Below are 49,152 nucleotides of genomic sequence, written 5' to 3'. Positions count from 1 at the left end.
CTAATTAGATCACGTTATTAACCCTTATTCAATAGGTGTTAAAAAGTATGCTCGCGCCCTGCCCTATAAGGGCATGTTACCGACTGCGCCAAAATGACGCCGCTTTCTCTTTGTTCAAGCTAAATGTCATTGTCTCTTTGGCTTACCCCTTAAAGGGATCCTCATACTCACGTGCACTCAATTTATCCTGTATGAAATCTTGCTTTTCCTGCTCTCGGATATACTTACGGATCGTGGCTTCATTGAGTCCTACTGTACTCACATAATATCCTTCTGACCAAAACTTCCTGTTGCCAAATTTGTATTTTAGATTCGCGTGCTTATCAAATATCATCAGTGAACTTTTACCTTTCAAATATCCCATGAAACTCGATACACTGATTTTCGGCGGGATACTCACCAACATATGCACATGATCTGGCATCAAATGTCCTTCTATTATTTCTACCCCTTTGTACTTACAAAGGTTTTTTAAAATCTCACCTATACTTGAACGTAAACTTGCAAAAATAACTTTCCGTCTGTATTTCGGCGAAAAGACGATATGGTATTTGCAGAGCCACTTTGTGTGGGCCAAGCTTTGTGCTTTAATTCCCATAAACACCTTTCCTTCTTAGTTACGCATATTAGCTTGAACATCTATATCGTAACGGAAAGGTGTTTTTCTTGGTATAACCCCCTGATCTCCACCCGCATAGCGGGTTGTTTTATGTTTAAGAAGCATAGGGCTTCTTAAACTGGCTAAAGCCCTAAAAAGGAAAAGGCACCTTTAGTGACTTTAATCAGAGTATATTATATTGAATTTTAAGATTAATACTCAGAATTAATGGCGACTTCTTCTCCAAAGCGGCCAGCTTTAGGCAGGGGCTGATAAGAAGAGTTTGATGCTCTCAAGATACGAATACCTCGAATATTCAATTCACGGGCTGCGGCAATATCAGTATCTGCATCGCCATAATAAATCTTCAATTTATGCTCTCTCATCCAACTGACTTTGTTATTTTTACCTGCTTCATCTCCCGCGAAAATAACGGCATTCATTTTATCGGCTGAAATATGTAAGTCTTCCTGTAAGTATTTGGTCACCGCTTCTGTCTTAGTTTTTGTCCGGGCTGTAATGAAATAAATATCATCCCCCCGCTTTAAGTGCATCTGAACCAATTCAATGCCGATCTTTTTGGGTATACTGAATTTATCCCATTCATTATTCATTTTTTCCCAAAATGCCGGGTTTTTCAGATAACTATTGTCATGAGGTGAATACTCCGATTTACCACGATAAAAACCTGGACTTGAAAACAGTACGGTATCATCGATATCAAAACCTACCGCCATTGCGGGTTGGTTTTGCAGGCTTTGCTTAATCTGCGCTACGGATACCCAATGCACAGCATGACGTTGAGCCAACTCTGCCACAGAAACGCCTGAATCAACTTGCTCAGGCATAAACATTTTTGCTTGTGCCATGCGGTTCAAACCAAAAGTGAGCACAACTGCACTGAATACCAGAGTAACTTTACGCATCGTTATTCCTTTTTTACATTAGTAGTAACGGTGCGGAATAGTAACCTTTCTCATTACATCAAAACGAGACGTACTGCACAAGGTAACAAATAAGATCTATCTCCCTAAAAAAGGGACATAATATGTCCCCCCTTAGAAAAATATCATGCAGTGATAAAGTTATTCCTACAATATAGGTTGTATCTGGTTTTGTGGCTGTTCAATAACCGGCACATCCTGCCCAAAACCACGCAGCCCAACAACATGTACATGTTCCTGATTATTGAAAATCTTACGTACCAGTTTATAGGTTGTCCCTTTTTCTGGGCTGATATTTTCCGGCGCAGCAATAATTAACTGCATCTGTAGACGTTCACATAGCTCAAACAGCGTTGCAATGGATTTCGCATCCAATCGGGCAGCTTCGTCAAGGAACAGCAATCGGCATGGTGAAATATCTTTACCACGCAGACGACGTGATTCCTCTTCCCAACTTTGTACAACCATGACCAGAATAGACATCCCCGTACCAATCGCTTCTCCGGTAGAAAGTGCCCCACTTTCCGCTTTCAGCCAGCCATCCGAACCCCGGTTGACTTCAACCTCCAACTCAAGGTAATTGCGGTAATCCAGCAACTCTTCACCAATGGTCTGCGGCAGACGCTGCCCTATGTCGATTTGTGGGTTCAGACGCTGATAAAGTTTCGCCATCGCTTCTGAGAAGGTCAGCTTCTGGCTGTTGAACAGATCCTGATGCTGCTCCTGCTGCTCAGAAAGTACATCCAGCAAGAGGGAATGACTTTCACGCACATTCACATTCAAGCGCACGCTGCCAACCTGTCCAAAAGAAACCGCCTGCAACCCTTGATTAAGCATGCGAATGCGGTTTTGTTCACGTTGAATGGTTTTGCGAATGATATTCGCCACGCTTTTGGAACTAATCGCCAGTTTCTGCTCACGCGAGGTTAATTCTTCAGTCAGACGAGCCAGCTCAATTTCCATCTGTTCAATAGCATCGACGGGATCATCCGTACGAATGATATCCTGCCGAATGCGTTCGCGCAGATGTTGGTAAACCGCCACGAAAAATTGGATCTTACGCTCAGGGCGCTTCGGATCTTCGGATAAACGCAACGCATCGCGCAGGTGTTCATTATCGGCCACCGCTAGACGCAATGCCCCCAGCGCCTTATCCGACATTGAACGCAGCTCATCACCATCCATATAAGCCAGCTCGCGGCGATGTAAGCGACGTTCAACGCCGCTGTCTTTCACCATGCGCATAACCGCACACCAACCCGCCTTAGAAGAGACCACCTGCTCACGCTTCTGGTCATAATCACGCTCGGATTTGCGCAGTTTTTTCTGGAGGTTTTCCATTTCTGCCTCACAGAACGCGATCTGTTTCTCAAGCTGGTTAATGCGGGAACGGTTGGCATTCACAGCGACGTGGAGCTGATCACGACGTTCACGGGCACGACTTTCGGCGTTGGCATCGGCCTGGACACCGATATCTTTCAACTCCTGCTCAAGTTCTTTCAACATATCTTGCTTAGTGTCATAAGAACTTTTCAGTGATGCCAATACTTGATTAAATTGCGCGCATTGTGCTTGCTGCTGACGCAATTGTTCACGCGCACGGCTACGATCAGATTCTGCGTGTTCAAGGCGTTGGCGCAGTTTGTCGTTCAGGTCGGCATTTTCGTTGAGCATACCGGCGGAGTCGCTATAGCTGAAATGCGCACGACGTTGCACAACTTCCGTCAAGGCAAAGGCTTGTTGTTTAGCCTGATTCTGGCTCTGTTTCGCTGCCTCATAATTCTTCTGCAACTGCTCATGTTGCTGTGGATCACTTTGCAAGACCGAAACCAAGGGTTCAAGTTTAGCCAAAGCATTGCCGTGCTGTTGCAGGAAACGCGCCGCTTCCTGAGCCGCACTCATTTCTTCTCGGACTGTTTCCACTCGATCAAGCAGGGTTTCATCCAACAAAATCGTCATTTGTGGAATCAGGCGATTCAGCACTGACAGGCTCTCTTTCACCTGAACCAGTTTCTGTTGGTGCTGTTGAGCCTGAGTTTCAAATTGCGATAACTCACGCTCCAGTTCAGTACGACGCTGACTCAGGCGACGAATTTCTGCTTCCGGATCATCATCAAATGCAACAGAAAGATGTTTCCCCACAAAACGGCTGAAAGCCTGATGCGCACGCTGAACTTTCTGCACATCAAACGAAAGTGTCGCATAGCGCTCTGCCAGTGTATCCCGCTCAAAACTGAGTGCTTCCAGACGACTTTCCCTTGCTGCCCGTCCAAATAGCGGAACCTCAGGATAACGGGAATAACGCCACTGGCGCTCGGATGATTTCACCAGAACGGCGTTTTCCTGCTCTTCAAAATGGAATACGCTGTCGTCAAAAGACTGCGGATCTCCCTCAATTAAATAGAGATCTTCCGGGCAATCTTCCAATGTTTCCAGATGTTGACGAACCAGTGAGAGATCAGGCACGACAATGCCGTGCCGCGCAGGGCCATAGAGTGCGGAGAAATAAGGTGCGTCATCAATGGTAATGTCATCATAAATTTCAGACAATAAAACACCACCAAAACGCTCTGCCAATGCAAGCAATCGGCTATCTTCGGCACCACTTGGTTGGTTCAGACACTCAATCTGTTTTTCCAGTTCGCGTTTCTGTGCAGCAATATCATCACGCTCAACCGTAATTTCGCGTTCTTGTTCGAGCAATTGCTGCATATATTCAGTCACATCGTGACTATTTTCGAATGTTTCATTGCATTGTTCACTCAGCTGCTCCAGGGCTTCCTGGGCAGCCAACCATACAGGTGCCCGTGCTGTCAGCGCTTGAATTTTTTGCTTGAGCTGTTCAAGCTCCTGACGTATTTGAATACGACGTTCACCGCTTTCATTGGCACCCAGGCTCAGTTCTTCCAATTGAGCTTCCAGCTCTCCCCGTAACGTCTCCAAGTCTTCTGGCTGATATTGCTGGTTATGGCGCTTACAGAATTCCTCCAGCAAACGCTCTGCATTTTGCTGACTGTTCAGGCGTTGTTCTAGCTCGGCCAACTGGATACGCAAAGGTTGGACGCGTTCAGTCAGATGACGCAGGGATGACCATTCACGCAATGCTTCACGAGCGGCTTGCCATGCTTCACTGCGGCTTACTTCACCAACAATATTTTTTACCAGTTGGTAAGCCTGTTCAAACTGGCTATGCGCCGCGTCAGCAACGCTCAATTTCTGTTCCAGTGCCAGTAACGTCTCTGTCGCTTGCTGCGCTTTAGCCTGATAGGTTTCCTGCCATTTGTCGGCATTTTCTATCGACAGATCGGGAAGCTGGCAAAGTTCACGGGTACGCTCTAACGCTTGCAGTGCTTGCTGATATTGAATAGCGCGAGTTTGCTGTACATCCAAAGCTTGTTGATAGTCAGCAAGCTGGCTTTTCAGTTCATCAACTTCTTGTTCTGTCGCTTCAAATGTGGCTTCATATTCCGCCTGAAGATCTCTCGCCTCTTCGACAACTTCACTCTGTTCTTCCAGTCGGTAAGTTAGTTCTTCAACATCAGATTGATAGCGATCAATTTTTTCCTGCTGGCGCATCGCCGTTTGAACCAGATTCAGGTGGTCACTGGCTGCCTGATAATCCATGTCTAAATCAGAAGATGCACCGCTTTGTTCTGCCAGTTCCCTCGCCATTTCAACATGACGGTATTGTTCAGCAACCAGTTGACGACGGCTGCCAAATAACTCACTGCGCAAAGCCAGAGCTTCATCCAGATGAACGCGGCGTTCGTTGGCATGGCGCATATAGTCAGCAGACACATAAGCCGTAGCTTCTGTGATAAGGTGCTTGAAAAGATCACGGTCAGATTGGGTGACACGGATAGCTTCCAGCGTAATGCGGTTTTCACGCAATGCGGCTTCCATATCCTGAAATGCTTTTCTGACGCCGCTGTTTTCCGGTAACAAGTAATCACGCAATGAACGGGTAATCGCACTGGAGATTCCGCCATATAATGATGCTTCTATCAGGCGATAAAACTTGCTGCGGTCACTCGCCGAACGCAAACGTTTTGGGATCACGCCCAAATCAAACATCAGGGCGTGGTAATCTGTAATCGAGTTAAATTGCTTGAACTGAACGCCTTCCATCTCATCAAGGCGTTCCTTTAATTCATTTAACGGCAGAACCCGCGCCTGACGTTCGTTGATATTGTCAGTCAATAACTGTGTTGGCTGAATCGACGCAGGAACGCCCTGGATCATAAATGGCTTAATATCAACTTTTCGATCACGTCCTGCCACTTGTTGTAAACGGACTCCGGTGATGATCCGTTGATGGCGAGAGTTAACAACATCCAGCGTGGAGTAGCAAACACCTGCCCGTAACTTACCGTGCAACCCTTTATCACGTGAACCCGAGGTGGCCCCCGCTTCTGTCGTATTGCGGAAATGGAGCAGTGTTAAATCAGGGATTAATGCGGTCACAAACGCCGCCATTGTGGTTGATTTACCTGCACCATTACCGCCGGATAAGGTCGTCACAAGCTCGTCAAGATCAAACGTTCTGGCAAAAAAACCGTTCCAGTTAATTAACGTCAGTGAGCGAAATTTACCACGTTCAATCATGACTGTTCACCCTCCGCACCTTCTGCTGAATGCCCTGATGCTTCTTCATGTTCATTATCTTCCTGCGATGCTTCCCTTTCTACTGGCATGGCTTCACCATCACGGATCATGCGTAATTGTGCCTCGCGTGGGTCATCACCGCTGCGTACATCTGCCCCGAAACGAAATACCGCTTCGGTAATCGTAAATTTATTGCTGTCGTTTTGCAGGAAATAAACCATACCCAGACGGCGTAAGCGGTTTAAGGCGATGCGCGCTTTTTCCTGCAATTTCTGTTTGTCCAGATCTGAGCCTGTCGAGCGTTGATTCATTAATTTCATTAGCTTATTTTCATCTGCCAATGACAGTAATTCTTCGTACAGCTCCTGAAAGGTAAATATTCCCTGATTAGACAGGCGCTCCGGGCTAAGGTAGAGGTAGCACAGGAGCTTACCTACCATCATATCTAATTCGGACAGCACAGATCGCGGGATCAGCGCCGTCGAACGGGGACGCAGATAGAAAAAACCTTCTGGTGCACGGATTAATTCGACGTTATAACGCGCATAAAACATTTCCAGCTCTTCCTGAAAATCCATCAAAAAAGCGTGGTTATCAAGATCATCCAGACTGATATGACGCCCTGCCCGCAGTTGGCTGTCTAATTCAGGGAAAAGTGGATTGGATAATGCCTGAGCCAGTTTCACTGGCATAAGTTGTTCAATATGTGTCGATGACATGTGCCTGTACCTTGGCTCCGTAATCATTAATCGCTAACCATTCCGCTGGCAAACCAGAGAAATCCGCTTCTGCAACGCCCAACCTGACGGCTTGATCCACCAAGATACGAGCCACATCAAAATGGCGTTTACGTGGATACTGGACAAGGTAGTCGCGCAGTACAGCCCCCAAATCCAGAGGAAGTTTTGCCTGTTGGTAAACTGCCAGCGCCTGCTCTACCATTTCAGCTAATTGTTCATTGATTTCACTAAACTCTTCATATTCCATTTCTGGCGGTAATTCTCCCATTACCTCTTCATTACGCAGAGTCAACTCTTCATCACGCATATCCAGAAAACGTTCTGCATTAGCAACAGTCAGAGTCCACGGGCTGTCAAAATAGTGTTGAATGGATTGACGAAGGCGCTGGGCAAAAATGCGGTTTTTATCCATATCAATAGCGGTTCGGATAAATTTGTGAACGTGGCGGTCATAACCTATCCACAGATCAATGGCTTGTTGCCCCCAACTGATAATGCGATCCAGTTTGCTTTGCAAGTCAAAAACCAGTTTATCCACCAACTCAGAACCACCGCTGTCCATATTCGCAGCCTGGATGCGTAATAGATTAGCCTGCAATTTATCACCCGCGGCTTCTAACGTATCCTGAAGTTCCCGCAGTGTGCCGGAGGTTTCAGACAGTAGTTGTTCACAATTAGCGATAGCGGCCTGCCAATCCTGATTGAGTAGTGCAGCGATATCGGTTTTTACGCTGTGTTGCTGTTCATCCATCAAGCGCTGAGACATATCGATGCTGTCAAAAATTTCAGCGACAGAATATTTAAGAGGGGCAAAAACATTGCGATGCCAATGTAATTCATCCCCCCCTTCTTCGGCTGCCTCTGCGGCTCGATGCAATTCGTTAGCAACGATAGATAACTGCATAGAAAGACGCAACGTGGAGAATTCACGCTGACGGATGTAATAATCACTGATACCAATTCCCAACGGTGTCAGGCGATAAATGGCATTGCCATCCGCCAATTCACTGGTAAAACGGTTAAGTAACTTCTGGCGAACCATATCGTTAATGGCATTATTCGCCCTGACAGATACGGCTTCCGAAGTCAGCTCAAAACCCTTGCACACTTCACGAAAGGCATCCACCAGCTCCCCTTCACTCATTTCACCATCAAGCCGTTCACTGTTTAATACGGCAATAGCCAGCAAAAAAGCCAGGCGTTCCGGGGGTAACGAAATTGAAAAATCATTTTTTCTGGCCCAGGACACAAGTTCAGGAACCGTCTGGGAATATTCACTCATAATTCGCTCTTTAAGGCAGGCTTGCGTGCCATCACATGAATGTAACGCCCCAGGCTGATATAGGGCTCCTGTCTGCAATAACGCTGTTCAAGTTCAAGCAACGCTGGAAAATCTGTGTCTTGTAATTGACGATTTTGCAGGTAATCGTGAAAAACTCTCACGCCTGTTTTACCTGTTATTTCCATCTTAAGTTCAGTTAGCCATTGATATACCTGTTCCGGTATTAATGGATGCTGTGGCGACAGAGAACGTTTCCGACGACGCTGGATATTAGGTGTCGCCAAATGAAAATTACCCAAGATAGCGTTACGCATGACCAGCCCATTAGCATTATAAAACATTAATGAAAGTGCACCAGCGGGCGTTATTATCTCTTCCAATGTCTCTATTGCCCCTTTTTGGTCGGTGATCCACTCCAATACAGCATGAAATAAAATCAGATCAACGGGCTGTTCAATATGCTGGTGAATTTCCTGTACCGGGCTTTGGATAAATTGTATCTGATCGAGAAGACCCCGCTCTTCGGCGTTATGTTCCGCTCTCTGAATCATCTTTTTTGATAGATCACAAAGTATGACCTGATGTCCCAATTCGGCTAATTGGCAGGCCATATTACCTTCACCGCCCCCCGCATCCAAAATGCGCAAAGGCCGTTGAGGCAAATGATTCAGCAATTCGTTAATATCCTGCCAGACAACGGCCTGCCTGATTTTACCTTTGGTTGTGCCGTAAATATTACGCGAAAATTTGTCTGCAATATCATCGAAATTGCGATCCCGCATGAAAAGCTGCCCCACTTATAATCTAAGTTTAATTTATCTATTGAGTAATTATGCTATCTACTGCTATTTTAACTACTGTTATTTTGGCACAGTAATCATTTAATTAACTACTTTTAGCCTTAAATTTGCCATTGCGCGATTATCATTTAACCAATCCAAGGCCAATCAATGTTATTTCTGCTAAAAAAATATATCGGTTCGCTATTAATGCCTTTACCGCTGATTATTATCGTTTCTTTTGCCGCGCTGTTATTACTCTGGTTTACCCGCTGGCAAAAAACAGGAAAAACCGTTTTATCACTCAGTTGGCTGGCATTACTTTTATTTAGTTTACAGCCTATCGCAGATAAATTCTTACTCCCTGTCGAGGGAAAATATGTTCAGCGCTATGAACCAGACACAACATCTATCACTCCCGTAAAATATATTGTGGTTCTTGGGGGCGGATTTACTTATAACCCCCAATGGGCTCCCAGCGCCAACCTTATCAATAACAGCTTGCCCAGAGTGACTGAGGGGATTCGTTTATATCATCTCAATCCTGGCGCTAAAATGATTTTTACTGGCGGTAAAGGTGTTAATACCATTAGCAGTGCCGAAGTTGCTGCTATGGTAGCACAATCTCTGGGAATTCCTGTAGAAGACACGATAGCACTAAAAAAACCCTTGGATACAGAAGAAGAGGCTGCTGAAGTTGAAAAAATCGTCGGGCAACAACCTTTCATTCTCGTCACTTCTGCCAATCATATGGAACGATCTCTCACGTTTTTTGCACAACGAGGTCTGCATCCAATGGCGGGTCCTGCCAATCAATTGGCTGTCACAACGCCTTTATATTCGTGGGAAAAATATCTTCCTTCTTCCTACTATTTATCACACACTGAGCGTGCCTGGTATGAGACATTAGGGCGCATCTGGCAGACTATTAAACCGGCAAGTCAGGATATGCGTATTGAAAAATCAGAAGGCTCTCAGCAAAAAGGTGATGAGAAATAACATCAGAATTAGAAGCGAAGCGTGACGAAACGGGCAAGAAAAAAGAGAATGCGGTATAAACGTTAGGCATTCTCTTTTAAATCTCACCCGATTTCAGACAAGAAAAGGTCAGAGCGTGGCAAAAACTTTTCTGACGGTTTCCAGATCTTCCGGTGTATCAACACCCGCACCGGGCGCTTGCAGTGCTTTTGCCACATGGATCTTTTCACCGTACCAAAGCACTCTTAACTGTTCGAGCATTTCGATACTTTCCAATGGACTTGGTGCCCACTGAATATAGCGTCTAATAAACCCAGCCCGATACGCATAAATCCCAATATGGCGTAGGAAATACTCTCCAATCGTTTCTGTTGATTGCATAAAACGATCCCGTTCCCACGGGATAGTAGCGCGGGAAAAGTAGAGAGCATAACCTTGTGAATCCATCACAACTTTAACAGCATTAGGATTAAATGCCTCTTCGGCATCCTGGATCGGTACAGCAAGCGTTGCCATTCCTGCATCACTGCCAGCTAAATTATCAGCCACCTGCCTGATGATCTGTTCTGGAATAAGGGGTTCATCGCCCTGAACATTCACAATAATTTCATCATCAGCAAATTGGTATTTATCGATAACCTCAGCCAGACGCTCCGTACCTGAATGGTGATTTTCGCGTGTCATACAAGCCTCACCGCCTGCGGCGACCACTGCATCAAACACGTCTTGATTATCTGTCGCCACAATAACCCGATCAGCACCAGAACGGATAGCCCGTTCCATCACACGCACTACCATTGGCTTACCATGAATATCAGCCAATGGTTTTCCAGGTAAACGGGTTGAGGAAAAACGTGCTGGAATGATAACGGTAAACATAGATTATTGGTTTTCCTCTGTCGGCAAGACACGTGCTTCATTCTCCAGCAACACAGGGATACCATCACGGAAAGGAAAAGCGAGACAATCAAACTTACAAATCAGTTCAAAGTTTTCTTTATCATAACTAAGTTTGCCATGACATAGTGGACAAGCAATGATTTCGAGTAAACGGTGATCCATATATCCCCCAAGTAACGGGCCTCAAATTTAATGTGGGTCAGAATACCACAAGCAATGTATCACCGTTAACTTTGTTGCTTTGTTTAATTTCCCTGATTTTCTTTAGTATGATGAGAATAGCCCAACATCATTAACGAATATTTAATTCTGGCAATAAAGCACAGATATCGTTCAATACCTTTTGCCCTTTTTCTTCTGGCAATTCAGCGTGTACAGGTAAATACCACCAGTTAGGTTGCGCAAATTGAAAACATTTAACCGCATCTTTTTCTGTCATCAATAAATTTTGATCACTCGTTGCCAGAGCCAATAATTGAGATTTTTCGTACGTCTGATGATCAGCAAAAGCGTGTGTTTTCTGTAATCTCGCCCCTAATTGCTGCAATGTTGCAAAAAAACGTGGGGGATGTCCGATCCCTGCCATCGCAATACCATTGGGAAGATCTGTCACTTTTCGCGTTTCACCAGTCAGTAAGTTAACCACCAAATCCCCCTTTAAGGTCATTGGTCTTTCACCCGCTTCCGGTGTCCCACCATTAACAATGATGGCATTGACACTATTTAAGCGCCCTGCCAATTCTCGCATAGGGCCAGCTGGCAACCAACAGCCATTACCAAAACGACGAACCCCATCAATCACCACAATCTCATAATCACGCTGCAAAGCATAATGTTGCAGTCCATCATCGGTAATGACGATATCAACCGGAGCATATGCCAGTAATGTCTGAATGGCTTCGGCTCGCTTTGGTGCTACCGCAACAGGCGCACCGGTACGACGGCGAATTAAAACCGGTTCATCTCCTGCTTGTGCCGTTGTCACTTCATCGGTAACCAGTAACGGATAATGTTCCGACTTCCCACCATAACCACGCGAAACAACACCAACCCGATAGCCTCTTTGCTGCAACTGTTCAACCAGCCAAATCACAACCGGGGTTTTGCCATTTCCCCCTGCTGTCAAGTTACCGACAACAACAACAGGCACCGGTGCCTTCCAGGAGCGACGCCATCCTCGCTTATAACTTAAACGACGCAAGCCACTTATCAGCCCATAAAGGGCTGATAATGGTAATAATACGATGTAAAGCCATGATCGGCCTGACCATATGCGTTCAATCATTGGCCAAATTGCATCCTGTGTAATTGTGCATATGCCCCATCATGTTGCACCAGAGTCGCATGGTCGCCCCTTTCTATGATATTCCCATCTTCAATGACGATAATTTCATCGGCATTTTCAATAGTAGAAAGACGGTGAGCAATGACCAATGAAGTTCTGTTTTTCTGCAATTCATCTAATGCAGCCTGAATTGCACGTTCAGATTCCGTATCTAATGCAGAGGTTGCTTCATCCAAAATTAAGATCGGAGAATCACGCAATAAAGCACGGGCAATCGCAATACGCTGACGCTGTCCTCCAGAAAGCAAAACGCCATTTTCACCAATCATAGTATCAAGGCCATTATCCATCTTTTTGATAAAGTCCATTGCATAAGCCATTTCTGCCGCCCGTTCTATCTCTTCACGGCTAAAGCATCCTTCACTGGCGTAAGCAATGTTATTGGCAACCGTATCATTGAATAAATGGACATTTTGCGATACCAGCGCGATTTGGTTACGCAGTGAAGCCAGGGTATATTCACGCAGGTCATGACCGTCTAATACTATCTCACCTTCATTTATGTCATAAAAGCGCGTCAGGAGATTGGCAATTGTCGATTTACCTGATCCTGAGCGCCCAACTAATGCAATCGTCTTTCCTGCCGGGATCGCCATTGAAATATTTTTCAACGCAGGATGATCCTTGGTGGGATAACAGAAGGTGACATTACGGAATTCAATGTTGCCTTTTGCCTTTTTAATTTCCAATTTACCTTCGTCTTTTTCCTGCTCCATATCCAGGATAGTAAATAAGGTCTGGCATGCCGCCATACCACGTTGGAATTGGGCATTAACGTTAGTTAAGGACTTTAATGGACGCATCAGGGCAATCATCGATGAGAATACAACGGTGATTTTCCCCGCAGTTAAGGCACCCATAATTTCAGGGAAACTGGCCGCATACAGGATAAATGCCAGTGCAAAAGAAGCAATAATCTGGATAATCGGATCTGAAATGGAATCAGCAGAAACCATCTTCATACCCTGCTGGCGCATATGATTACTGACTTTGTCAAAGCGTTTAGTTTCAACTTTTTGACCACCAAAAATTAAAACTTCTTTATGCCCTTTCAGCATCTGTTCCGCACTGGTTGTTACCATTCCCATGCTGCTTTGCATATTTTTACTGATATTACGAAAACGCACGGAAACAAGACGAATAACTCCCGCAACTATCGGCGCAATAACAATCAAAATAAGGGAGAGTTCCCAACTGTAATAGAACATCAGTATAAACAGGCCAATAATTGATGCTCCTTCCCTGACAACCGTCACTAAAGCACCGGAGGAAGAAGAGGCAACCTGTTCTGAATCGTATGTAATACGGGAAAGCAAAGTTCCCGTGGATTGCTGGTCAAAGAAGGAAACAGGCATTCCCATCATATGATTGAACAGGCGGCGACGCATCTGCATGACCACTTTGCCTGATACCCAAGAGAGACAATAACTCGATACAAAACCGGATATGCCACGCAACAACATCAATCCGATAACAACCAGTGGCATCCACTTCAATACGCTAATGTCTGCCTTGCCAAAACCCTCATCAAGCAAGGGCTTCAATAAGGAAAGCATCAATGTATCACCGGCAGCATTAATAACTAACGCAACCGCCGAAACTATCAGACCGATTTTAAAAGGAGTGACAATCGGCCACAATCGGCGAAAGGTCTGCCAGGTAGAAAGGTCTTTATCATTCATTATTGAGTTACCAAAACCAAAAGAAATAGCGAATCATTCTACTCATGATCGCCACGAATACCAAACCACTGATGATACCATCGTGACACTATTTGTTGTCGATAACCTTCTAATTTAATGTCATCACGATAAAAATAGCCGGTTATCTGACCAGAAACGGCTGTGCTATGCCATTCAACTCCGGCATTTTTATAGCGTTGTTTCACTTTCACTGAAGGTAGCCTCCACGGGCTATAGCGTGCAACTGAAGCCAAAGCATATTGAGGCATAACTCTGCGTATAAATACCGAAGTAGAAGAGGTGTTACTCCCATGATGAGGTACTTGTAGTACTGTTGCATGTAGATGATTCTTCTCAAGCTCCAATAAGCGGTATTCGCCCTGCTTTTCTAAATCTCCTGTTAATAACAGACTGTATTTACCATCATCAATACGGATCACGCAAGATTGATTATTGCCAACAATAGCTGACTTTTCTGGTGGCCAGAGAACGGCAAAATTTAACCCCTGCCATGTCCACCGTTCACCACGGATACAAGGCAAATGAGTCTGATTCAAGGAAGGGCTTCTAATTTGGATATCAGGATATTTTTCAAGTAGATATTCCATTCCTCCCGTATGATCCAAATGATCATGACTCAGGATTATCTGCCCTGGTGTTAAACGATGCCAACGTAAATAAGGTTCAATAACTTTTTCTGCCATGCTGCCCGTTTCCCAACGATTTCCTGTATCAAATACAATCGCTTCTCCTCCCTTGTCAATGACCACCGCTAATCCATGCCCCACATCCAGCATGGAAAAACGCCATTGATAATCATTGGAACGTTTGGAGTAACACACAATAATACCAATGCAAACACCCAACAACCATTTATAAGATCGCCACCAACCTAAGCGCCAAATCACAACAAAAAACCAGCCTACTAACGTAGTGACTATCGGATAGTGCCCTGTTTCAAACCATGAATATGTCAAAATAGGTAAGGGGGCCAAAGCAAATAAAATGCTGTAATCAACAAGCTGCCATAAAAACGGTTGGATAACCGGAAGAAAGAGACAAACCATCCCCAATATCACCAACGGAACAGATAAAAAAGAGATAATCGGAACAGCCCACAGGTTAGCCACCAATGATGCAATATTAACGCTCTGAAATAACAGAAGCTGCAACGGCAACAACATTAGCAACATGCCCAGCTGCATATGCAATACGCGCAGCCATGACCACTGCCAACCATGACGTATTTTTTCTGGCAAAGGCATCCAATAAAACCAAAATAACAGTGCCATCACCGCAGTAAATGAGAGCCAGAAACTGTCAGAAAGTATTGCCAAAGGATCAAAAAATAAAATAAGGGCGGCACTCCATAAAGCCCATTGCCATGAAAAACAATGCCTGCTTTTGCACCGTAAATAAATCCATAAAGTTAGCCCCAATATTGCCCGAATGGCTGGAATTCCCCAACCAGACAACCATCCATACAGCATTGCGGTTAACCAGCCCATGATCAATGGAAAGCGAAACCCAATCCATTTTGCCGGAAAGAAAAATTGCGTCATTCTTGCCAAACCCCAGCCAAATAAGCTGGCCATTGCAATATGCAGCCCTGAAATTGCCATCAAATGAGCAATACCTGTCTGCTGTAATAGCAAGCGAGTGGATTTATCCAACCACGTCCTTTCACCAAATGAGAGTGCTAATGCAATACCTGCTTGTTTTAATGGCTGAATTTCTGGTAACAACTTATTCATGAAACTTTGTCGAAGATTACAATTTTTATCGAGTGGTTTTGCCTCAATAATTTTTCCATTCAATGGCTGACGAATAGAAAGTGAATATCGTTGGCTATCAAAACTACCGTGGCTTAGTTGAGCATGAACAGGCCTGAGTTTCATTGTCATCTGCCACTTCTGACCGGCGCATAGCAACTCTTGAGAGTTCCATGATACTGATGCATATAAGGCAGGAATAATATATTTCCCATCACTCTTAATCAGCCTGATACGATAACGCGTCTTTTTATTATCTTCTTTCGTATTATTTTCCAACAATACACTATCAATCATAACAATTGCAGTACGGGACGTTTCGCTGAAATAAGTGATTTGTGCCAATATATGATGACCATGCCAACATCCGAAGATAAACGCCCATAATCCTAATGATATTAGTCGTATAATTTTATAAGGAAAAAATAATAAGCAACATGCAATGGTAACCAGATATTGGATGACTTTTTGTTGAGGAAGCTCTGCAAGGAATAATAAGGGAAAAATTCCCAATATAATGGCTAACGCAGCCAAATTTAGACTGATAAGTGGCGTCGGTTTTCGCCAAATGGCAAATAAATAGGTAAAAAGAGAAAATATTATCGGCTGCATCCATTATGCCTCTGTGCTGACATTCTATTCACGCAAGAGAGATTATGACATAGTAAATCTTACTGCCAGTTCGAGAAATGTTTCTGTGGAATCGCTTCGCAAATTAACGTTTAAACAGAAGAAACGATGCCAAAAAAATACGTCTATTCTCACAAAAACCAGAGAAAAAAAATTTGGATATACAAAAAACGGCACCCTAAGGTGCCGTTAGTTTAATTAAGTAATAACTGATATCTTAGCTATCGCTATAGATATTCACGCGGTCACGTAACTCTTTACCGGGTTTAAAGTGGGGGACATATTTGCCATCCAATTCCACTTTTTCACCTGTTTTGGGGTTACGCCCCACACGCGGAGCCCGGTAGTGAAGAGAAAAGCTGCCGAATCCGCGAACTTCAATACGTTCACCTGCGGCTAGTGTTTCTGCCATATGATCAAGCATTTCTTTCACTGCATCTTCAACGGCTTTGGCCGGCATGTGAGATTGCTGCTCTGCAAGTCTTTCGATTAATTCAGACTTGGTCATGGTACCTCCCTAAACTACCGTATTCGGGTAATATTCTCATTATAGAGAATATTACCCGTCGTTATTGACTTAGATTATTCGCCTTTAGCTGCTTTGAAAGCTTCAGCCATTGCGTTGTTAGCAAAGTTTGTGTCTTCTTGTTTGTTCACAGAAGCGATAGCGTCTTTTTCATCAGCTTCGTCTTTTGCACGAACAGACAGGTTGATTATGCGGTTTTTGCGATCAACGCCAACATATTTAGCTTCAACTTCATCGCCAACGTTCAGAACTTGAGTTGCATCTTCAATGCGGTCACGAGAAGCTTCTGATGCACGCAGGTAACCTTCAACGCCGTCAGCTAATTCAACTGTAGCACCTTTTGCGTCAACTGCAGTGACTTTACCAGTAACAATTGTACCTTTCTTGTTTACAGACAGGTAATTGTTGAATGGATCTTCTGCCAGTTGTTTGACACCCAGAGAGATACGCTCACGCTCTGCATCTACTTGCAGAACTACAGCAGCGATTTCGTCGCCTTTCTTGTATTCACGAACTGCTTCTTCACCTGCAACGTTCCAGGAGATGTCGGACAGGTGAACCAGACCGTCGATGCCGCCTTCCAGACCAATGAAGATACCAAAGTCAGTAATAGACTTGATCTTACCTTCAACGCGATCGTTCTTGTTGTGCGTTTCAGCAAATTGTTGCCAAGGGTTAGATTTGCACTGTTTCAGGCCCAGAGAGATACGGCGACGTTCTTCGTCAATATCCAGAACCATAACTTCCACAACGTCACCCACGTTAACAACTTTGGATGGGTGGATGTTTTTGTTGGTCCAATCCATTTCTGAAACGTGTACCAGACCTTCAACGCCTTCTTCGATTTCAACGAAGCAGCCATAATCAGTCAGGTTAGTTACGCGACCAGTCAGTTTAGTACTTTCTGGATAACGTTTAGCGATTGCTACCCATGGATCTTCACCCAATTGTTTCAGACCCAGAGATACGCGAGTACGCTCACGGTCGAATTTCAGTACTTTAACTGTGATTTCATCGCCCACATTGACAATTTCGCTTGGATGTTTAACACGTTTCCAAGCCATATCAGTAATGTGCAGCAGGCCATCAACGCCGCCCAGATCAACGAATGCACCGTAGTCAGTCAGGTTCTTAACGATACCTTTAACTTCCATGCCTTCTTGCAGGTTTTCCAGCAGCTGATCGCGTTCTGCGCTGTTTTCAGATTCGATAACTGCACGACGAGAAACAACTACGTTGTTGCGTTTCTGATCCAGCTTGATGACTTTGAACTCAAGCTCTTTGCCTTCAAGGTGAGCAGTGTCACGAACTGGGCGAACGTCAACCAGTGAACCTGGCAGGAACGCACGGATACCGTTCAGTTCTACAGTGAAGCCACCTTTTACTTTGCCATTGATAATACCAGTGACAGTTTCAGCTTCTTCGTATGCTTTTTCCAGCATCAGCCATGCTTCGTGACGTTTCGCTTTCTCACGAGACAAGACAGTTTCACCGAAACCATCTTCCACCGCATCCAAAGCTACGTCGATTTCATCGCCAACTTGGATTTCCAGCTCACCTTGAGCATTTTTGAATTGTTCTACAGGAATTGCAGATTCTGATTTCAGGCCTGCGTCAACCAATACAACGTCTTTATCGATAGCAACCACGACACCACGGACGATGGCACCTGGACGAGTTTCGATAGTCTGTAGGGATTCTTCAAAGAGTTGAGCAAAAGATTCTGTCATGTTTATGATCTTCAAGATTCTTAATTAACGTCCATCTAGCGTCCCGCCGAATGGGGTTGTTTTACATACCTCGCAACTTTTTCTTTTTCCCTGTTACAAGGTGTTTTAGTGTACCAGAATATTTCACTACCAATACACCAGAATTCTATATACATCTTCTTGATACACTACTGCAATAGTGTACTTGAAAAATTAACAATTATGCGGATATTTCCAGCGCGTTTCTCGCATAAGCCAGTGCATTATCAATCACTTCTTCGATAGACATGCTGGTCGAGTCCAGGATTAATGCATCTTGTGCAGGCACTAAGGGTGCGACTGCCCGATTGCGATCACGATAATCCCGCTCTTGTATCTCGGACAAAAGATTTTCAAAGTTAACACTAAAACCTTTCTCCTGCAACTGTAACATACGTCTGCGGGCGCGTTTTTCTGCACTTGCATCAAGAAATATTTTCACCGGCGCATCAGGAAATACGACCGTTCCCATATCACGACCATCAGCTATCAGCCCAGGTGCAATGCGGAAGGCTCTCTGCCGACGTAAGAGTGCTTCACGGACACGTGGGAATGTTGCCGCCTGTGAAGCCGTATTTCCAACGGTTTCGGTACGGATTTCATTGCTGACATCTTCGCCTTCCAGAATGACCCGGAGTTTGCCATTTGCAGGTACAAAACGAACATCCAGGTTTGCAGCCAGAGGAACCATTGCGTCTTCAGACTGAATATCCACCTGATGATGGATGGCAGCCAGGGCCAATACACGATAAATGGCACCTGAATCAAGCAACTGCCAATTTAACGTTTCAGCCAATGCCTGACATAGTGTTCCCTTGCCAGCACCACTTGGCCCATCAACGGTTATTACTGGGGCTATCGCCGCCATCATTATCCTCCTTTTCGCATAACATTCGGATAACAGACAGATCATTTACCGAATGCAAAAAATTGCTCAATTAGCAAGCAATAAAACCTGTCCTATTATACGCGCTCAATAGATGAGAGAAACAGGGAAAGCCCGTTTATTTCTATCCCTACCGATTTTTGCTTCTCCATTTATTTTGCGTACTGGCTGAGTTTTTCAAGCTGATTGAAATAGTCTGGGAATGTCTTTGCTGTACAGCCTGGATCAAGGATAGTGACTGGCGTATCCGATAGAGCTACCAACGAAAAACACATCGCAATGCGATGATCATTATAGGTCTCAATTTCAGCATGATTAAATTTTTCTGGCGGAGAAATTCGAATATAATCATGTCCCTCTTCCACTTCGGCACCTATTTTTTTTAATTCAGTTGCCATTGCATTTAGCCGATCGGTTTCTTTTACCCGCCAATTGTAGATATTGCGGATAACAGTTTCTCCCTGTGCAAACAACGCGGTTGTCGCAATCGTCATTGCCGCATCAGGAATAGCATTCATATCCATATCAATGCCTGCCAATGTACCGCGTTCGCATTCGACAAAATCGTCCCCCCAACGAATCGTTGCCCCCATCTGTTCCAACACATTGGCAAATTTGGTATCCCCTTGCAGGCTATTTCTGCCAATGCCCGTGACACGAACGATCCCGCCTTTAATTGCCGCCGCAGCCAGAAAATAAGATGCCGATGAAGCATCGCCTTCTACCAGATACTGCCCCGGAGACAAATATTGCTGCCGGCCTTTAATGTGAAAAACCTGATATTGTTCATTGTCTACCGTTACACCAAAACTTTTCATCAGTGCCAATGTAATATCAATATAAGGTTTAGAAACCAAATCACCTTGTATGTGGATTTCCGTGTCGTTTTTTGCCAATGGCGCTGCCATCAACAAAGCGGTCAGAAACTGGCTGGAAACAGTGCCATCAACGGTCACTTTTCCACCTGAAAATCCCCCTTTGATATGTAAAGGCGGGTAATTTTCCTGTTCAAGATAATCAATTTCTGCCCCTCCTTGACGCAATGCATCGACCAAGTGACCAATTGGACGTTCTTTCATACGCGGTTCACCGGTCAATACCACGCTTATGCCACTGTCTCCCAAACTGCTGTCCCCTAAACATAGAACCGCAGCCAATGGGCGCATTGCTGTACCCGCATTGCCCAGAAACAGTTCAATATCATTTTTGCCCGTCATGCACCCGCCAATGCCATCGACTTCACAGATAGTACGATCGGCGGAAAGACGATAGGAAATACCCAATACAGCCAGAGCCTTGAGCATGTAACGGATATCATCGCTGTCCAACAAATTGGTCAATCGGGTTGTTCCCTTAGCAAGAGCAGCGAGTAACAAAGCGCGGTTAGAAACGCTTTTAGAGCCAGGCAAGTTAATCGTTCCATTAATATAGGAAACAGGTTGTAACGTCAGGGATTGCATAATAGAGAGGAATCTCCAGAGATGATTTTAGTTTTTAGGATAGATCGAGGATTTTGAGATCGGGAGGTTTTATCCCTCCCGACGATAAAAAATTATGCATTGCGGCGTTCAAAATTAGCCATAAATTCAACCAATGCGTTCACACCCTCATAAGGCATAGCGTTATAAATCGAAGCACGGGCGCCACCCGCAACTTTGTGCCCTTTCAATGCATGTAACCCGTGTGCATAGGCTTCCTCCAGAAACTGACCATCTAACACTGGGTTAGCCAGTTGGAAGGGGACATTCATGATAGAACGGTTTTGAGGAGCAACACGGTTGATATACAACTTGCTGTTATCAACGGCATGATAGAGGTGTTTCGCTTTAGCATGATTGCGTTTACTGATTTCTTGTAGCCCTCCCTGCTCTTTCAACCACTTGAATACCCTACCAGACAGATACCATGCAAATGTCGGCGGCGTGTTATACATAGAGTCGTATTGAACCTGCACAGTATAATCCAGAATGGATGGCGTATGCGGGTGTGCTTTACCCAGGAGATCTTCACGAATAATAACGACGGTAATCCCTGCTGGCCCAATATTTTTTTGTGCCCCGGCATAAACAACACCATAACGGCTAACATCAATAGGGGCAGAAAGGATGGTTGAAGAATAATCGGCTATGACAATTTTATCGTCACCAAAATCAGGCTCTTCAAAAATAGCAATACCTTCAATCGTTTCATTAGGACAATAATGAATATAGGCAGCGTCACTGCTTAAGGCCCATTCACTCATTGGCTTCACACTTTTGACGCCGTCCGTTTCTGTTCTGATATCAATGATGTTTGGCGTGCAATATTTTTCTGCTTCTTGCGCTGCACATTCAGACCAGTAACCACTAACGATATAATCTGCTGTCGATTTATCACCCAGTAAATTCAGTGGTAATGCCGCAAATTGCCCACGAGCACCGCCGTGACAAAACAGCACCTTGTAATTCTCAGGTATTGCTAATAAATCTCGGAGATCTTTTTCTGCTTCTGCCGCAACAGCCACAAATTCTTTGCTGCGGTGACTAATTTCCATTACAGATGTTCCCAAGCCGTGCCAGTTGCAAAGTTCCTGTTCTGCACGTCGTAACACTTCTGCCGGCAACATAGCTGGGCCAGCGCTGAAATTATATACCTGACTCATTAACTTCACCCTATCAATGGATACAATAAAATCGGACGTATTGGTTTTATCATTCTCGCCCTGCCGCTGCAATAATTATTGAACATTTGTTACAAGAGACAGTATCACTTTCTGATAGACCCACTTATTATAAATAACGCAATGAATTATAAATAAAATAACAATCGCTCAGGAAAGACAATCTGGATAATATCAGCCTTATTTAATACCAAAGAATAAAAAGCCATTTATACCCATCCAACTTCAAGATGTGTGTTATATTTCCACGCGCAACGAGGAAATATAAAGCCTCGCGTCGTCTTGCGTATTACAACTTGAAGTTCATCGAGTATAAAAGATAATTTATCTAAAAAAATACGAATAAAAAAGAATATAAAAAGGCGCATTAAATGCGCCTTTTTATATCGTTAAATCAGGAATTAATACTGACTAAACATTTCCTGAATTTTTTCTACATCAGAAGTTTGCGTCAGAGCCAATTGCAGAAGAACGCGAGCTTTCTGTGGGTTCAAACGCTCTGAAGCCACAAAGCCATATTTGCTGTCGTTAACTTCAGCATTTTGGGTCGTGTAGCCGAAAGGAATACGGCTGGAACGAACAACAACAACACCCTCTTTAGCGGCTTTAGACAACGTGTCAAGAATAGATTTATAGATGTTACCGTTACCGACACCTGCGCTGATAATACCCTGATAGCCATTTTCAGCGAATGCTTTTGCTGGCAGATCAGAGGCGTTGGAGTAGTTATAAACAATACCTACTTTCGGCAACTTATCCAATTTGCTTACATCAAAAACGGCTTTATTTGCCTTTACTGAAGCCGCAGAATAATAGCGTACTTTGCCATTGTGAACGAAGCCCTGGGCGCCGGCATTCACAGCCTGAAACGCCTGAACTTCCGTTGTGCTCAGTTTACCGATATCACGGCCATGAATAACGGAATCATTCATCGCCAGCAGCACACCACGGTTTGCCGAATTTTTATCAGCAGCAACAACCACAGCGTTATACAGGTTCAACGGACCGTCAGCCCCCAGCGCGGTAGATGGACGCATTGCACCAACCATCACAATAGGCTTCTGGCATTGGGTGGTCAGATCGAGGAAATACGCCGTTTCTTCCATGGTATCAGTACCGTGGGTGATCACAAACCCGTCGGTTTTGTCACAATCTGCATTGATTTTCTTCGCCAGAGTCAACCATACCTGATCGTTCATGTCCTGAGAACCGATGCTGACAACCTGCTCGCCTTTCAAATCAGCAATATTTTTAATTGCCGGTACAGCATTCAGCAGAGCATCAATGCCTACTTTACCCGCTGTATAATTAGATTGCGTTGCGGATTCACCACCCCCAGCAATTGTGCCCCCTGTTGCCAAAACAGTAACGTTTGGCAAAGCGAATGCAGAACCGCTAACTAAAGCCAGAAAACTGGCTATTGCTGTTATTTTAGTCTTTTTCATTATTCAACCTCTTGTAAAAAAGCCATTTTATTATGTAAACCAAGAATAAATAAACTCTAATTAACAATAATTTTTGGGAATTGATAGAGCGGATAAAAAAAACGCCGTATGATATGCGCCTTTAACATAATTTGAAGTGAACCACGATGACGCAAACCTATATCCCAGGCAAAGACGCCGCGTTAGAGGACTCCATTAATCGCTTTCAGCACAAACTGAAGTCCCTCGGTTTTAATATTGAAGAAGCCTCATGGCTGAATCCTGTCCCGAATGTTTGGTCAGTACATATCCGCGATCGTGATTGCCCGCTGTGCTTTACCAATGGCAAGGGAGCCAGCAAAAAAGCGGCATTGGCCTCTGCTTTGGGTGAATATTTTGAGCGTCTATCGACAAACTATTTCTTTGCTGATTTTTATCTGGGTAATACCGTTGCCAATGGCGAGTTTGTTCATTACCCAGATGAAAAATGGTTCCCGTTGCCAGAAGATGACTCTCTGCCAAAAGGTATCTTAGACGAACGCCTGCATCGTTTTTACAACCCAGATAACGCGCTCTGTGCCAGCCAGTTAGTGGATCTGCAATCGGGCAATGAAGAGCGGGGGATCTGTGCCCTGCCATTTACCCGCCAGTCAGATAATCAAACGATTTATATTCCAATGAATATTATCGGAAATCTGTATGTTTCAAACGGTATGTCAGCCGGCAATACCATGAACGAAGCACGTGTACAGGGATTATCTGAAGTATTCGAGCGCTATGTGAAAAATCGCATTATCGCAGAATGCATCAGCCTGCCTGAAATTCCACAAGATATTATGAATCGCTACCCAAGCGTCGTTGAATCAGTCAATAAGTTGCAGGAAGAAGGTTTCCCACTCTATTGTTACGATGCCTCACTGGGTGGACAGTTCCCGGTCATTTGCGTCGTCCTGTTCAATCCTGATAATGGCACGTGTTTTGCCTCCTTTGGTGCCCATCCCGATTTTGGTGTTGCACTGGAGCGTACCGTCACAGAACTGTTGCAAGGCAGGAGTCTGAAAGATCTGGATGTCTTCACCCCTCCAAGCTTTGATAATGAGGAAGTGTCTGAACATACTAATCTGGAAACGCATTTTATTGATTCAAGCGGTGTAATTAGTTGGGATCTATTCAAGCAAGATGCTGACTATGCGTTTGTTGACTGGAATTTCAGCGGAGCAACAGAAGAAGAGTTCGACACCCTGATGGAGATCTTCAATAAACTGGATGCTGAAGTTTATATTGCTGATTATGAACACCTTGACGTTTATGCCTGCCGCATTCTGGTGCCTGGTATGTCAGATATTTATCCGGTGGAAGATCTGCACATTGCCAATAACACTATGGGGAGCCATCTGCGCGACACCATTCTGGCATTGCCGGAGAGTCAATGGCAGCCAGAAGAATATCTGGCTCTCCTCGAACAGTTAGATGATGAAGGCTTGGATGACTTTACCCGTGTCCGTGAGTTATTGGGCATTGCAGTGGGTAAAGATAACGGTTGGAGCAACCTGCGTATCGGCGAATTGAAATCTATGCTGGCATTGGCTGGTAAAGATTTGGAGCAAGCTTTGATTTGGGTTGAGTGGACACAGGATTTCAATGCTTCTGTTTTCACCACTGAACGAGCTAACTATTATCGCTGCCTGCAAACGTTGTTACTGTTAACCCAAGAAGAAGATCGCCAACCAGATCAATATTATCAGGCATTTGTAAAAATGTACGGTCAGGGTACTGTTGATACTGCCTCTGCTGCCATTGCCGGAGAAAACAGCTTCTATGGTCTGTGGACTATTGATTTAGAATTAAAAGCATTGCCTGCCCATCAGGCATTATTAGATGCTTATGAGAAGTTGCAAGAAGCCAAACGTGAATTTTGGGCTAATAAATAACCCATCGCATTAGCGCTCATACGCGATAAACTTCAAGTTGCAATCCGCAAGACGACGCGAGGCCTTATATTTCCCCGCTGCACGGGGAAATATAACACGCATCTTGAAGTTGGATGGGTATATGACCATAAAAAGTAAAATACAGGTTAAATACAATTTATTTTTAAATAACAAATAAATGACAATTTAACCTGTTATTTTACTTTTAATATCTAACAGGCCAAAACTGCTTATATAAAATATTTTTATAAATTTTAAAAAATATTTTACCTTAAAAATCATATTATTAATCTTATATCACCACATTTAGGCTGTCATATCTCATCAGACTTTCGGTCTAATATGATCCATATCAAATTCAGGTCAATCCCCGTTTGTTACTATCAACGCGTGCTATGATTAATTAAGGATAAAGAGAGTGTTAGGATGAAAACTGACAACCCTTTCAATTTATTTTCACCTGCTGTAATGGCACAAATCGCTGATGATATTGGTGTATATAAAGTCAATAAACATCCCGCAGTGACTTATTTATCGGCAATCATGGCAGGTGCATTTATTTCCATCGCTTTTGTTTTTTATATTACAGCAACAACAGGAACCTCTTCCATTCCCTATGGGGTAGCTAAATTAACGGGTGGGATCTGTTTTTCCCTTGGTTTGATGTTAGTAGTGATATGTGGCGTCGATCTCTTCACTTCCACTGTGTTGACGATCATTTCAAAAGCAACAGGACGTATTACCTGGTCTCAAATGTTCAAAAACTGGATTAACGTCTACATCGGTAATTTAATTGGCGCCCTGTTTTTCGTCGCTTTGGTCTGGTATTCCGGCCAATATACTGTCGCTAATGGTACTTGGGGGCTAAATGTATTACAAACAGCAGATCATAAAATGCACCACTCCTTTATTGAGGCAGTATGTCTGGGTATTTTAGCTAATCTGATGGTATGTCTTGCTGTCTGGATGAGCTATGCCGGACGCAGTCTGATCGATAAGTTATTCGCGTTGATCCTGCCAATCGGTATGTTTGTCGCCAGCGGTTTTGAGCACAGTATCGCTAACATGTTTTTAATTCCGTTCGGGATCATTATCAAAAACTTCGCACCCGATGAATTTTGGCTGAAAACAGGAACAAGTCCTGAACGATTTCCACAACTTAATGTTTCAAGCTTTATTACCGATAACCTGATCCCTGTCACAATAGGTAACATTATTGGTGGTGCGGTATTGGTTGGGTTGACCTATTGGTTGATTTATTTACGTGGCGGCAAAAATCATTAATTCGCCTCCAAGTCAGATTTCTTAAAAATTCCACTGTTAAAAGGTAGAAGTATCATGTCCGAGTTAAACGAAAAATTCTCAGTAGCATGGCAAGGCTTTAACGAGGGTAGCTGGCAGAATGAAGTCAACGTCCGTGATTTCATTCAGAAAAACTATACCCCGTATGAAGGTAATGAATCATTCCTTGCGGGTGCCACAGAAGCGACAAAAGCTTTGTGGGAAAAAGTCATGGAAGGTATCAAAATCGAAAACCTCACCCATGCGCCGCTAGACTTTGATACTGACATTGCGTCTACAATTACCTCTCATGATGCGGGCTATATTGAAAAAGATCTGGAGCAAATCGTTGGTCTGCAAACCGAAGCGCCCCTGAAACGTGCCATTATTCCATTTGGTGGCATTAAAATGGTTGAAAGTTCTTGTAAAGCCTACAACCGTGAACTGGACCCAACACTGAAACAAATTTTCACTGAGTATCGTAAGACTCATAATCAGGGGGTATTTGATGTCTACACCCCTGATATCCTGAAATGCCGTAAATCTGGTGTATTGACTGGCTTGCCTGATGCCTATGGCCGTGGGCGCATCATCGGTGATTACCGTCGCGTTGCGTTGTATGGTATCGACTTTCTGCGTGATGAGAAATTTGCCCAATTCACTTCCCTACAGGAAAAACTGGAAAATGGCGAGGATTTGGAAGCAACCATTCGTCTGCGCGAAGAACTGGTTGAACAACATCGCGCACTTGGCCAAATCAAAGAGATGGCAGCTAAATATGGCTATGATATTGCCAATCCCGCTACCAATGCCCAACAAGCCGTGCAATGGACTTATTTCGCCTATCTGGCAGCCGTTAAATCCCAAAACGGGGCTGCAATGTCCTTTGGTCGTGTTTCCACCTTCCTGGATATCTACATCGAACGTGATATCCAGGCAGGTAAGTTGACTGAACAACAAGCCCAAGAACTGATCGACCATTTAGTCATGAAACTGCGTATGGTACGTTTCCTGCGTACTCCAGAATATGATGAACTGTTCTCTGGTGACCCAATTTGGGCAACCGAATCACTGGCAGGTATGGGTTTGGATGGACGTACTCTGGTCACCAAAAACAGTTTCCGTTTCCTGCATACGCTATATACCATGGGACCATCCCCAGAGCCTAACATGACCATCCTGTGGTCTGAAAAACTGCCCACTGACTTTAAAAAGTTTGCAGCAAAAGTTTCAATCGATACTTCATCCCTGCAATACGAAAATGACGACCTGATGCGCCCTGATTTCAACAGCGATGATTACGCTATCGCGTGCTGTGTCAGCCCAATGGTGGTTGGTAAACAAATGCAGTTCTTTGGTGCCCGTGCAAACCTTGCAAAAACCATGCTATATGCCATCAACGGCGGTGTGGATGAAAAAATGAAAATGCAGGTTGGCCCGAAAGAAGAGCCAATGAAAGACGCTGTGCTGGATTATGACAAGGTTATGGCACGGATGGATCATTTCATGGACTGGCTGGCAAAACAGTATGTCACTGCCCTGAATATCATCCACTATATGCATGATAAATACAGCTATGAAGCTTCATTAATGGCACTGCACGATCGTGATGTATACCGTACCATGGCATGTGGTATCGCCGGTCTCTCTGTTGCTGCTGACTCATTATCTGCCATTAAATATGCGAAAGTTTCCCCAATCCGCGATGAAGATGGTCTGGCAATTGATTTCAACATTGAAGGTGAATACCCACAATTCGGTAACAACGATCAGCGTGTCGATGATATCGCGTGTGATCTGGTTAAACGTTTCATGAAGAAAATTCAGAAGCTGCAAACATATCGCAATGCTGTTCCAACCCAGTCTGTACTGACCATTACCTCAAACGTGGTTTATGGTAAGAAAACGGGGAATACCCCTGATGGACGTCGTGCTGGCGCACCATTTGGACCTGGTGCCAACCCAATGCACGGACGCGATCAAAAAGGGGCAGTTGCTTCATTGACTTCGGTCGCTAAACTGCCGTTTGCTTATGCCAAAGACGGTATTTCATACACTTTCTCTATCGTACCTAATGCACTGGGTAAAGATGATGAAGTCCGTAAAGCAAATCTAGCGGGTCTGATGGATGGTTATTTCCATCACGAAGCAGATATCGAAGGTGGACAGCATTTAAACATTAACGTAATGAACCGTGAAATGCTGTTGGATGCCATGGAAAATCCTGAGAAATACCCGCAATTGACGATTCGCGTCTCGGGTTACGCTGTGCGGTTTAATTCTTTGACGAAAGAACAGCAACGAGATGTTATTACCCGTACATTTACTCAAACCATGTAATTATTAAAAATGACAGACAATAAAGGCACCCTAATACCTGGGGGCCTTTATTAGCTTGCTAGTTTTGGAGAAGTCCTTTTATGTCCGTACTTGGTCGTATCCACTCTTTTGAATCTTGCGGAACCGTAGATGGTCCCGGTATCCGCTTTATCGCGTTTTTCCAGGGTTGCCTGATGCGCTGCCTCTATTGCCATAACCGCGATACCTGGGATACCCATGGCGGAAAAACGGTAACAGTTGAAGAATTAATAAAAGAAGCTACGACCTATCGCCATTTTATGAATGCTTCGGGGGGTGGAGTTACCGCTTCCGGTGGTGAAGCCATTCTTCAGGCCGAATTTGTTCGTGACTGGTTCAGGGCTTGCCATGAAGAAGGCATTCACACTTGCCTGGATACCAATGGCTTTGTTCGCCGTTACGATCCGGTGATTGATGAACTACTGGATGCTACCGATCTGGTTATGCTGGATTTAAAACAACTTAATGATGATATTCACCAAAAATTAATTGGCGTGTCCAATCATCGAACCCTCGAATTTGCACGTTATCTGGCAAAACGCAATCAGAAAACCTGGGTCCGTTATGTGGTTGTTCCTGGTTGGTCTGATGATGATCAATCCGTTCATTTACTGGGTGAGTTTACCAAGGACATGAAAAATATTGAAAAAATAGAGTTATTACCTTACCACGAACTGGGTAAACATAAATGGATTGCTATGGGAGAAGACTATAAACTGGAAGGTGTCAAACCTCCTCCAAAAGAAACAATGGAGCGGGTAAAAGAAATTTTAAGAAGTTATGGGCACCACGTGATTTATTAGATTCATTTCCACTTACATTGTTTGTTCCCTCTATGAACGTTGCAAACTTTGATCATATCAGGCTGGATACACCTGATATGATCAAAGTAAACCTTAAATCAGAACAACTTACTCACAATGTGTAAAATATTTTATTCTAAAAACACACAATATCTGATAGAAAAAATAAAATCATTTACTTTATGTAAAGATAAATTAGGAAATTAAGCCAAAATCACATCAGAATAATTAATAAAATAAGTCGCGCGTATTCATTATTACCGATATAAACACCTCTTTACCCACCGATAAGGATTAAAATTAATACTTGTTGATTAATAATTTTTATATGATAATCCTCCCCGTTTTCTATAACGATTTGTGTTAATGAAATAGAGAAAAATCAATTCAGTCATTGCCAGCCAATAAAATAAATCGGAAAAATATGGATACTCAAGATATGAATCTCAATTCAGGAGAGAACAACATCTCCCTGAGCAAGGAAAAAGATACATTCATTCCAGGCGGTCGTGCCGTAGGAGCCGGAGCTGCTACAGAATGGATTGGTAATGCATGGGAAATGTTTAAAGCAAAGCCATTGAAATGGATATTGTTATATTTAATCTATTTCGTCATCATAGCAATTTTACAATTCATACCTATCGTTAGTCTTGTCACAGTTCTGTTTGGTTCAGTCTTTATTGCTGGATTTATCGCCGCCAGTGAAAAACAACGAACAACCGGTGATTTTGACATAGAATTACTTTTCCATGGGTTTAAGAATAAATTTGGCTCATTAGTGGCTGTTGGCGGGCTTGTCATTGGCATATATATACTGGGTGTCATTGCGGCTTTTGTGCTTGGAGGAACCAGCCTAATTCAAGTATTCTTGGCAGGACCGGAATCAGACCCAATGCTAATAATGGGTGGTCTTTCTACTTTAACGCTGGCACTGCTGGTTGTGTTGTTCTTTAGCATCATTGCCCTTGCATTTAGCTGGTTTGCTCCTGCTCTGATTATCATTAATGATTTAAAATTTGGCGAAGCAGTATCAATGAGCTTGAGTGCAGTAAAGAAAAATCTATTCGGTGGTTTTCTGTTCTTCTTACTGATGGGCATTCTGATGTTTATTTCTGCAATTCCACTTGGTTTAGGTTTGCTTGTTACTTTACCTATGTTTATGGCGACCTATTATACCACTTATCGCAGCATTTTTTATGCGCCAAAAACCCAAGAGACAAAATCTCACTTAATCAATTAAATATTTTCCAATAGATATTGATATGTAAAAAGCGCTATTTTTAGCGCTTTTTTATTACTATTCAATGACACTTTTTGTCCCAAACTTGGTATGCCGGTGCTGATGGGGATTATCTATGGTGTTATTAATTTAAGTCTTTTCATTCCTGATTTTGGCTTTCTCCTGTTTAATTTATTGGATCCGTTATTCTCTGCTGGAATTATTACCATTTGTGAAACGCAAAGAATGACTGGTAAATTTAAGTTCGGGAGGTTATTCATTGCCTTCACGATAAATGTAGTGCTTTATTGGCAATCGGTATCATTGTTTGTGGAATAAAAATATTAGGAATACCTTATTTCTGTTCTGATAATTTTTACGCTCCCTCTGTTCTTAAGAATCCTATTCACAGTTCCATTGAGCCTGGCAACATCTTATATCTCCTGTCGCAGTGTTTTTTATAAAAAAGAAACTCAGAAAGATGATGTCACTGTGACAAGTTAACTTATGATAGTACTCGTAAAAAAAGCGCCACATTCGGCGCTCTTTCTATTAAGAATCAATGGAATTAGCCAATATATTCCAATCCATTCATATAAGGACGCAATACTTCTGGGATTTCAATGCGGCCATCTGCTTGCTGATAGTTTTCCATCACAGCAACCAGAGTACGTCCTACCGCAAGACCAGAACCATTCAATGTATGTACCAACTGAGTTTTCTTGTCATCTTTACCACGGAAACGCGCTTGCATACGGCGAGCCTGAAAATCCCACATGTTAGAACAAGAGGAAATTTCACGGTAAGTATTTTGCGCCGGTAGCCAAACTTCCAAATCGTAAGTTTTTCTTGCGCTTGCCCCCATGTCACCCGTGCACAGCAACATTTTACGGTAAGGAAGATTCAGTAACTGTAATACTTTCTCAGCGTGCCCTGTTAATTCTTCCAGAGCTTCCATGGATTTTTCTGGATGAACAATTTGAACCAACTCAACTTTATCAAACTGGTGCATACGAATAAGGCCACGGGTATCACGGCCATAAGAACCGGCTTCAGAACGGAAGCAAGGTGTATGCGCCGTCATCTTCAATGGCAATACGCTTTCATCCAAAATTTCATCACGAACTAAGTTAGTGACCGGGACTTCCGCTGTTGGAATCAAAGCATAATGACTGCCAGATTCTTCTTCCAATGGTCTGGTATGGAACAGATCTTCACCAAATTTAGGTAACTGACCTGTACCATATAAAGAATCATGGTTAACCAGATAAGGAACGTAAGTTTCCAGATAACCATGCTGCTCTGTATGCAGATCCAGCATGAACTGGGCGATGGCACGGTGCAGACGAGCGATCTGCCCTTTCATAACGACAAAACGTGAGCCAGTTAATTTAACCGCAGCCGCAAAATCAAGGCCGCCTGTCAGTTCACCCAGAAATACATGGTCTTTGATTTCAAAGTCATATTGGCGTGGTTCACCCCAACGGCTAATTTCCAGGTTATCACTGTCATCTTTTCCGTCCGGACAAGAATCATCTGGGATATTCGGCATGCTTAATGCGATATTACGGATTTCAGCCTGCAACGTTTCCAGTTCAGCTTTTGCTGAATCCAATTTTTCTCCCAATTGATTCACTTCGTGACGCAGTGGTTCAATATCTTCACCACGGGCTTTCGCTGCACCAATAGCCTTCGATCGGGAATTACGTTCTGCTTGCAGGGTTTCAGTTTCAACTTGTAAAACTTTGCGGCGCTCTTCTAGTTTGCGCAGCATCTCCACATCAAGGGTATATCCCCTGCGAGCCAGTTTTTCGGCGACTGCGTCTAGCTCATTACGCAGTATATTTGGATCGAGCATGCTAGTCCTGTGCTTGTTGTTATTGAAAATATGGTTATTGAAGAATCGTCAAAAACTACAGCTTTTCGCTGTAATTTGGCATTGTTGGATATAAACCTTACCGTAACAGGAAAATTAACGATAGCGTTTTATTGGGCTATTTTGATCCTGTTCCATTAACCAGTTTAACTTTTCACCTATCTTACCCTCCAGCCCTCTGGCAGTCGGATAATAATAACGTGTTTGTGGCATTTCTGGCGGAAAATAGACTTCACCGGCGGCATACGCATTCGCTTCATCATGGGCGTAGCGATACTCTTCACCAAATCCAATTTCCTTCATCAGCGTAGTCGGGGCATTACGTAGATGGGCAGGAACGTCATAATCCGGTTTGTTTTGCGCATCCGCCATAGCTGCCTTGAATGCGGTATAAACAGCATTACTTTTCGGTGCACAAGCAAGATAAACAATTGCCTGTGCGATCGCCCTTTCCCCTTCAGCCGCTCCTACACGCGTAAAACAATCCCATGCAGCAATAGCGATCTGCATTGCGCGTGGATCAGCATTACCCACATCTTCAGAAGCAATTGCCAGTAACCGACGGGCAACATAAAGGGGATCACCGCCTGCGGTAATAATTCGGGCGTACCAGTAAAGCGCGGCATCAGGTGCTGAACCACGGATTGATTTATGCAAAGCAGAAATTAAATCGTAATATCGATCACCTTTATTATCAAACCTGGCACTTCTTTCCCCGCTCACTTCTTTCAGTAATTCCGGCGTCAAAACCCGTTGCGCTTGCGCATTGCTTTCTGCCATGTCTGACATCATTTCCAGCAAATTCAGTGAGCGGCGTGCATCTCCTGCCACAAGCTCTGCTATCATCTGGCGAGTATTATCTGGTAATACGATATTTTGCCCGCCAATGCCATGCTCTGTATCATTAATGGCCTGAATAAGTACCTGTTCAATTTCTGCCTTCGAAAGTGATTTCAATAAATAGACACGGGTCCGTGACAACAAAGCTGAATTTAATTCGAAGGAGGGATTTTCGGTAGTTGCACCAATAAATGTGATTGTACCGTCTTCAATATGTGGTAAAAACGCATCCTGCTGACTTTTATTAAATCGATGAACTTCATCAACAAATAAGATGGTTCTACGCCCTGAATTACGATTTTGTCGTGCTCTTTCTATGGCTTCACGAATTTCTTTTATGCCAGAAGTGACTGCTGAAATACGCTCAATATCAGCTTGCGCGTAATATCCAATAATTTCAGCCAGTGTTGTTTTTCCTGTTCCGGGCGGTCCCCATAAAATCATGGAATGAAGATGACCGGCTCGGATGGCTCGCGGCAAAGGTTTTCCTTCCGCCAGTAAGTGTTGCTGACCGATATATTGATCTAATGTGACTGGCCGCATTCTTGCGGCCAGTGGCTGAAATTCATTTTGTGAAAAATCGAGAGAAAGATTGTCCACTTAAACCTCACTGGCGTTGATCATCCAGCGTGACACCTTCCGGTACGGTAAATTTGAATTTCTCCGTATCCACGTTTACATTTTGCTGCCCTTTCAACTGGTAAGCACTCTTTTGCCCATCCTGTTCAACAGCAGTAAATTTTTGGATTGTTCCTTCTGGTGTCACAGTAATTGAAAAATGTTTTAAATTGCCATTGGTACGATGAGGCGTCAGCTCAAAGCTATTACCGTTTTGCATAACCTTGTACTGTTTCCAGTCGGCAGGATCATTGCGGGCAATCAGCATAAATGGCGTGTTTCCCGTTACTTCTTTTAACCAATTCGCCGTCACCTGTTCAACAAAAGGATTATAAAACCACAGCGTCTTACCATCAGAAACCAAAACACTCTCATCAGGTGATGTCATATGCCAGTTAAACAAATTAGGGCGTTTGATCCAAAGTTCTCCCTCTCCTTTTTGGACCGTTGAACCATCATTGCTAGTCACTGTTTGAGTAAAACTGGCATGAAAACTATTCACCTTTCCCAAACGCCCTTGCAAATCCTGTGGCGCATCAGCCCAAGCAAAACCTATGCTCACCCCCATCATCAGGCAACCAATCAACATCAGTTTTTTCATGTGTGAGATACCTTCAATTCGTTTTATTATCAGCTATCAATTGCCGATACTGTTTACATTTCACAGCGATAATTAATGTTCATGGGGCGGAGGTGCCAAAACTTCACGATTGCCATTATGCCCAGGTGCACTCACTATCTGTTGTGCTTCCATTTGTTCGACAATCCGGGCTGCCCGGTTATATCCAATCCGGAATTGACGTTGCACGCCCGAAATAGAGACACGACGTTTTTCGACCACAAATTCAACCGCTTGATCAAACAGGGGATCTAGCTCTTCATCGCTATCAAATCCCATACTGCCTTCACCATCTTCTCCCCCTTTGACAATACTGTCTATATATTGAGGGCGGCCACGAGCTTTCCAGTCATTCACAACTTCATGCACTTCTTGATCGCGCACGAATGCACCATGAACACGTACAGGAATGGAAGAGTTTGGTGCCAAATAAAGCATGTCCCCCATACCAAGCAATGATTCTGCACCACCTTGATCAAGAATGGTACGGGAATCTATTTTACTGGATACTGTAAATGCAATACGTGTCGGAATATTTGCCTTAATCAGTCCGGTGATAATATCAACAGAAGGGCGCTGAGTTGCCAATACTAAGTGGATACCTGCTGCCCGTGCTTTCTGAGCCAAGCGTGCAATTAATTCTTCCACCTTTTTCCCGACTGTCATCATTAAGTCGGCAAATTCATCAACCATAACAACAATATAAGGCTCTTTTTTCAGCATAGGATGCGTTGTATCCATACTGTCACCGGGTTTCCAGAACGGATCAGGGATCGGTCGCCCCATATTTTCGGCTTGCTTGATCTTGTCGTTATAGCCCGCAATATTGCGCACCCCCAAAGCTGACATCAACTTATAACGTCGCTCCATTTCATTTACACACCAACGCAATGCATTGGCTGCATCTTTCATATCGGTGACAACTTCAGTCAATAAATGTGGAATGCCCTCGTAAACCGATAACTCAAGCATTTTCGGGTCAATCATAATAAAGCGAACATCCTCTGGTTTCGCTTTATACAGAATGCTGAGGATCATCGCATTGACCCCTACCGATTTCCCCGAACCCGTCGTTCCTGCTACCAATAAGTGAGGCATCTTACCCAAATCAGCCACAACCGGCTGCCCTGCAATGTCTTTTCCTAAGACGATGGTTAACGGTGATGGGTTATCACGGAATTTCTCACAGTCCAAAACTTCCCGCAGATAAACTGTTTGGCGTTTTTTATTGGGTAATTCCAAACCAACATAAGGTCGTCCCGGAATAACTTCCACGATACGGACGGCTACCGCTGAAAGCGAACGCGCGAGGTCGCGTGATAAGTTAGAAATACGCGAAGCTTTCACTCCAGGAGCTAAATCCAATTCAAATCGTGTGATAACAGGCCCTGGAGAGAATCCAACAACATCCGCTTTAACGCGATAATCATTCAAACGCGCTTCAATTAAACGAGAGGTTTGCTCAAGCGCAAACATATCAACCGGTTCTTCTTCCGCTGGTGGTTCTGCCAAAAGATCCAAAGAAGGCATCGGCGTCGTTGGCTTTGGTAATGGCTGATCATTGCGCATCAAAAATGGATGGAACAGGCTATCTTGCTGCGGTTGCTGCGGTTGCTGCGGTTGCTGCGGTTGCTGCGCAAAAATATGCTGATTTCTCGATTCGTGAGAATCAAGCGCCGTCGCTATATTTTTTTCCTGAGCTTGTTGATTCAGTGGCTCTGTTGGCATAAGTACAGATTCAGTAGGCGCAGGTTGATTTACTTGGTAACGTTCACGTTGCTGTTGCTTAAATGCTATCCGCAACGCTTCTTCCTGTGCTTTTTGTACGTCTATCGGCTGTTCGTTTACTATTTGTTCGCCTATGATCTGGCTATCTGCGCTATTTTTCGTACACTCATCAGCCGCCGTTGGTTGCTTATGTATCAGCGTACTTGCTTCACGAGACGCTGACTCTCTGTTTCCTTCCTCAAAATCAACACCATAGCGCTCACGTTGCTGATAGAGGAATTGCTGACGCAACATGTCTTGCTGTTGGGCATCCATTCGCTGTTCATTAGCTTCTGCAACCAACTCATTCAGCCTCTCCTCTTCTTTCCGTTGCATGTGTTCTGCCAAGCGGTGAGAAGGCACTTTTATACCATATAATTCGCGACGGGTTGGGATCCTAACAGGATTAGGGCGTGGCATTTCAGGTCCAATACCTTGTTTAATCTGTGGATTCTTTACCACAACAGCAGAACTCGCAATATCCGCTGCCGTATCTTTCAAATGAACATGATCATTTGCAGGAAGAGTAAATGTCTCTGTTACATCATCTTGTGAATGCGTATTTGTGTCAGCAGAACTGTTTGTGGATAGATTTGAAATCGCCTGAGACGAGTCATCGGATTGTGGATTGGTATCTGATTGGTCATCATCCGGTAATTCAAAAGAATAGCGAACCGGTTCCTGTTCCTGAAATTGATCCAATGCTGGAGAGGTTGGAGAAGCGGCTGCAGGTTGTAACGCTGAATCTGTATTAGCTAATTCGGTTAATGTTGGCGCTGTCAATAATACATCATCTTCATCTGCGTCTGGCATTTCAGTAGCAACCGCAGATTTAACGATTTCAGGTTTATCTGCCTGCCCTGCGGGTTTTTGTTCACTGGCTGAAAGTTCAGAACCTAACGTATTCTCTAAATTGTTTTCGTCATATTCAACATGATTGCGGCCACGATTGACGACAAAACTCAGTGAATCCAGAATAACTGCACCAATTTTTTCTGCAATCGTAAGCCATGACCACCCTGTAAACAATGTGAATCCAACGATCCAAATACCAAGCAGGGCCAATGTTGCCCCCAGGGTGCTAAACCAGGGCAGAATCGCATTGCTGAATAAATTACCAATGACTCCGCCCGCAGCAAAGTCATTTAAATCATCAATATTGAGGGCAGCCAAACCACATGACGTCAGTATCAGGGCTAAAGCACCAATAACGCGTAATGCAAGTGTGAAGAAATCAATGTACTCTTGCCTATCTTTCTGACGGAAAGCATTCCAGCAACCTAACAACATAAAGGGCGGGACTGCATAGGCAAGAATACCAAATGCCGAGAATAGCGTGTCAGATAACCAGGCACCAACACTGCCTCCCCAATTGTGGACGGGTTCATGCCATGACGTCTGTGACCAACTGGGATCAGATGGATTGAAGCTGATAAGCGCTACCATCAAGTACACAGCACAGATAGCAATAACCAACAAAACGGCTTCCAGAAACCGGCGGCCACTACTTATCTTCTTTAATTTAACACGTTTGTCTTCTGTATATTCCTGGTTCAAGAAAGGCTCTCCAGGTTTTTCTGTTGATTAAACGGAACAACGCTGAGGGTAGCTCAGCGTTGAAACTGTATGCATAAACAGGAGTGTACCTAAGTTTTTCCTGTTTTGCATCTGTACATTTTAGATGAAAGTTTAGCGAGTCTTAATCACTAAACGATTACTCTGCTTCACCTCTTCCATTACAACATAAGTACGGGTGTCATTAACACCAGGAAGACGTAACAGAGTTTCTCCGAGCAATTTACGATATGCAGACATATCTGGCACGCGTGTTTTCAGCAAATAGTCAAAATCACCAGAAACTAAATGACACTCTTGGATTTCTTCTAGTTTCTGAACAGCGGTATTAAATTGTTCAAATACATCTGCTGCACCCCGGTTCAGCGTAATTTCAACAAATACCAGCAATGATGCATCCAAATAATGAGGATTCAGCAAAGCCGTATAGCCAGAGATAAAGCCCTGACGCTCTAAACGACGCACACGTTCCAAGCAAGGTGTGGGTGACAAACCAACTCTCTTGGATAACTCCACGTTAGAAATACGACCATCTTTTTGCAACTCGTTAAGGATATTACGATCTATACGATCAAGATCTTTTCCTGGACGCTTCTTATTATCTATCATCTTATTGCTCTCTCTTTAATATTCCTACACCTAAAACATTTTCCCTATCTCTTTCAATCGGTTGAGCTGGAAAAGATGTCTTCAAAGGTTAACGCTCAATCTGCAACCAAGGTTTAAGAACTACTACAACTCTAGAAACAATCTCCCAGAATACGATTCCCCAGACCATAATCTCCCAGAATTCGATTAATTATCCCTTTTGCCTTCCAAGTTGCTGCTATGTTAGCTGTGCTCACTCACCCCAATCACTCAGTTACTCATATATCAGCCACTCATCACTCATATTAGTTTCTATGCGCTTGAGGGTTTGTTCCCTTGCCGCCGCACGACAACTTGGATCCATTAGGAATACGACACGATTTACCAGAACATTGTCTCTCAGAAACATCATTTCCCAGAACACGGTTTCTTAAGATACCAGCTCCCAAAACACTAAGTTTTTCAGAAACAAATTAACGGCAATTTTTATATTCTATGAGAAAATCACCCATCCTAGTTTGTCTATTTTATAGAAACAATTGATTAGCAGGAGAGATAATTATCTCTTGCACTGATGTTTTCGCAAATGCACAGCCGATTGTCAAAGTAAATGAACAAAAATCAGAACAACCTGCCAAATAAATTTTCAGTAAATCGTTTCGATAGCTTGTTTTATGTCTCATATGTATAAATGATGTTCAATTCAGAAAGTTAAACAATCGTCTCTTACAATACGATTACATCATAGTTACTATCTATCGGTAAAATCGTTAATAACATGAATATTTTATCTGATAATTGCTTTTTTTAACTTATTATTTCTCCTACAATCCCCAAATCTGCAATATGCGATAATGGAAATGAGGTATTCATGAGCACAGCCAAACACAGTAAACTTATCATTCTTGGCTCAGGTCCTGCTGGCTATACCGCTGCGGTGTATGCAGCCCGCGCTAATCTAAATCCCGTCCTCATTACCGGGGTTGAAAAGGGCGGCCAATTGACCACCACGACTGAGGTTGAGAACTGGCCCGGAGATCCTGAAGGGCTGACTGGCCCTGGCTTGATGGAGCGCATGTTCCAACACGCCGAAAAATTTCAAACAGAAATCATTTCTGACCATATTCAGAAAGTTGATTTCTCAAACAGACCATTCCGCTTATTGGGTGATGATCAGGAATATACCTGTGATGCTTTAATCATCGCGACAGGAGCATCAGCCCGTTATCTCGGATTGCCTTCCGAGGCGGCTTTCAAAGGTCGTGGGGTATCTGCCTGTGCAACATGTGATGGATTTTTCTATCGCAAACAAAAGGTTGCTGTAGTCGGTGGAGGCAATACTGCCGTTGAAGAAGCACTGTATTTGGCAAACATTGCCTCTGAAGTACATTTGATTCACCGTCGTGATACTTTCCGTTCAGAGAAAATCCTGATTGACCGTATGATGGAAAAAGTGAAGAACGGCAACATTATTCTGCATACTGATCGTACGTTGGATGAAGTTCTGGGTGACGATATGGGGGTTACTGGCATCCGTATCCGCGACACGAAAAGTGATAATACCGAAAAACTGGATGTTACCGGTGTTTTCATCGCCATCGGCCATAGTCCAAACACAGGCATCTTTGATGACCAGCTGGAACTGGAAAACGGCTATATCAAAGTCCAATCTGGCTTGCATGGTAATGCCACCCAGACTTCTATTCCTGGTATCTTTGCCGCTGGAGATGTGATGGATCATGTGTATCGCCAAGCTATCACCTCAGCAGGCACGGGCTGTATGGCTGCACTGGATGCTGAACGTTTCCTTGACGGGCTGGCAACTAAATAATCTATCTTTCCCAAAGCGCTATTCCGGTAGCGCTTTTTAACAGGTAACATACAGCTTGTTTTGATATTCCGTATCATCACCCGCTAATCAGAAATTTTTCTTATGGACAAAACAAGACAATCTGAACTGGTTCGATGGCTGAAACAGCAAACTGCGCCTGCCCGTCGGTGGCTTCGTTTATCAATGTTCCTTGGCTTAATCAATGGATTACTGATTATTTCCCAGGCTTGGCTCTTAGCGACAATCCTGCAAGCCCTGATTATGGATAATGTTCCCCGTGAAAACCTTATCGACCAATTCCTAATGTTGGCTGCTATTTTTGCATTACGAGCGATTGTCAATGCTGTTCGGGAGCGTGTCGGATTTATTTGTGGCAAAGTTGTACGCCAACAAATTCGCAATATGGTACTGGATAAACTTGAACAACTAGGTCCAATGGGGGTTAAGGGGAAACCTGCCGGAAGTTGGGCAACCATTATCCTGGAGCAGATAGAAGACATGCAGGATTTCTACTCTCGCTATCTACCTCAAATTGCTCTTGCTACGATGATCCCTATCTTAATCCTGATTACTGTATTTCCAATTAATTGGGCCGCAGGATTGATTTTATTTGTAACCGCACCCTTGATTCCGCTATTTATGGCATTGGTGGGTTTAGGCGCCGCAGATGCTAATCGGCGCAATTTTGTTGCTCTCAGCCGATTAAGCGGTAATTTTCTCGATCGTTTACGGGGTTTGGAAACGTTGCGCCTGTTCCATCGAGGGGCAGCGGAAGTTGAACAAATCACGGAATCAACAGAAAGTTTTCGCTGCAGAACGATGGAAGTTCTGCGCATGGCATTTTTATCTTCCGCGGTTTTAGAATTTTTTGCCGCAATTTCTATTGCCGTTGTTGCTGTTTATTTTGGTTTTTCCTATTTAGGAGAATTGCACTTTGGTAGCTATGGCATAGGTGTTACGTTGTTTGCAGGTTTCCTCGCGTTAATCCTCGCACCCGAGTTTTTTCAACCACTGCGCGATTTAGGTACGTTTTATCACGCCAAAGCTCAGGCAATAGGGGCGGCAGAATCTCTCTTCACCTTACTTAGCAGCGATGGAGAACAGATCGCAAGGAGTGGCGAGCAAATACTATCAGATAAAGAACCCGTTACCATTGAGGCCTACGGACTGGAAATTATGTCCCACGATGGACATTGTCTTGCTGGCCCTTTGAATTTTACCATTGATAAGCGCCAACGGATTGCTCTGGTTGGAAAAAGTGGAGCGGGAAAAAGTTCATTAATCAATGTATTGCTGGGATTTTTACCTTATCATGGTTCCTTGAAAATCAATGGCATTGAGTTGCGTGAACTCAACCTCACCAAATGGCGTGAACGCTTAAGTTGGGTTGGGCAAAACCCACACCTGCCAGAACAGACACTGCTCGATAATATTCGTCTTGGTCAATATGACGCAACACAAAAGCAAATCAATGATGTGATGGAACAGGCTTATGTCAATGAGTTTATTAACGACCTTCCAGATGGTATTAATACGGTAATAGGTGACAATGCTGCTCGTCTGTCTGTCGGGCAAGCCCAGCGTATTGCGCTAGCGCGAGCGTTGTTAAATCCTTGCCAATTATTGCTATTGGATGAACCCGCCGCCAGCCTTGATGCCCATAGCGAACAGCGTGTGATGATGGCCTTAAATCAGGCCTCGCATCAACAAACCACATTACTGGTTACTCACTTGCTAGAAGAAACGCTGGCATATGACCAGATTTGGGTAATGGAAAATGGATTGCTTATAGAACAAGGTGATTATCAAACTTTAAGCCGGTCTCAGGGTGTATTTTCTCGTTTGTTATCTCACCGTAGTGTGGAGCTTTAATCATGCGTGTATTACTTCCATTTCTCGCGCTCTATCGCCGCCATTGGCTTCTCATCAGTTTAGGTATGCTATTGGCGATTGTGACGCTGCTAGCCAGTATTGGATTGCTAACACTCTCGGGTTGGTTCCTTGCCGGCACAGCTCTGGCTGGATTCGCTGGGTTATATACGTTTAACTATATGCTGCCTGCCGCCGGTGTTCGCGGTGCTGCCATTTTTCGTACTGCGGGTCGTTATGGTGAGCGGCTTGTCAGCCATGATGCAACATTCCGGGTATTAGCTCATTTACGTGTTTTCGCGTTTCAAAAAATACTGCCTCTTTCTCCTGGAGGCATTGCTCGTTTTCGTCAAGGTGAATTGCTAAATAGGCTTGTTGCTGATGTCGAAACACTGGACCATTTGTATCTGCGGGTTATTTCCCCTGTTCTCGCTGCTTTCGTCGTCATTCTCGTTCTGACATTCGGCCTGAGCTTCCTTGATTTCACCCTCGCCTATACTATTGGCGGTATTATGTTAGGGTTGCTGCTGGTATTACCTTACGTATTTTACCATGCAGGAAAACCTTATGGCAGAAACATGACTCAACAACGCGGTCAGTACCGTACATTACTGACCAGCGCCTTGCAGGGGCAAGCTGAATTAAGTGTGTTTGGTGCCCTCAAACGCTTTCGTCAATCCATGACAGAGATTGAAAATGATTGGTTGAAAAACCAGCAAAAACAAGCCGGTTTGACCGGCCTTTCACAAGCTATCATGATTTTTTCCACCGGTATGACAGTGACGCTGATACTGTGGCTAGCGGCGGCGGGTGTGGGAGAAAATAGTCAGACGGGCGCATTAATCGCACTGTTTACATTTTGCACCCTTGCTGCGTTCGAAGCACTTGGCCCAGTCACCGTGGCATTCCAGCACATGGGGCAAGTCATTGCATCTGCGACTCGTGTTTCTCAGTTGATGAATCAAAAACCGGAAGTCACCTTTCCTTCTCATGGACCGCAAGCAAATAGCGATCTCAGCCTTGAAATAAAAAATGTTGATTTCACCTACCCGGGCCAGCCACAGTCAGTATTGAAAAATATCTCTCTATCCCTGACATCCGGCGAACATCTTGCTTTACTGGGAAAGACAGGGTGCGGAAAATCCACGCTTTTGCAATTATTGACGCGGGCCTGGGATGTCAATAGCGGTGAGATTCAACTCAATCAGCACCCGATCGCCCACTATGATGAGTCAACATTGCGTTCAATGATGTCTATCGTTCCCCAGCGGATACATGTTTTTAGCCATACTTTGCGTGAAAATCTCTTATTGGCAAAACCAGGTGCTGATGACGCTGAATTAACAACCGTACTGCAACAAGTAGGTTTAGGAGACTTGTTAGACACTGATAAAAAGCTAAACTGTTGGATGGGAGAAGGTGGACGTCAGCTTTCCGGGGGAGAACAACGGCGCCTGGGTATTGCCAGAGCATTGTTGCACAATGCCCCTTTAATGTTGCTGGATGAGCCAACTGAAGGGCTTGATGCCGATACAGAACAGCAAATTCTGGCGCTGCTACACCGTAGTTGCCAGCACAAAACCTTGATTATCGTTACCCATCGACTCACAGGCTTACAATTCATGGATCGAATCTGCGTTATGGATGAAGGACGCATTATCGAGCAAGGTAAGCATGATGCGCTGCTGGCTCAACAAGGGCGTTACTATCAATTTTATCAGCGGCAACAATTTTATCAGCTACAGAGCTATCCTGAGCAAAGGTGATACAACTGATGTCGATAGCTCAACTGGGTAACTCATATGAATTCCCCCATCCCACTAATGCGCTGGTTGAACCTAATGGTTTATTGGCATTTGGCGGAGATCTAAGTGCAGAACGTTTACGAGTAGCGTATCATGGGGGGATTTTTCCGTGGTATTCGCCTGATGAGCCGCCTTTATGGTGGTCTCCCGATCCCAGGGCCGTGTTAATTCCAGGAGAATTGCATATTGGCCGAACACTACGTCGATTTATTCACAAACATACTTACCAAATTACGGTAAACTATGCTTTTGATGAAGTGATATATCATTGTGCTCAACGACAAGAAGGCACCTGGATTGGGTCAGATGTTCAAAAAGGTTATCAAACCTTACATAAAGAAGGATTAGCCCATTCAATTGAAGTCTGGCATGACCATCAACTTGTGGGTGGTTTATACGGCGTTTGTGTCGGTACACTATTTTGTGGTGAATCGATGTTTAGTAAAATGGAGAATGCTTCCAAGTGTGCTTTTGTTGCATTCTATCACCATTTTTTACGTCATGGCGGCCAACTATTTGATTGTCAGGTGTTAAATCACCATACAGAATCATTGGGCGCTAAAAATATTCCGAGAGAAAAGTTTCTCCAGTATCTTTATCAATTAAGAAAGCAGTCATTGCAATCAGGCTGCTGGTCTGTACAAAAGCTGGATTTATAATCATCTCTTAGAAAGAGATGCTGTTCATGGTGGGAATGTCACTAGCCATCATAGTATCGTAGGTAAAATGATGGCTTAAAATACGACATTCCTTTACATAGTGATGGTTTTTCGGCATTATCTTGCCGGTTAAAAACTATGGTTGTTACATTTAGAGGATTAGATGGCCAAAGAAGACACTAATTTTGAAATGCAAGGTACTGTTTTAGAAACACTGCCAAATACTGTGTTTCGCGTTGAATTAGACAACGGACACATTGTCACTGCTCATATCTCAGGAAAAATGCGCAAGAACTATATCCGCATCCTGACAGGAGACAAGGTTACAGTTGAGCTAACTACATATGATCCGGAAAAAGGACGCATTACTTTCCGTAGCCGCTGATTAAGATATCCTAGCACCACAGGTGATCGTATTTTTCAAAATTCACCTGTGGTGTAGCTGCTAATTTTTACTTTTTATCACCAGTCAGTTACCCGTTTCTATCACTGATACTATTTGTGCTTATTCCGTTTATATCGATATAGCATGTTACAATACAGCATCTTCTGATCTCCTTTTATTCGATTTTTGGGCACGCTTAAAATCGTATACCAATGTCTGTTTAGCTTTATCAAATTTAATCTTGACTGAGCCGCCATGCACCAAAGAGCCAAATAGTAACTCATTCGCCAGTGGTTTTTTGAGATTGTCTTGAATGACTCGGGCCATAGGCCGTGCTCCCATCGCCTTATCATAACCTTTGTCACATAACCATTGGCGGGCTGCCGCACTGACTTCCAAAGAGACGCCTTTTTCATCCAATTGGGCTTGTAACTCGACAATAAATTTATCAACAACTTGCTGAATAACTTCAGGAGAGAGCGCATCAAACCAAATGATGCTATCAAGACGATTGCGGAATTCAGGTGTGAAAATCCGTTTTATCTCTTCCATACCATCCGGGCTATTATCCTGTTCAGTGAATCCAATGGATTTACGCTGTATTTCACGTACCCCTGCATTGGTTGTCATCACCAAAATAACGTTGCGGAAATCCGCCTTGCGGCCATTATTGTCAGTCAATGTACCATTGTCCATCACCTGTAACAGCAGGTTAAAAACATCAGGATGGGCTTTTTCAATCTCATCCAGTAACAGAACAGAATGAGGGTGCTTGATGATTGCATCGGTCAATAATCCTCCCTGATCATAGCCAACATAACCCGGAGGAGCACCGATTAAACGACTGACAGTATGACGTTCCATATACTCTGACATATCAAATCGCAATAACTTGACATTCAAAACCTTGGCAAGTTGAACTGTGACTTCTGTTTTCCCCACTCCTGTTGGCCCTGCAAACAAGAAAGATCCTACCGGCTTATAATCTTGTCCCAATCCAGCACGGCTCATCCTAATGGCTTCCGTCAAAGCAGTAATCGCTTTTTCTTGACCAAAGACCAACATTTTCAAACGCTCATCCAGTGTCTTCAATACATCTTTATCACTGGCTGACACCGTTTTTTCTGGAATACGGGCTATGCGGGCAACAACAGTCTCAATATCGGCAACATTGATCGTCTTCTTACGGCGGCTAGCTGGCACTAATCTGGTCCTTGCACCAGCCTCATCAATAACATCAATGGCTTTATCCGGTAAATGACGATCGGTAATATACTTCACAGATAACTCGACTGCTGCCCGGATGGCCTTCGCTGTATAACGAACATCATGATGTACTTCATATTTAGCACGCAGCCCATTGATAATTTGTACCGTTTCTTCAGAAGAAGGTTCAAGAATGTCAATTTTTTGGAATCGACGAGCCAAGGCCCGATCTTTTTCAAAAATATTGCTGAATTCGTGGTACGTCGTTGAACCAATTACCCGTATACGCCCACTGGACAACAGCGGTTTAATGAGATTAGCTGCGTCCACCTGCCCACCCGATGCGGCACCTGCGCCAATAATAGTATGGATTTCGTCGATAAAGAGAATGCTTTTACTGTCCTGTTCCAATGTTTTTAACAAAGACTTGAAGCGCTTCTCAAAATCACCACGATACTTTGTTCCCGCCAACAATGAGCCAATATCAAGAGAATAGATGGTACAATCCAGCATCACTTCGGGAACATTCTTTTGCACAATACACCATGCAAGCCCCTCAGCAATGGCCGTCTTACCCACACCCGATTCGCCAACAAGCAGAGAATTATTTTTGCGGCGACGACAGAGTACCTGAATAGTTCTCTCCAATTCACTCTGACGGCCGACAAGCGGATCAATTTGTCCTTTCTGTGCCAATTGATTCAGATTAGTCGTGAAATTTTCCAACCTATCTTCACTAATTACCGGCTCTTCCTGAACTGGATTGATACTGTGGTGAACATCATTATCTGATTCATCTTTGCGCGTTCCATGAGAGATAAAGTTCACAATATCCAAACGACTGACGTCGTACTTGCGTAGTAAATAAGCAGCCTGGGATTCCTGTTCACTAAAAATAGCAACTAAGACGTTCGCCCCAGAAACCTCCGAGCGCCCCGAAGATTGAACATGAAATACCGCACGTTGCAAAACACGCTGAAAACTTAATGTAGGTTGTGTATCCCTGTCATCGTTTTCAGATAACAAGGGGGTGGTTTGTGCAATAAAACTTTCTAATTCTTGGCGTAACATCGCCAAATCGACTTTACAAGCCTCCAGTGCTTCTCGCGCTGATGTGTTACTTAACAACGCCAGCAACAGGTGCTCTACAGTCATAAATTCATGTCTGTTATCCCTTGCTTTGGCAAAAGCAATATTGAGACTAAGCTCCAGTTCTTGATTGAGCATAAGCACCTCCTCCTAAATTTCAATAAGCCAGATCAGACCTTTTCCAGCGTGCAAAGTAATGGATGCTCGTGCTCCTTAGCATACATGTTCACTTGCGCAGCTTTAGTTTCTGCGACCTCTGCCGTATAAATTCCGCAAACTGCTTTTCCTTTATAATGGACATCCAGCATTAGTTGCGTTGCTCGTTCAACATCATAAGAAAAGAACTTTTGCAATACGTCAACCACAAACTCCATAGGGGTATAATCGTCATTGTTAAGAATAACCTTATACATTGATGGTGGTTGTAGTTTTTGTTTTACATCATCCTCAATAAATTCTTCAACTTTCAAATCGTTATAAAACTCAGTCATTATTCTTCCGCTGGGTATTAACTGTCCGCTGGATTTTAGTACGAACTCATTCATTCTACTGCTATATATTTTATCACTTCATAAAGCACTCTGCTTACCCCTTCCTTGATTAGCAGAGCAGGATTTTGCCTAAAAATCGGATACCGTTATCTATATCAAACTTTAGTCATTTGAGACAACCTGACGTTGTTTATATGCTTGACGACGTAATGAATTTCACTACAGTATGTTTTATGAACACCGCTTTCTGTCTGGGCGTTTGTTCATATTTTAAAATTTTTAGTGACGCCTAAATCCGAAATCGTGATACGAGGGATAGAGAAGTATGGAAACAGGTACTGTTAAATGGTTCAATAATGCAAAGGGCTTTGGATTTATTTGCCCGGCCAGCGGTGGCGAGGATATATTTGCTCACTATTCAACCATTCAGATGGATGGTTATAGGACGCTGAAAGCGGGGCAAAAAGTGAACTTTAGCGTTCATCAAGGCCCCAAAGGTAACCATGCCAGCCTTATTGTACCTCTGGAAAATGGTTCAAAATCAAAAAATAGTGACCCGATAAATTCGTAATTTCCACGCCACAAATAGACAATAAGCTTATTTGTGGCGTGCTATTTTATTCCCTTGCCAGTGCTTCTATAGGATCGAGGTGAGCTGCATTTTTTGCCGGCAGGAAACCAAAGATTATCCCTATTGCCGTTGAACAACCAAATGCAATGATAAATGCAGTGAAGTTATAAACGAAATCCCAGTTCGGTAACATCAATTGCACCATAAAAGAAATGCTGCATGACAGAATAATCCCCAGTATCCCCCCTATTAAACAAACCAAAACAGCTTCAA

Annotated in this window: 37 protein-coding genes (1 of these 37 cut by a window edge); 12 read left to right on the top strand and 25 right to left on the bottom strand. The window is 43.7% G+C overall.

Features of this window, described 5'->3' with window-relative positions; all coding sequences use genetic code 11:
• Window positions 1-142: 142 nt before the first annotated feature.
• The 6 genes from tnpA to cmoM all read right to left on the bottom strand — a co-directional run bounded on the left by tnpA (window position 143) and on the right by cmoM (window position 8,951).
• The gene (gene tnpA, locus AAY47_RS05245) at window positions 143-598 is read right to left on the bottom strand and encodes an IS200/IS605 family transposase (protein WP_047767579.1); all 456 of its coding nucleotides are present in this window, start codon (window positions 596-598) and stop codon (window positions 143-145) included.
• A gap of 212 nt (window positions 599-810) precedes the next feature.
• A complete protein-coding gene (gene aphA / locus AAY47_RS05240) occupies window positions 811-1,524 on the bottom strand; it encodes an acid phosphatase AphA (RefSeq protein ID WP_047767577.1) in 714 nt (237 codons plus the stop codon).
• 165 nt (window positions 1,525-1,689) lie between these two features.
• Window positions 1,690-6,147 carry a chromosome partition protein MukB gene (gene mukB, locus AAY47_RS05235; RefSeq protein WP_047767575.1) on the bottom strand — a complete coding sequence of 1,486 codons (4,458 nt, stop codon included), beginning with the start codon at window positions 6,145-6,147 and terminating at the stop codon, window positions 1,690-1,692.
• Window positions 6,144-6,866: a chromosome partition protein MukE gene (mukE, locus tag AAY47_RS05230; RefSeq protein WP_047767573.1), complete on the bottom strand. Its 723-nt coding sequence runs from the start codon at window positions 6,864-6,866 to the stop codon at window positions 6,144-6,146. The genes mukB and mukE overlap by 4 nt, the downstream gene beginning before the upstream one ends.
• Entirely contained in the window at window positions 6,847-8,169 is a 1,323-nt protein-coding gene (mukF, locus tag AAY47_RS05225; RefSeq protein ID WP_047767571.1) for a chromosome partition protein MukF, read from the bottom strand. Before mukF ends, mukE begins: the two co-directional genes overlap by 20 nt.
• Window positions 8,166-8,951, bottom strand: a complete 786-nt coding sequence (gene cmoM / locus AAY47_RS05220; RefSeq protein WP_047767569.1) for a tRNA uridine 5-oxyacetic acid(34) methyltransferase CmoM — start codon at window positions 8,949-8,951, stop codon at window positions 8,166-8,168. The genes mukF and cmoM overlap by 4 nt, the downstream gene beginning before the upstream one ends.
• A 168-nt stretch (window positions 8,952-9,119) precedes the next feature.
• Between cmoM and elyC the strand changes: the two genes are divergently transcribed.
• Window positions 9,120-9,947 carry an envelope biogenesis factor ElyC gene (gene elyC / locus AAY47_RS05215; RefSeq protein WP_047767567.1) on the top strand — a complete coding sequence of 276 codons (828 nt, stop codon included), beginning with the start codon at window positions 9,120-9,122 and terminating at the stop codon, window positions 9,945-9,947.
• A gap of 108 nt (window positions 9,948-10,055) precedes the next feature.
• Here elyC and kdsB read toward each other — a convergent pair whose 3' ends face one another.
• The 11 genes from kdsB to ansB all read right to left on the bottom strand — a co-directional run bounded on the left by kdsB (window position 10,056) and on the right by ansB (window position 23,519).
• Window positions 10,056-10,805 (bottom strand): 3-deoxy-manno-octulosonate cytidylyltransferase, encoded by a 750-nt coding sequence (gene kdsB / locus AAY47_RS05210; protein ID WP_047767565.1) that lies wholly within the window; start codon window positions 10,803-10,805, stop codon window positions 10,056-10,058.
• A 3-nt stretch (window positions 10,806-10,808) separates the two neighbouring features.
• Window positions 10,809-10,988 carry a Trm112 family protein gene (locus AAY47_RS05205; RefSeq protein ID WP_047767563.1) on the bottom strand — a complete coding sequence of 60 codons (180 nt, stop codon included), beginning with the start codon at window positions 10,986-10,988 and terminating at the stop codon, window positions 10,809-10,811.
• Window positions 10,989-11,118: 130 nt separating this feature from the next.
• A complete protein-coding gene (gene lpxK / locus AAY47_RS05200) occupies window positions 11,119-12,111 on the bottom strand; it encodes a tetraacyldisaccharide 4'-kinase (RefSeq protein WP_047767561.1) in 993 nt (330 codons plus the stop codon).
• A complete protein-coding gene (msbA, locus tag AAY47_RS05195; protein ID WP_047767560.1) occupies window positions 12,108-13,856 on the bottom strand; it encodes a lipid A ABC transporter ATP-binding protein/permease MsbA in 1,749 nt (582 codons plus the stop codon). The genes lpxK and msbA overlap by 4 nt, the downstream gene beginning before the upstream one ends.
• Before the next feature lie 35 nt (window positions 13,857-13,891).
• Window positions 13,892-16,237: a ComEC family protein gene (locus tag AAY47_RS05190; protein ID WP_047767558.1), complete on the bottom strand. Its 2,346-nt coding sequence runs from the start codon at window positions 16,235-16,237 to the stop codon at window positions 13,892-13,894.
• A gap of 235 nt (window positions 16,238-16,472) precedes the next feature.
• Window positions 16,473-16,763 carry an integration host factor subunit beta gene (gene ihfB / locus AAY47_RS05185; RefSeq protein ID WP_047767557.1) on the bottom strand — a complete coding sequence of 97 codons (291 nt, stop codon included), beginning with the start codon at window positions 16,761-16,763 and terminating at the stop codon, window positions 16,473-16,475.
• A 74-nt stretch (window positions 16,764-16,837) separates the two neighbouring features.
• Window positions 16,838-18,511 carry a 30S ribosomal protein S1 gene (gene rpsA / locus AAY47_RS05180; protein ID WP_047767555.1) on the bottom strand — a complete coding sequence of 558 codons (1,674 nt, stop codon included), beginning with the start codon at window positions 18,509-18,511 and terminating at the stop codon, window positions 16,838-16,840.
• A gap of 199 nt (window positions 18,512-18,710) precedes the next feature.
• On the bottom strand, window positions 18,711-19,397 hold the full coding sequence (gene cmk / locus AAY47_RS05175; protein ID WP_047767552.1) for a (d)CMP kinase: 687 nt from the start codon (window positions 19,395-19,397) through the stop codon (window positions 18,711-18,713).
• Between the two features lie 170 nt (window positions 19,398-19,567).
• The gene (aroA, locus tag AAY47_RS05170; protein WP_047767550.1) at window positions 19,568-20,875 is read right to left on the bottom strand and encodes a 3-phosphoshikimate 1-carboxyvinyltransferase; all 1,308 of its coding nucleotides are present in this window, start codon (window positions 20,873-20,875) and stop codon (window positions 19,568-19,570) included.
• Window positions 20,876-20,967: 92 nt separating this feature from the next.
• Window positions 20,968-22,056, bottom strand: coding sequence for a 3-phosphoserine/phosphohydroxythreonine transaminase (serC, locus tag AAY47_RS05165; RefSeq protein WP_047767548.1), 1,089 nt, complete (start codon window positions 22,054-22,056; stop codon window positions 20,968-20,970).
• Window positions 22,057-22,475: 419 nt separating this feature from the next.
• Window positions 22,476-23,519, bottom strand: a complete 1,044-nt coding sequence (gene ansB, locus AAY47_RS05160; protein WP_047767547.1) for an L-asparaginase 2 — start codon at window positions 23,517-23,519, stop codon at window positions 22,476-22,478.
• 146 nt (window positions 23,520-23,665) lie between these two features.
• Here ansB and ycaO point away from each other — a divergent pair, with 146 nt between their 5' ends.
• The 5 genes from ycaO (at window position 23,666) to AAY47_RS05135 (ending at window position 31,111) form a co-directional block, all read left to right on the top strand.
• Window positions 23,666-25,429 carry a 30S ribosomal protein S12 methylthiotransferase accessory factor YcaO gene (gene ycaO, locus AAY47_RS05155; protein ID WP_047767545.1) on the top strand — a complete coding sequence of 588 codons (1,764 nt, stop codon included), beginning with the start codon at window positions 23,666-23,668 and terminating at the stop codon, window positions 25,427-25,429.
• A gap of 426 nt (window positions 25,430-25,855) precedes the next feature.
• Window positions 25,856-26,713, top strand: coding sequence for a formate transporter FocA (gene focA / locus AAY47_RS05150; RefSeq protein WP_047767543.1), 858 nt, complete (start codon window positions 25,856-25,858; stop codon window positions 26,711-26,713).
• A gap of 54 nt (window positions 26,714-26,767) precedes the next feature.
• A complete protein-coding gene (gene pflB, locus AAY47_RS05145; RefSeq protein ID WP_047767541.1) occupies window positions 26,768-29,050 on the top strand; it encodes a formate C-acetyltransferase in 2,283 nt (760 codons plus the stop codon).
• An 80-nt stretch (window positions 29,051-29,130) separates the two neighbouring features.
• On the top strand, window positions 29,131-29,871 hold the full coding sequence (gene pflA / locus AAY47_RS05140) for a pyruvate formate lyase 1-activating protein (RefSeq protein ID WP_047767539.1): 741 nt from the start codon (window positions 29,131-29,133) through the stop codon (window positions 29,869-29,871).
• A 424-nt stretch (window positions 29,872-30,295) separates the two neighbouring features.
• Window positions 30,296-31,111 (top strand): BPSS1780 family membrane protein, encoded by an 816-nt coding sequence (locus AAY47_RS05135; protein WP_047767537.1) that lies wholly within the window; start codon window positions 30,296-30,298, stop codon window positions 31,109-31,111.
• A gap of 547 nt (window positions 31,112-31,658) precedes the next feature.
• Here AAY47_RS05135 and serS read toward each other — a convergent pair.
• The 5 genes from serS to lrp all read right to left on the bottom strand — a co-directional run bounded on the left by serS (window position 31,659) and on the right by lrp (window position 38,994).
• On the bottom strand, window positions 31,659-32,948 hold the full coding sequence (gene serS, locus AAY47_RS05125; RefSeq protein ID WP_047767533.1) for a serine--tRNA ligase: 1,290 nt from the start codon (window positions 32,946-32,948) through the stop codon (window positions 31,659-31,661).
• 114 nt (window positions 32,949-33,062) lie between these two features.
• The gene (locus AAY47_RS05120) at window positions 33,063-34,406 is read right to left on the bottom strand and encodes a replication-associated recombination protein A (RefSeq protein ID WP_047767530.1); all 1,344 of its coding nucleotides are present in this window, start codon (window positions 34,404-34,406) and stop codon (window positions 33,063-33,065) included.
• A gap of 7 nt (window positions 34,407-34,413) precedes the next feature.
• The gene (gene lolA, locus AAY47_RS05115; protein ID WP_047767528.1) at window positions 34,414-35,025 is read right to left on the bottom strand and encodes an outer membrane lipoprotein chaperone LolA; all 612 of its coding nucleotides are present in this window, start codon (window positions 35,023-35,025) and stop codon (window positions 34,414-34,416) included.
• A gap of 72 nt (window positions 35,026-35,097) precedes the next feature.
• Window positions 35,098-38,367, bottom strand: a complete 3,270-nt coding sequence (locus AAY47_RS05110; RefSeq protein ID WP_047767526.1) for a DNA translocase FtsK 4TM domain-containing protein — start codon at window positions 38,365-38,367, stop codon at window positions 35,098-35,100.
• 132 nt (window positions 38,368-38,499) lie between these two features.
• Window positions 38,500-38,994: a leucine-responsive transcriptional regulator Lrp gene (gene lrp / locus AAY47_RS05105; protein WP_004256338.1), complete on the bottom strand. Its 495-nt coding sequence runs from the start codon at window positions 38,992-38,994 to the stop codon at window positions 38,500-38,502.
• 850 nt (window positions 38,995-39,844) lie between these two features.
• On the opposite strand from lrp, the gene trxB reads away from it, so the two are divergent.
• The 5 genes from trxB to infA all read left to right on the top strand — a co-directional run bounded on the left by trxB (window position 39,845) and on the right by infA (window position 45,522).
• A complete protein-coding gene (gene trxB / locus AAY47_RS05100; protein WP_047767522.1) occupies window positions 39,845-40,804 on the top strand; it encodes a thioredoxin-disulfide reductase in 960 nt (319 codons plus the stop codon).
• 102 nt (window positions 40,805-40,906) lie between these two features.
• Window positions 40,907-42,676: a heme ABC transporter permease/ATP-binding protein CydD gene (gene cydD / locus AAY47_RS05095; protein WP_047767520.1), complete on the top strand. Its 1,770-nt coding sequence runs from the start codon at window positions 40,907-40,909 to the stop codon at window positions 42,674-42,676.
• 2 nt (window positions 42,677-42,678) lie between these two features.
• Window positions 42,679-44,439, top strand: a complete 1,761-nt coding sequence (gene cydC, locus AAY47_RS05090; RefSeq protein ID WP_047767519.1) for a heme ABC transporter ATP-binding protein/permease CydC — start codon at window positions 42,679-42,681, stop codon at window positions 44,437-44,439.
• Between the two features lie 8 nt (window positions 44,440-44,447).
• Entirely contained in the window at window positions 44,448-45,137 is a 690-nt protein-coding gene (gene aat, locus AAY47_RS05085) for a leucyl/phenylalanyl-tRNA--protein transferase (protein ID WP_047767516.1), read from the top strand.
• A gap of 163 nt (window positions 45,138-45,300) precedes the next feature.
• The gene (gene infA, locus AAY47_RS05080; RefSeq protein ID WP_047767507.1) at window positions 45,301-45,522 is read left to right on the top strand and encodes a translation initiation factor IF-1; all 222 of its coding nucleotides are present in this window, start codon (window positions 45,301-45,303) and stop codon (window positions 45,520-45,522) included.
• 147 nt (window positions 45,523-45,669) lie between these two features.
• On the opposite strand, the gene clpA is transcribed toward infA, so the two are convergent.
• Together clpA and clpS are read right to left on the bottom strand one after the other, a co-directional pair.
• Window positions 45,670-47,955: an ATP-dependent Clp protease ATP-binding subunit ClpA gene (clpA, locus tag AAY47_RS05075; RefSeq protein ID WP_047767505.1), complete on the bottom strand. Its 2,286-nt coding sequence runs from the start codon at window positions 47,953-47,955 to the stop codon at window positions 45,670-45,672.
• 32 nt (window positions 47,956-47,987) lie between these two features.
• On the bottom strand, window positions 47,988-48,308 hold the full coding sequence (clpS, locus tag AAY47_RS05070) for an ATP-dependent Clp protease adapter ClpS (RefSeq protein ID WP_047767503.1): 321 nt from the start codon (window positions 48,306-48,308) through the stop codon (window positions 47,988-47,990).
• A gap of 325 nt (window positions 48,309-48,633) precedes the next feature.
• On the opposite strand from clpS, the gene cspD reads away from it, so the two are divergent.
• Complete coding sequence (gene cspD / locus AAY47_RS05065; RefSeq protein ID WP_047767501.1) at window positions 48,634-48,879, top strand: cold shock-like protein CspD; 246 nt, start codon at window positions 48,634-48,636, stop codon at window positions 48,877-48,879.
• 46 nt (window positions 48,880-48,925) lie between these two features.
• Here the strand turns inward: cspD and macB are convergent, their stop codons facing one another.
• Window positions 48,926-49,152 carry the end of a macrolide ABC transporter ATP-binding protein/permease MacB gene (macB, locus tag AAY47_RS05060; protein ID WP_047767499.1) on the bottom strand. Its footprint extends 1,729 nt past the window's final position, so 227 of the gene's 1,956 nt are visible here — the last part of the coding sequence; its start codon lies beyond the right edge, outside the window; the stop codon is at window positions 48,926-48,928.

Source organism: Xenorhabdus griffiniae, assembly GCF_001028135.1.
Classification (GTDB): Bacteria; Pseudomonadota; Gammaproteobacteria; order Enterobacterales; family Enterobacteriaceae; genus Xenorhabdus; species Xenorhabdus bakwenae.
This window is presented reverse-complemented; position numbering and strand designations above follow the sequence as displayed.

Coding starts and splice junctions, on each gene's coding strand:
- kdsB (WP_047767565.1), bottom strand. CDS start 10,805: ATGTTTACCGTTATCATTCCAGCACGTTTTTCCTCAACCCGTTTACCT.
- clpA (WP_047767505.1), bottom strand. CDS start 47,955: ATGCTCAATCAAGAACTGGAGCTTAGTCTCAATATTGCTTTTGCCAAA.
- mukB (WP_047767575.1), bottom strand. CDS start 6,147: ATGATTGAACGTGGTAAATTTCGCTCACTGACGTTAATTAACTGGAAC.
- infA (WP_047767507.1), top strand. CDS start 45,301: ATGGCCAAAGAAGACACTAATTTTGAAATGCAAGGTACTGTTTTAGAA.
- focA (WP_047767543.1), top strand. CDS start 25,856: ATGAAAACTGACAACCCTTTCAATTTATTTTCACCTGCTGTAATGGCA.
- aat (WP_047767516.1), top strand. CDS start 44,448: ATGTCGATAGCTCAACTGGGTAACTCATATGAATTCCCCCATCCCACT.
- lpxK (WP_047767561.1), bottom strand. CDS start 12,111: ATGATTGAACGCATATGGTCAGGCCGATCATGGCTTTACATCGTATTA.
- ihfB (WP_047767557.1), bottom strand. CDS start 16,763: ATGACCAAGTCTGAATTAATCGAAAGACTTGCAGAGCAGCAATCTCAC.
- AAY47_RS05205 (WP_047767563.1), bottom strand. CDS start 10,988: ATGGATCACCGTTTACTCGAAATCATTGCTTGTCCACTATGTCATGGC.
- cmoM (WP_047767569.1), bottom strand. CDS start 8,951: ATGCGGGATCGCAATTTCGATGATATTGCAGACAAATTTTCGCGTAAT.
- rpsA (WP_047767555.1), bottom strand. CDS start 18,511: ATGACAGAATCTTTTGCTCAACTCTTTGAAGAATCCCTACAGACTATC.
- tnpA (WP_047767579.1), bottom strand. CDS start 598: ATGGGAATTAAAGCACAAAGCTTGGCCCACACAAAGTGGCTCTGCAAA.
- lrp (WP_004256338.1), bottom strand. CDS start 38,994: ATGATAGATAATAAGAAGCGTCCAGGAAAAGATCTTGATCGTATAGAT.
- lolA (WP_047767528.1), bottom strand. CDS start 35,025: ATGAAAAAACTGATGTTGATTGGTTGCCTGATGATGGGGGTGAGCATA.
- mukE (WP_047767573.1), bottom strand. CDS start 6,866: ATGTCATCGACACATATTGAACAACTTATGCCAGTGAAACTGGCTCAG.
- trxB (WP_047767522.1), top strand. CDS start 39,845: ATGAGCACAGCCAAACACAGTAAACTTATCATTCTTGGCTCAGGTCCT.
- pflB (WP_047767541.1), top strand. CDS start 26,768: ATGTCCGAGTTAAACGAAAAATTCTCAGTAGCATGGCAAGGCTTTAAC.
- AAY47_RS05190 (WP_047767558.1), bottom strand. CDS start 16,237: ATGCAGCCGATAATATTTTCTCTTTTTACCTATTTATTTGCCATTTGG.
- cydC (WP_047767519.1), top strand. CDS start 42,679: ATGCGTGTATTACTTCCATTTCTCGCGCTCTATCGCCGCCATTGGCTT.
- aroA (WP_047767550.1), bottom strand. CDS start 20,875: ATGCAATCCCTGACGTTACAACCTGTTTCCTATATTAATGGAACGATT.
- aphA (WP_047767577.1), bottom strand. CDS start 1,524: ATGCGTAAAGTTACTCTGGTATTCAGTGCAGTTGTGCTCACTTTTGGT.
- serC (WP_047767548.1), bottom strand. CDS start 22,056: ATGAGTCAGGTATATAATTTCAGCGCTGGCCCAGCTATGTTGCCGGCA.
- pflA (WP_047767539.1), top strand. CDS start 29,131: ATGTCCGTACTTGGTCGTATCCACTCTTTTGAATCTTGCGGAACCGTA.
- elyC (WP_047767567.1), top strand. CDS start 9,120: ATGTTATTTCTGCTAAAAAAATATATCGGTTCGCTATTAATGCCTTTA.
- cmk (WP_047767552.1), bottom strand. CDS start 19,397: ATGGCGGCGATAGCCCCAGTAATAACCGTTGATGGGCCAAGTGGTGCT.
- serS (WP_047767533.1), bottom strand. CDS start 32,948: ATGCTCGATCCAAATATACTGCGTAATGAGCTAGACGCAGTCGCCGAA.
- cspD (WP_047767501.1), top strand. CDS start 48,634: ATGGAAACAGGTACTGTTAAATGGTTCAATAATGCAAAGGGCTTTGGA.
- clpS (WP_047767503.1), bottom strand. CDS start 48,308: ATGACTGAGTTTTATAACGATTTGAAAGTTGAAGAATTTATTGAGGAT.
- AAY47_RS05135 (WP_047767537.1), top strand. CDS start 30,296: ATGGATACTCAAGATATGAATCTCAATTCAGGAGAGAACAACATCTCC.
- cydD (WP_047767520.1), top strand. CDS start 40,907: ATGGACAAAACAAGACAATCTGAACTGGTTCGATGGCTGAAACAGCAA.
- mukF (WP_047767571.1), bottom strand. CDS start 8,169: ATGAGTGAATATTCCCAGACGGTTCCTGAACTTGTGTCCTGGGCCAGA.
- ansB (WP_047767547.1), bottom strand. CDS start 23,519: ATGAAAAAGACTAAAATAACAGCAATAGCCAGTTTTCTGGCTTTAGTT.
- ycaO (WP_047767545.1), top strand. CDS start 23,666: ATGACGCAAACCTATATCCCAGGCAAAGACGCCGCGTTAGAGGACTCC.